The organism is Campylobacter concisus, assembly GCF_002165785.1.
GTDB classification, from domain to species: Bacteria; Campylobacterota; Campylobacteria; order Campylobacterales; family Campylobacteraceae; genus Campylobacter_A; species Campylobacter_A concisus_W.
This window is the reverse complement of sequence record NZ_NDYO01000006.1, coordinates 173,015-230,685: the sequence shown is the minus strand read 5'-3', so window position 1 is coordinate 230,685 and position 57,671 is coordinate 173,015. Positions and strand designations below refer to the sequence as shown.

Here is a 57,671-nt window from a genome sequence, read left to right as displayed (position 1 = left end):
CGCTAAACTGCACAGCATAAAAAAGTACACTTTTTCCAAAGAAATTTTTATGATTTACATCGGCTTTATTTGCAAGTAAAATTTTTACATTTTCTATATTTTTTAAAGCAAAAAATAGCGGCGTCTCATCACCCATATTCACATCGGCTCCACGCCTTATTATCTCTTTTATCATATCGCTACTCTTTTCGTTTAAAAGAGCGATATTAAGCAAATTTGTAAGCTCAGCGGTACTGAAATTTTTTGAGTAAAGTAAATTTGCCAGCTCATCGGAATTTATCCTTTGAGCCATCATATTTTGCTCAGGTGTTAAAATTTTAGCTTTATTTACATTTTTACCAACGCCAAAAGTCAAAAACTCATTTACCACGCTAGTTGCGTAGTAAGCGGCACTTGGTGTATCAAGTCCAAGGCTTTCATAAAATTTAACAAGCGGAGTCTGAGCGTTTTTATAGGCTTCTAAAAATTTTTTATATTTTAAAAAATTAAATAAGCTTTCATTTGCCCAGTACCTAAGATACTCCATTCTGGCGTCTTTTTCTCCCTCAGCAGCCTTTGGCTCTGCAAGCTCTTTTGCGTAAAATTCAGGTGCGAATGACGCTTTTAGCAAAAGCCATCTAAGCTTGTTTAAATTTTCTTTATAAACTCTATCACCAACGCAACTTTGAGACTCACTTCTCACAGCCACACTCGCATCAAAAAGCTCTTTTACCTCTTTTAAATTTAAAAGCGAACCATCACAGTAAAATAGCCCTTCATTCGTGTAAGCAAGATCATTTGGAGTAGTTTTAAAGCTCTCTTTTTTGGCAAGATCACTGCACTCTAAAGCGTGTAAATTTATCAAAAAACAAACGCTAAAAAAGAGAAAAAAAACTACTTTTTTCATCAAAACTCCTTAAAATTTCGCGATATTGTAACAAATTTATATGCTAAACTCGCTTATTTCATTAAAATTTAGATATTTATAAATTTCATCTTTATTTAAGCTAAGGCTATCTTTTACTATCTTTTTATATTCATCTACACTTGGTAAACGCCCAAGTAGCGCACAAACGGCGGCTAACTCGGCACTTCCTAGATAGACCTTTGCGCCCATTCCCATTCTATTGTCAAAATTTCTAGTTGATGTAGAAAACACCACTGCATTGTCGTTTACTCTTGCTTGATTACCCATACAAAGCGAGCAGCCTGGCACCTCTGTCCTAGCCTCCAGCCTCTTAAATATCTCATAAACGCCTTCATTTTCAAGTGTGCTTTTATCCATCTTTGTCGGCGGTACTATCCAAAGTCTAGTTGTAAGCTTACTCTCATGCTCTAAAATTCTAGCGAGCGCCCTATAATGGCCTATATTTGTCATACAGCTCCCTACAAAAACTTCATCGATATTGTGCACCCTTTTGTCATCAGCTAAAATTTCACTTAATGTTGCCACATCATCTGGGTCATTTGGACACGCCAAAATCGGCTCATCTATCTGAGCTAGATCGATCTCCAAAATTTCAGCGTAGCTTGCATCCTTGTCGGCCCTTAAAAGCGTTGGATTTTCTAGCCATTTTTGCATTTTTTCTTTTCGTCTAGCAAGCGTTTCACGGCTCTCGTAACCAGCTTTTATCATCGCATCAATTAGCGCAACATTTGAGCGAACATACTCCACGACACTATCAACGCTTAAATTTACCACACAAGCCGCAGCTGAACGTTCAGCCGAAGCATCACTTAGCTCAAACGCCTGCTCTACTTTTAGATTCTCGAGCCCTTCTATCTCTAAAATTTTACCTGCAAAAACATTCTTTTTATCTTTCTTTTCAACGCTTAAAAGTCCTTTTTTGATCGCAAAATACGGTATCGCATTTACAAGATCACGAAGCGTCACGCCCTCTTTTAGTTTGCCTTTAAATTTGATCAAAACCGACTCTGGCATATTTAGTGGCATCATTCCAAGCACCGCTGCAAACGCCACTAGGCCGCTGCCCGCTGGGAAGCTGATACCAATAGGAAATCTCGTGTGACTATCGCCTCCAGTGCCCACCGTATCAGGTAGCACCATGCGATTTAGCCACGAGTGGATGACACCATCGCCTGGCTTTAGACTCACACCACCACGTAAATTTATAAATTTTGGCAAGCTCTCATGCATCACAAGATCACTTGGCTTTGGATAAGCGGCCGTATGGCAAAAGCTTTGCAAAACAAAATCCGCGCCAAAACTAAGGCTAGCAAGCTCTTTTACCTCATCTCTAGTCATCGGCCCAGTCGTATCTTGCGAGCCAACAGTTAAAATTTCAGGCTCCACATAAGCCCCAGCTCTCACACCAGCTACACCGCAAGCCTTGCCAACCATCTTTTGAGCGAGCGTATAGCCACCACTCTGCTCCTTTGGCTGATCTGGCTTTATAAAAATTTGCTCCTCGCCAAGCCCTAGAACCTCTCTAGCCTTTTTGGTGACTTGCCTACCTATCATCAAAGGTATCCTGCCACCCGCTCTTATCTCATCGCTTAGAGTATTTGGACTAAGTTTAAAATTTGCCACTAGCTTTTTCTCGCTGCCAATAAGCTTATAAATTTCACCTTTAAATGGATAAATCTCTATCTCATCGCCCATCTCAAGCTCATTTACGTTTGCAACTATCGGCAGTGCACCGCTATCTTCAGCGGTATTAAAAAATATCGGAGCTATAGTAGTGCCTATCACGATGCCACCCGTTTTTTTGTTTGGCACGCCCTCTATCTCATCGCCAAGGTGCCACTGGATCGAGTTTATACCGCTCTTTCTGCTGCTGCCAGTACCGACCACATCGCCAACATACGCCACTTTTTTACCACGAGTTTTGAGCTCTTTTAAAATTTCTAGACCCTCAGGCATCTTTTTAACAAGCATCGCTTTTGCATGAAGTGGTATGTCGGCTCTTGTATAGGCCTCGCTCGCTGGACTTAAGTCATCAGTATTTGTCTCACCTGGTACCTTAAAAACGACTGCGTTTATACAGGTTTCAATTGGCTTTTTATGCGTAAACCACTCTGCATTTGCCCAAGAAACAAGCACCTCTTTTGCAAATTTATTGTTGCTGCTTAGTTTTACTATCTCGTCAAAATATTCATGCACCAGGATGATATTTTTTAACTCATTTGCCGCAGCTCGAGCGATATTTTCATCACTACTTTTTAGAGCTCGTACTAAAATTTCCACGTTATATCCGCCAAGCATCTTGCCTAAAATTTTAATAGCACGCATCGCGTCAAGACCGTTAACAGCAAGCCCATCTATCACTTCGCCAAGAATTTCTGCCTTCATCTTCGCTGCGTCGTCAACGCCAGGATTGATACGAGTTTCAAGCAAACTTATAAGAAATTTTAGCTCGCTTTGTGCCTTTTCGTCGCCACTAGACTTGCTGGCAAGCTTTATTAGCTCGCAAACTTCACTTGTTTGCTTGGCATTTAGCGCAAGCGGTGGCACGCCCTCTTTTTCTCGCTCGCTCACGTGTTTTTCGTAGTCGGTAAAAAAGCTCATAAAATTCCTTTGTGGTTTTTTGCTCGTTATTTTTAGTCTAAAATCACTAGTTTTGCTTGCATTTTATCAAAAAGCAAAACAAACTAAAGTAAAATTTGCCCAAAATTTCAAATTTCAAGGAGCAAATGTGTCAAAAGCTTACCTAAAATCGCCTATCGGAATTTTAGAGATCGTTGCCAGTAAAAATGGAATTTGTGAGATAAATTTTGTAGATAAATTTAAAAAAATTGCAGTAAAAGATGAAAATTTAAAGCTTTGCTTGAATGAGCTAGAGGCTTATTTTAATGGCAAGCTTAAAAAATTTAGCGTAAGGCTTGATATAAAAACAACTAATTTTAGAGCAAAAATTTACGAGGCCTTACAAAAAGTACCATACGGAGAAACGACTACATACGCAGCTCTTGCACTTGCCGTAGGCCACAAAAATGCCTACCGAGCAGCAGGCTCGGCCAATGCTAAAAATCCAGTGCCTATCATCGTTCCTTGTCACAGAGTGCTAGCTAGCAGTGGGCTTGGTGGCTACTCAGGTGGAGACGGCTTGCCAACTAAAATTTGGCTCTTAGAGCATGAGGCAAAGCATAAATAGCTAAAAATTTACAGCAAAATAAAAGTCCGGCAAATTTTAAAATTTACAAGCGAACATTTTTAAAATTTATCAGAGTATTTAAAACGCATGCAGTGCTTTAGTGCCATTGAATGCACCTTGAACGTGAGTAATTTAGCGGATTTAAAAAAGTAAGATAAGAGAACGGCCTCTTAATTTGAGTCCTCTTGTCTCTCTTTTGAATAAAAAGGAATTTATAAATTTAATAAAGCGTTTTCAAATTTTAAAACTTTACTTGCTCGCCTTGGCAACTTACCAAATTCAGGTTTTGCTATTTGCTTGCCACTGAAATCGAAGCGTGATATGCTCGCTCATAAATTTTAAAATTTATTTTTCTCTAGTGTGCTGCATGTGCTTATATTGTTTAAATTATTAATTGCTTTTATGCGTTATATGGCTTTTTGTTTGGATTTTAGAATCGTCAAAATTTATAAATTTCCCTAGCCCTAATCTTACTTAGGACTAGGGAAAGATTATTTTTTAGCTACAAGAGCGTTTTTTAGCACATCATCGATCGTATCTACTGCGATGATCTTCATATCAGCCTTTACTTCAGCTGGGATGTCGATAAGGTCGCGATCATAGTTTTTGCGAGGTATCAGAGCTGTTTTGATGCCTGCTTTGTGCGCAGCGATCAGTTTTTCTTTTAAACCACCGATCGGTAACACTCTACCAGTTAGCGTAATCTCACCAGTCATTGCTATGTCGTGTCTTACCTTTGTATCGGTTAGTATCGATGCGATCGCAGTTGCCATCGTAATACCAGCACTTGGTCCATCTTTTGGCACCGCACCCTCTGGTACGTGCAAGTGAAGATCGTAGCGTCTATAAACATCGCTGGCTTCAAGCTTACGCTTATCGTCATCTAGTTTTGGCACGATAGTCATCGGTACTTTTATTTTTTTGTTGTCTATTAGCACTTTAACAACGCTAAATGCGATCTGAGCGCTCTCTTTCATCACGTCACCTAACTGACCGGTGATCTGCATGCTGCCTTTACCCTGAATCCTTATAGCCTCGATCCTTAGCACGTCGCCACCGACACTAGTCCACGCAAGGCCATTTACTAGACCTATCTGATCTTTTTTGTCCGCTGGCTCGATTTCATAGACCTTTTTCTCTAAAAATTCTTTCAAATTTTTAGCCGTGACACTGATCTTGCCATCATTCTTTTTGGTGAGGATGTTTTTGGCGACTTTTCTTAGTATATCAGCGATCCTGCGGCGTAAATTTCTCACACCACTCTCTCTTGTGTAGTCGCTAATTATTAGCTCAAGTGCCTCTTTGCTGATGCTCACATCACTTGGTTTTAGGCCGTGTTTCTTAAGCTCCTGAGGCAAGAGATATTTTTTAGCGATCTCAAATTTCTCTTGTGGTGTGTATGAGCTAAGCTCAATAAACTCCATCCTATCTCGAAGTGCGGCTGGTATCATACTCACGTCATTTGCTGTAGCGATGAAGATGATCTTGCTAAGGTCAATATTGAAATTTAGGTAATAATCTCTAAATTTATTATTTTGCTCAGGATCTAAAATTTCAAGTAAAACCGCGGTCGGGTCGCCTCTGTAGCTTCTGCCAACCTTGTCGATCTCGTCTAGCACAACCACTGGGTTCATCTGCTTGGCTTCTATAAGACCTTGCACGATACGCCCTGGCATAGCGCCTATGTAGGTGCGGCGGTGGCCTCTTAGTTCGTTTACATCCTCAAGTCCACCAAGTGCGATCCTAACTAGCTCACGCTTTAGTGCCTTTGCGATCGAGTTTGCAAGGCTGGTTTTACCCACACCTGGAGGGCCTGCAAAGCATAAAATGGCGCCATTATTTACCTTTTCACCAACGCCTCTAAGCTCCAAAAGCTCACGCAAGGCAAAATACTCCTCTATACGCTCTTTTGGCTTTTCAAGGCTGTAATGATCGGCATTTAGATGCTTGCTCACTTCGGTGATAGAGGACTTTTTCTTAGCTATATTTTCAAATGGAATTTCTAACACCCAATCAAGATAGCTTTGTAAGGTATTTGCGTCGGCTGAGTCTGGGTGCATACGACTAAGCTTATCTATTTGTTTTTTGATCTCTTTGTAGGCGTCCTCAGCCATAAATTTCTTCTTCGCGTCAAGCTTTTTGCGATACTCTTCAAGCTCCTCTTCACGGCTAGTATCCGCTCCAAGCTCAGCTTGAATTTGCTTTAGCTGCTCTTTTAAAAAGTACTCTTTATTTGTCTTATCGATCTTTGAATGGACTTTATTTTTTATCTCTTTTTGAAGCTTGTTTGCCTCAATCTCTTCGATGACATAGTCAATGAGCTTTAGTAGGCGCTGCTCTAAATTTTCCTCGACAAAAAAGCTATATGCGATCTGCTTTTTTAAGCGAAGTGCGCTTGAAACTAGGTCACAAACCCTGATCGCCTCAGCGCTCTCTTCGATCGTTTTTAAAAGATCAGGCGGGAAAAAGTGGCTAAACTGCGAAAGCTCTCTTACTTTTTCTCTTAAAACCACGATAAGAGCGTCAGTTTTGACCTGCGATGGGCGCTTGACGTGGAGCATATCGACAATGCCACGGAGCGGATTTATGCCTGATTGTTTTAAAATTTTACCTTTGTCGATGCCCTGAAATAGCACCTTCACGCGTCCATCGGGTAGTGGTACACGGCGCATTATCGTGCCGATCACACCAGCATCATAGATACCATCAAAGTCTCTAGCGCCGTCTTGCTGAGGCTTTGTGGGCACCACAAGGATCGGAGTCTCTTCTTGTATGGCGAGTTCAAGTGCCTTTAAATTTTCATCGTCGCTTAAAAAAAGCGGAGTTATCATAAATGGATATAAAAATAGCTCATCCTCAACGATAATGGGAATTTCGGTTGGGAAGCCTTTATTTTCGTTTATTTGCAAAATTTCTCCTATTCAAACAGTTTTCTATACCATGCCACGTCAGGTTTGATAAGATCTGAGTTTTTAAACGGCGAATCTTCAAGCTTTTGCTCATAAATTTTAGCCGAAACATCACGACCAGTCCTATTGTAAAGATCTGCTATTTGCATATCAAGGAAATAAAGTGCGAGCTTGAATTTAATAAGCATAGTCTCAATAAGTGGCTTATATTCAGTATTTGGGTACATATAAAGAAATTTTTCGATCTCGGTTACGCTATCTTCCATAAGCTTTTGATTACGATTTGGCTGAGTAAATGAGTCAAAATTTGCTTTTATCTTTAGATACTGAGCAAACTCTGTTTTTGGACCGTTGTCACCATATCTTTTGATGTACTCGTCAAGATAGTGATTTGCCATTAGATACTCTTCATCATTTGCGTGAGCTTGGGCAAGGATAAGTAAAATTTGCTCTAAAAGTGGGCTTGCTACGTGTTCGCTTGCCATTGAGACATAGTGTTTATCGGCCGCTTCAAGATCACCATCTTTTATATCAGCGATAACCTGAGTATACCACTCATCAGGAGTTAGATTGTAAAGCTCGGTATATTTTTCAGCACAACCACTAAAAAGCCCCAAAAGAGCTACAACTGCTAGAAATTTAGAAAATCTTTTCATGCTTTTCCTTAAAAAGTTTAAATCCTCGTATTCTACATTTTTTGCTATTATTTTTGTATAAATTTTTTAAAACTATGATAAAATACGGCAACTTTACAAAATAGGAGTTAGTATGATTTTTAGTGTTAAAAGCCCTATTTTAGGCTTTGAGCATATCAAGACGATGGAGTTAATTGAACTTGATAAATTTTTTGTTAAGCTAGCAAGCAAAGATGATGAGACATCTTTTACAATGATAAATCCTTTTGCATTAAGAAGCTACGAATTCGATATTCCAAGCTATTATGAAGATCTTATGGAGATTAAAGAAAGCTCTCAACTCAGAATTTATAACATTATCGTTGTTGCACTCCCGCTTGAAAAATCAACTGTAAATTTTATAGCTCCTATCGTTTGCAATATGGACAATATGACCTTATCCCAAGTCGTTTTAGACATTGCCAAATATCCTCAGTACGGGCAAGCTGAAATGATAGAAAATTTTATACAAAAATAGTAGCTAAAAGCTTTTAAAAATCTAAGGATAGATTTTTTATTGTTATTTAGAGGATTTGTTGTGAAGATAGCATACTTACTCTGTTTTATTGTCACGTTTGGTTTTTGTGCACCCAGAGCTTGTACGACAGCAGAAGCAGCATCTATTGGTTGTAGTGGAGCAAATTATTCTTGCTTTATAGACGCTGAAGAGTACCAAGATAACTCTTCTAAAAATATCCCACATTGCATAAGAAAATCTGATAGAACCTGGACGATAGATACCAATAGCTTTTCTTCAGGCTTAGCACAAGATCACTATCATATTTACGTTGAGCAATTTTCTCCATGGAATCAACGATCATTAATAGGTATGTGGGATGATCACTCTAAAGGCTTAAGACAAAGATCAATAAATGGAAATCTAAATACCAGAGTAAATGGAGATATAGCTACCATTGGTGCTACTATTATGATTCCACAATACGCTGGATATAATTTTGTTCCAGATCCATCTAACGTAACAAGAACATCATCTACAGCCGATAGAATATTTTTAGATACTGGTAATTTTTCGCCTAGCAATTACACACTTTGTCAAACAACATATATTTATAATCCTAGCAAGCATCCTTATTGTAAAAATTCATCCTCTTCCACATTTGATTTTAGTGAGAAAAATACCTTTATACAAAATAATTTAAAAGGCAAAAACGTAGTCTATGCCAGGCTTTATTGGGGCGGCTCTCTTTATCAAAACTGGGCAATAAAAAATCTTGGGTCAAATTTATATGTAAGTGCTTTAAATTACATAAAAGGATATAGCAGGATTGATTTTAAAGCTCCTGGAAAAAATGCAATCACAATAGATGCTGATCCAAAAGATATCTTTTGGTTTGGTTCATTTAGTGAGTATAAACCAAAATCAATGACTCTTGAATCATACAATCAAAACGAGTCTAATAGCTACTATGTAAAGGCTGGAATAAACTATCAATATGTAGCAAGTGCTGATGTAACAGATATAGTTAGAGACTCTCTTGGCACTAGCGAGTCAGATAGGACATTTTATGCTGGCAATATTAGATCAACTACGATTCCCTTTAGTGATGAATTTATAGACCCAAATGATGGCATATATAAGGTAAACAACTCTACTAATAGAAAACTAAAAAAAACATACGGCACGCTACTATTCTCACCAGTTCAAGGGCAAAATGGTTACTGGATACAATCCATCGCACCACAATTTGCAGCTTGGAGTTTAGTCATCATTTATGACTTTGATGATAAAACCGCTGCAGCAAACAATATAGAGCCAAAGCTTGTTAGTATATTTGATGGACTAGAAAGACTTGCGGCGGACTGGATGAAGTCAAGCGATCCATTTGGTACTGTAAAGAGCTCAACCATAGATGTAAAATTTGAAAATATCTACACACCAAAAGCAGGAAATATAGATGCTTCGCTCACAATGTTTTCATTTGGCGGCAAGCCAGAAACAAAGGGTGAAGATATCAAGATAAAAAATGGTGGCAGCTATCAGAGTATTACCAGCGGATATAATGCTCAAGGCGATCAGTTTAACTCAACTATGACAAAATTTGGACAACTTATAAATCCAGGTAAAAAATTTCACTCCCAAGCAGACTTGGATATATTTGATATATCGGACAAAATGTCATATGCTCAAAAAGAAGCGGATATAAAATTTACAGTTACAACGATTAAGAGCTCAGGCGGTGCCAATGTTGTAAGTGCTGACCGTATAAATTTAGCTCTAGTTGGCTTTTCTACTAGTATATATAAGCCAGATGTTTGTTATATGGAATATATTTATGCGAAAAAACCTAGCGATAGTACTTTTACAAAGGTGCAAGAAAATACTCCGACGGTAGTGCCAGCAAATACTATTTTAAAAACTTTCGTTGAAGTTACAAATAATACTAATGAAGCTGCCCAAGACTTTGCTCTAAAAGCTACAATAGATCCAAGTCAAATTTATAATCCAAACTCAACTTACATATACGCAGATAAAGCATCACAAGGGCCTAGTGACTTGCTTACTATGTCAGGACAGGTGCACTATAACGACAACACAGGCTTGCAGCAACTAAGTGGAAATGACTTAACTTTTTATTTGGGACAAGGTGCGGCTGCAAATAAGGGTGGAGAAATGCTAATTCATCAAGGCAACTACGCTTATGCTATATATGAAACTACCCTTAAGTCTAAATTTGAGCCAAATAGTTACAAAGCGACGGTCGCAAATGCTGATATAAATTTACAGCCCTATGACACATACATAAGAAGATGTAGCAATCAAAATTACAACATTACTTTAGGCGTTAGTGCCAGTCCAAATAATTTCGTCGCAAGTAATAGACAAGACGATGGCTCAGCGGCTTTTAAAACTAAATTTAAAAATAGACTTCTAACAAAAATCGTTTCTACGCCATTTAATGTCTATATCACAAACTATGATACAGATGGCAACAAAAAAGTACCAGATGCCCCAGTAGATGTAAAAGTAGAGTTGGTTGAGTCTTGCAGTGCTCCAACAAATTTATATGAACAAGATATAAAATTTAATGGCGTAACTGATATTTTGTTGTCAGGCATTAGTATTGATAGAGCCTATAAAAGCGTAAAATTTAGAATTTCTCATCTTGATCCAGTGACAAATACTACAAAGGTTGAATGCGAAAAATTAGATGATTTTGCCATAAGACCAAGTCACTTTAGACTATGGGATACCGACAAGAACACGATCAATAATAACAATGTTTTAATAGGCGGCAAAGTTTATAATAATATTGCTCTTGCGGCTATGAAACCTCTTGATAGTGGCTTAGCAAATGGCTATACAAACAACATAAGTGGCTCAAATGGAGAGATAAAACTTGTACCAGCATATAGTGCGACCTGCGATCCTAGCATTATAGAGAGCGAGAACAAACTAAGCGTAGATTTTAACGATCCAAATAAAGCATTGGGTAAAATTTTCCGTCACACGTCAAGTGGACCTGTTGGCTTTTCTTACTCAGATATAGGTGATACATATTTTTATGTATTAGACAAAGACTATACAATAACTGATCAACATACGCCATCAAGAGCTGATGATTGTGTAAAAAACTCAATTAGCAACGATCCATCACAAGATACTGCTCAAGAAGGAAGGATCGGATGTAGTATAAAGCTAGAAGGTAATAGAGATTATCTATTTAGGCCAAAAGATATACAAATAAGTAAGTTAAAGATAACAAAAGACAACGATATAACATACCTTGATAATGAAGGCATACAAAAAGCAAAGCTTGACTTTGAAGTAACTGCCAGGTTATTTAACGATGATCCTGCAAAACTTTATAATGAAGATTGCTATGCAAAAAATATGAACTTTGACATAAAGTTAGACAGAGTTCCTTTAAATTTTACAGATAACGATGGCAATGCCGGTACATTAGCAAAAGCAAATGAAGAAATTTTATTTTTTGAAATTCCTGGCTCAAATACTAGAAAAGCAATAGATCCAAGTGCTACAAAATCAACATTTTATGTAGAGAAAAACACTTTTGTAAATGGTGTAGGCAAGGGTGAAGTATATTTTAATTTTGAAAGAAAAGTAAATCATGCTAAAAATCCTTTTACTATTTCAAGTAATGATTTTAGCTTTAGCGGCATGTCAGATAGTACCGATACAGTAAAAAAATATGAAAAACCAGCAACAGAAACAACGGCAAAATTTTACTTTGGTAGGGTTTATGCACCATTTTATGAAGGGCTTTATAGTGGCTTTTATGCCAAAATTTATTATGGTGCCTACTGCGACGGGTGCAATAAAAATATCTATATGAAAGATAATGGCAAACTATGGCAAGACTTTCCAGCTGCGCCATTTTGGGCTACCAATCCAAAACATAGCGCAGGAGTACTTAACTATCACGACTTTAGCTTTACAAATACTTACAGCGGTACTGTTTTAAGAAATGATGTAAGTAACATAAGCAATGGTGAGCAAATAATTTTTATAAGAAACCCTTCGGCAGTTACTGATGTGGCTAAAATGAGAGCACCTAGTTGGCTTCTTTATAGTGAATTTGATGAGAAACCTGAAACAAATAATTTCAATCTAAATTTTCTAGTACCAAATGGCGAATGGGCTGGTAAAGTCCTAAAAAGCAATAACATAGAAGATAAGACAAGCGGTGCAGTTGGAGGTTTTATAGGAGTAAAATCAAATAGCGATAGTAACCTAGATATAAGCGACAAGACAAACAGGAGAATAGAGTGGTAAAAAGGGGTGGCTTTTCATTGATAGAGCTTATCTTGTCAGTGCTTGTAGTAGCCATAGTAAGTGCAAGCTTGCCACTAGCGGTAAGAACTACTTCAAATTTAAGCGAGCAGTCCTTAATGCAAGAAGGACTAATGAATGCTAAAACTTATATGTCATTAATATTAAAAGCACCATTTAGTGATCAAGTCTTAATAGCAGGTAAAAATACCATGCCATCTTCTATAACTACTCAAGAGGCTATAATTTTTCCTCTTATTATCTGCGACCAAGGGGCAAATCCAGATTTTTATGAAAAAAGCGGTGTAAAAGGTGAAGGACATAGGATACTTGCATATCCAGTGCAAAATTCATCTGCATGCGCCATAAGACCTAGTGATTCAAAGCTTCCAGAATCAATCAAAAGCGTAAATTTTAAAGTAAAATCTATCAAAAATTTCAATACCCAAAAATCCATCTCACCAACTGCCAGTACCACTAAACGCGACTTTATCATAGATACAGAGACGACTCCAACCATAACAAATGGAGCTGATAAATTTGTAGTTAGCACTCCTTTAAACGATAACGACGTTTTACAGATAAAGCTAGATACGACTATGAAAACTACAAAAGAGAGTAAAAGCGTACTTTATGGATATGCCTTTAATATAGGTGAAAGCAGCACTCTAAGTGTAAAAGAATGGAAATGAAAAAAACAAAAAAAGCTTTTACATTAATTGAGTTAATAATAGTCATCACTGTACTTGGCGTTATCTCACTGATGAGCTTTAACACACTTATGAATTTATATCAAAACTATTTTCAAAGCAAAGTAATAAACGAACTAGAAACACAAAGCGAAATCGCTCTAGAGCAAATTTCAATGCTACTTAGCCACAGAATCAAACAAAGCGTTATCGCTAGAAAAAAAAATGGAGATTATCTAGCTCTAAATGATAGTGGCGTAAATTTAAGTAGTGACTTTGAAATTTTAGAATTTATCCCAGCTGCTTATGAGTTATTTGATGGCATAAACGAATATAAAGGAGATGATACTAACGGAGATCCTATCATCGAAGAAGGCATATATAGCGGATATGTAGATCTTGCAAATAGCTCTGTTGCAAATGGACTAAAAAGCCCTGGAAGCAAATTTAATGATGCTTTTAGAAACGGCGTAATGGACTTGACCTGCGAAAATGATAGCAATGAAGAAGATGTAAATAGCGGTTCTAGGTGTATAAACGCCGATAATGAAAATGGTGGTTTAGTAGCGATATTTTCTAGCATACTTTATAGAGTTGGTAGTAGTTTTGGCTATCAAGAAAATTTAGACCAAAGGCACTTAGATATCGCAAAAGTTGGCATACAATCAATCGACACGCTTAAGATTTCAAGTGATTTTAAAAATAAAAAAATTTCAGAACAGTATAAGCTAGCTTACACAGCCATTGCCATAGCGCCAGCTGAGCAAAGTGCCGAGGATATACAAAATGGCTCTTTTGACCTTAAAATTTACTACAACTATAGGCCATGGCTAAATGAAGGCTTTAAAAAATTTAGCTCGACATCTACAAAGGATATCAAAGCTGAAAGTGCAACACTAGCTAAACACGTAACAAGATTTGTCTTTACAGAAAAAAATGGTGTCATCGCGCTAAAGCTTTGCCTTAAAGCAGAAAAATCAGAAATAACCATTTGTAAATCAAAGGCAGTGTATTAATGAGAAGAGGATTTACGTTAATAGCAGCGATATTTTTTCTAGTTGTAGCAGCTTCTATTAGCACTCTTGCCCTTTCGATAGCTAGCACATCAGCTAGACAAAGCAGTGAAATTTATCTAAGAGAGCAAGCGCAGCTCGTTGCTCAAGCAGCAGCAGAGTATGCGATGTTTGAAATTTTTAGAACCGATTTCTCAAACAAATGCTTAGATAAAGTAAATGGAGAATTTAACGATATGTTCGACTTTAAAGTAAAAATAACTTACTTTGGCGATATCGGCATATGCACTCCACCGACCATCATGCCTGGCACTGAGGGAGTCGCAAGTACTGGCAACATGATCTTTGATGTTTTTGTAACATCAAAAGATAAAAAAACGCCAAATCCTATAAATTTTCACAAACGAACTCTTCAGAAACTTTAAAATTTTATAAAGATTTTAGTTTAATTTGTTTTTAGTTTTAGCGTGTTATAATCATCTTACTTTCTATAAAGGAGATTACGATGAACATAAGCATTGTAGGAAAACAATTTGAGCTAACAGAGCCAATCAAAAACTATATCCAAGACGCTTTTGATACGCTTGGCAAATACAATCTCGACATCATCTCAGCAAGATGTGTTGTAGCAGCCGATGAAAAACAAGGAAAAAAAGGCTTTAATGCAGAATTTTCTCTAAATATGGCCCATAAAGATACGATAGTCGTTCGCCAAAAAGATAAAGACCTTTACGCTGCGATCGATCTTGCTATCGAAAAAGCATCAAAAGTTTTAAGAAGAGAGCATGATAAGAAATTTACCGTAAAAGGTAAGGCTGACGACAAAGAATTTCGCTCAAGAATAGGTGAAGAAAAGATAGAGGGTGTCGAGGAGATAGTGCCTATGGAGCTTGAAATTTATAAACCACTTGAAGTCGAAGAAGCACTTGAGAAACTAAAATCAAGCGATAAACAATTTTATGTATTTAACGATGTTGATGCCAAAATGCGCGTGATCTACAAAAGAACAGACGGAACTTTCGGTCTTTACTAAAACTAGGGGCAGCTTTGCCCCTAAAATTTAAGCTAATTCACTATAAATTTTCTTTCTAAAATCTAAAAAACCTGTTGCAAAAACTACTGTGCCAGCAAATGGCTTTAAATTTAAAATTTTACCCAAGCGTTTGAGCGATCCTTTAAGCGTTAAAAATCCAACTATATTTTTGTAAATTTTATGAGTAATTTTCATTTAGCTTTGTTAATTAGATTATCAGAGTTATAAAAACCTTATCAAATTATCAATTTTGGTTTTTAACTCAACGTCCAAACATAATGAAAGAGTACTTTAAAAATCAAAAAAATGTCTAAAAATTTACAGAATAGATATCCTTGCGTAAGATAGATCTAGATACAAGAATGCTTCCCTATAAGCCATTTTAAGAAGATCTTGGCGAACTAAATAGGTTATAACTGATGAATGGCAAGGCAAAGAATTATATGCCCATAAAAAGCGGGTGATTTTCTTAAAAATAATCTAGATGTAGAATTTTATTTTATGGACTGGGAAAGCGTAGAGGAGTATGGCAATGGCATAGCAGAGCAAACGATCTAAAAATATACTTGATAGCACTAGAATTTTTCAAAGATAAAAGAAAAACAAAGTTCTCTTTTTGATTTTTAAAATATCAAATAGCTAAAACAAATACTATCTATTTCTCTAAATTTTCACTAGTTTTTGGTCTAAAGGCCTTATTTATCTTTCTTATCCAAATTATTAGCGAGATAAACAAGATAAAGTAAAATACATAGCTAGCTACCGGCCAACTAGTATCTGTGCCACTTTCTTTTAGTGAGATGACATTTCTAAACTCTTGAAGCATAGAAATTCTATATCCATAATATTTTACAGTTACGTTTTTATCGCTATTTGCAAAGCCTTGAGCTTTGGCTTGTACATCAGCTGAGTTAAATTTAAAATAAAACGGAAATCCCCATGCAGTATCTTCATTTCTATAAGCCATGACCTTATTTGAATTATTAGAATCTTTAGTATAGATAAAATAAACATCTCTGGTAGGACCATCTGCCGGATTTTTAGCGTCGATGATACCATCTTTGTCCATACGTTTGACATCACCACCTGTGATTTGCACATTTGCATAGTGTGGAAACGAATAATCAACTACAAGAGCCAAAAAAGAGTGTAAGAGTACAATAAAAATAACGCAAATTCTTTTAAAAAATGTAATCATTTCTTTCCTTTTAAATTTGCGTTATTTTATGAAAAGATAGCTTAATAAAGGGGCAAAATACCCCTTTAGTTTTAAGCTTTTTTATTAAGCATAAATTTTAGAAGTTGTGCAAGGAAGCTAATTCCACCGATTATTAAAATCGTATCGCCAATCATTCTTACCCATCTTAAATTTTGTAAGTGTGATTGTTGTAAAAGCTCAGCACTTCTTGCATACCACATACCATGCTCTAGGCTTGCAAATGCTTGATAAATTCCTATTGGAAGCAACGAAAGTACGATCATTAGCATAAGACCTATATTTAGGCCCCAAAAACCTACTTTCATAAGTTTTTCATCAAATTCTTGACCTTTGAATAGATAAGTAGCTACTAGCCAAACAAATCCGAGCGCTAAAAATCCATAAACACCAAATAGCGCAGCATGTCCGTGAACTGGAGTCGTATTTAGGCCTTGGATATAAAATAGTGAAATCGGAGGATTGATTAAAAATCCAAATACACCAGCACCTAGCATATTCCAGAAAGCAACTGCGATAAAGCAGTAAAGTGGCCATTTTAATGTCTTAGCCCAAGTTTGAGCAAACTGAAGCCTGTAATGCTCATAAGCTTCAGCGCCAAGCAATACAAGAGGAACTACCTCAAGTGCTGAGAAGCTAGCGCCAACTGCCATTATAGGTGTTGTAGTGCCCGCAAAATATAAGTGGTGGAAAGTTCCTGGAATTCCGCCTACTAAGAAAAGTGATGCACTCGCAAGTGTTGAAAACGTAGCAAATCTCTTTGAAACAAGACCAAGACTAACAAACACAAAAGCAAGTGAAGCGGTAGCAAAGACTTCAAAAAAGCCTTCAACCCAAAGGTGTACAACCCACCAGCGCCAGTATTCCATCACTGGAAGTGGACTTCTTTGACCGTAAAATAATCCTGCTCCGTAAAATAATCCAACTGCAACAGCAGAAGCTGCGAAGATAGCAAGTAAATTTTTGTCACCTTTGTTCTTAAATCCGCCGATAAATCCGCGAAGTAAAAGTAGCATCCAAATGACAAGGCCAACAAATAAAATAATTTGCCAAACACGTCCAAGCTCGATATATTCATATCCTTGGTGTCCAAACCAGAAGCTTAAATTTATAGGCATAATATTTGCGATCGCTAAATACTCACCAGCAAAACTGCCAACTACAAGGATTAGTAATGCGTAAAATAATAAATCTACGCCAAGCTTTTGGAATTTTGGATCTTTACCACCATTTATAATAGGTGCTAGGAAAAGACCGCCTGCTAAAAATCCTGTCGCAATCCAGAAGATACTAGCCTGAATGTGCCATGTTCTAGCAAGTGAATAAGGAATATAGGCTGATAAATTTATACCGTAAAATTCTTGTCCTTCTACTGTATAGTGAGCTGTAAAGCCGCCTATTAAAATTTGGAATGCAAAAAGAGCCAAAGTTACAAAAAGATATTTTTTAAGAGCTTTTTGAGATGGAGTTAGGCTTAATTTACTAAGTGGATCTTCGCTAATAGCTTCCAACTTTTCATCATCTTTTTTACCATAAAAAGAGCTAAACCAAACAAGAAATCCAATACCAGCAATAAGTATTACAACGCTTGCGATTGACCAAAAGATATTTTCGCTTGTTGGTACATTATCGATTAGTGGCTCATGTGGCCAGTTATTTGTGTATGTAGCATCGCTATTAGGTCTATTTGCTGCGGTTGCCCAGGCTGACCAGAAGAAAAAGTTATTAAGATCATCTCTATCAGAAGCATTTGGAAGAGTATTTTCTTTCATCGCATAAGCTTCTCTTAAAGATTTAAACTTAGGGTCATTTCCAAAAAGTGACGAATACTCTTGGCTTACTTGTTTCATAGCCTTTAATCTATCGCTGCTAAGTACGATTTTATCGTCTTTTACGCCATTTTCTCGGTACTCTTTTTTAAGTAGAACTTTTAGATTTGCCTTTTGCTCGTCATTCAAGTCAGCATATTTTGAGTGATAAATTTCATCTGCTTTTAACTCTAAAAATATAACTAACTCTTTATGAAGCCAGTCCGCACTCCAATCAGGTGCTTGATATGCGCCGTGTCCCCAAACAGAGCCAACTTGCATACCTCCTATGCTTTGCCAGGCCTCTTGACCTTTATAGATGCTCTCTTTGTCGATCACGACATTGCCATTCTCATCTGTAAAATTTACAACTGGTGGCGAGCTTCTATAAACCTCAACGCCGTAGTAGCCTAAAATACTAAAGCAAATTACTAGTACTGCAACAAGTGCTAGCCAATACTTTTTGTATTCACGCATTGATTCTCCTTTTTTTAAAAATTTTAAGGCGAAGTTTATCTCATTTTAAAAAAGCAAATAATGACATATGTCAACAAAAGGAGAGAATTTATCCTATTAGATTTATAAGAATTTACAAGATATGTAAATTTTTCATAATATATATGCAAAATTTACATAGAATTAATATAAATATTATTAATATACATGTTTATACTTCAAAAATAAAGGAAAAAATATGCAAACAAATTTTATGCATAAAGTAACCAAATTTAGCCTTGTTGCTTCATTATTTATGGCTCTTAGTCTAAACGCAGCTGAGTCTGCAAGAAGCATTACCGATATGCAAGGCGTCAAAGTAAGCGTGCCTGAGAAGGTTGAGAAGATCGCTGCACTGTGGAATGCAAACAACGAGATCATCCTAGCACTTGGCGGCATGGATAAGGTTGTAGCCACAACTGATCTGATCAAAAACAACAAGTGGTTTGAGCACGTCTATCCAAAACTTAAAAATTTACCAGCTGCACTAAATGGCAAAGACCTTCAGATCGAAGAGCTTGTTAAACTTGCACCTGACGTTATCATAGTGTATAACAAAAATTTTCAAGATGAACTTATCAAAAATGGCTTTAGCGCGGTAAATTTGATCTTTAGAGACTATCCAGATATGGAGAAAAGCATCTATGCAACAGCTGAAGTCATAGGCACTGATGATGCTAGAAAAAAAGCTGAAAAACTTGCTAATAAAATCCACGATAACTCTGAGTTTGTAACAGCAAGAACAAAAAGCATCCCTGATGCTAAACGTCCAAAAGTACTTCACCTTCTTGGTGGTGCAAATTTGCTAAAAGTTGATGGTACAAACACCATCCAAAACACTTGGATCAAGCTAGGTGGCGGTGTAAATGCTATCAATACTGAGGGTTCAATGATCGAAGTTAGCGCTGAAGAGATCATCAATGCAAACCCTGATATCATCATCGTTGGTGGTAATGACACAGACGCACAGATCAAAAAGATAAAAGAGCACCCTGCATTCTCTGGCTCAAACGCTGTTAAAAACGGCAAAATTTACGGCAACCCAAAAGGTGTATTTAGCTGGGATAGATATGGTGCTGAAAACGTACTTCAAATTTTATGGGCAGCAAAAACTATCCAACCAGATCTATTTAAAGATGTCGATATGAAAGTAAAAACAAAAGAGTTTTATAAAGAGTTTTTAAATCACGATCTTAGTGACAAAGAGTATGGCTATATCTTAAAAGGTCTAAATCCAGACGGTAGCAGCAAATAAGATATGAAAAACGCAAATTTTTCAATAGTTGTTATCTTTTTAGCTCTACTAACGCTTCTTTGCGCCTTTGTCGCACTTGGCGTTGGTAGATTTTACATACCTTTTAACGACGTCTTTAGCGTGCTAGCTCACAGCTTTGGTTTTGGAGATAGCGCAGCTAGCAACATCACAAATGTGATAGAAAATTTACGCATACCGCGCATTATAGCCGCTATCTTAGTCGGTGCTGCTCTTAGCGTGAGCGGTGCAGCCTATCAAGGCGTCTTTAAAAACCAGCTAGTTAGCCCAGATCTTCTAGGCGTCTCGGCTGGTGCTTGCGTGGGTGCTGCAACTGCCATTATCTTTGATCTATCGCTATTTTGGGTACAGGCTTTTGCATTTGGCTTTGGTCTAGCAGCTGTTGTTATCACTCTAGCCATACCAAAGATGATGGGGCGCACCAGCACGCTTATGCTAGTTCTTTCTGGTATCATTGTAAGCGGCCTAATGGGCTCAATAATCGGCTTTTTAAAATATGTCGCCGACCCAGAGACAAAGCTACCTGACATCGTCTATTGGCAACTTGGAAGCCTAGCAAAGCTTGATAGCGATAACTTAATATACATCGCCCCAGTGATGATCATCTGCGCCATTTTACTAATCGCCATGAGCTGGCGTATAAATTTACTCTCTCTTGGCGACGAGAGTGCAGCAAGACTTGGCGTAAATGTCGCTTTTGAACGCGCTATCGTTATCATATGCGCTACGCTTCTTACGGCGTGTAGCGTTTGCATAAGCGGTATAGTCGCTTGGGTGGGACTTCTCATGCCTCACTTAGCTCGCATGCTAGTTGGTGCAAATAACATAAAAAGCATGCCTGCAAGCATATTTATGGGTGCGATATTTTTGCTATTTGTCGATACTCTAGCACGCAGCATAAGCGTGAGCGAAGTGCCTCTTGGCGTACTTACTGGCTTTATCGGCACGGTATTTTTCGTCTGGGTCTTGTGGCGAAATAAAAAGGTTGCGTGATGCTTGAAGTTAGAAATTTAAACTTTAGCTACCCAAATGGGGCTGGCAAACTAGAAAATGTAAATTTAAAGATAGGCGCTGGGGAAATTTTAACCATTCTTGGTCGAAACGGAGCTGGCAAATCAACAACTTTAGGCTTAATAAGTGGCTCGCTAAAGCCAGTTTCTGGAGAGATTTTCCTTGATGGCAAAAACGTAGATAGCCTAAGTAATAAAGACCGAGCAAAAATAATGGCCTACGTCGCTCAAAGCGAGATCACAGAGTACGACTACACCGGGCTTGAGTTTATAACAATGGGTCGTGCAGCACACCTTGGTATCTTTGCAAGGCCTAGTAAAGAAGATGAAGAGATAGCTAGGATTTACACTAAAAAGCTTGAGATCGAGTATCTTGAAGAGCGTTTTATTACGCAGATGAGTGGCGGTCAAAAGCAGATGTGTATGATCGCTCGTGCGATGGCTGCGCAGCCAAAAATGATTATATTTGACGAGCCAACGAGCGCACTTGACTTTGGCAACCAGTATAAATTCCTACGCACAGTAAAATGGCTCAAAGAGCTTGGCTACTCGGTTGTGCTAACCACTCATAACCCTGACTTTGCTGTGCTTCTTGGCGGATATGTCGCACTTGTGAAGGGTGATGGCGAGGTTGAGTTTGGTACGGTTGATGAGATCATCAGAAGTGAAAATTTAAGTAAACTTTATGGACTCGATCTAAATGTTAGCTACATCGACAAAGTGCAAAGGGAGTGTTGCCTAACATATCCTCTTTAAATTTATATGCTTTCAAAAGGATAAATTCTTTTGAAAGCACTTTTTGTACTTTTTTGTTATTTCACACATACCGCCTTTGGAGTAAAAATGAAAAAAGTAGTTTTGATTTTATTTTTTGCATTGATGGCAAACGCGGTAGATAAATTTGATTGTTCTAAACGCTACTGCAAGGAGATGAAAAGTTGCGAAGAAGCATATCACTATCTAAGAAAATGCGGGACGCATTGGATTTGACCGTGATCGTGACGGCATACCATGCGAAAATGTATGCAAAGAGCGCAGAATAGAAAAATAATTTTATAAATTTTACAAAGCTTAGCCTTGCCACTCACTTCAAATTCGATAAATTATAAAAATTTAAACAAGTCAAAAGAGCCAGTAAAAGAAAATCAAAAATTTTAAGTTAAGTTAAAAGCAACTGGGTATTATTTTTAGCAAGTGCCGCTACTCTAGCCTTTGCAGCCTGCGTGATATCATCCTCGTAGTCGTAGAAGTTAAATGTCGCTCCATGCTGGACAAAGCCGTTTAGTATGTCACCACTTTGTCGGTTTTTCAGATCAAGCTCAGCCACCTTAAAGCCGTCATTTGTTGCACAAAATTCCTTTAGCCTAGCAGGCGCCTCTTTTAGCTTAGTAAATAAAAAGCAGTATCCATCGCCGCCGTTTCGCCCCACCCTGCCTCGCAGCTGATGAAGCGTGGCAAGCCCCAGCCTCTCAGCGCCCACGATCACTATCGTATTTAGCCTTGGCAGCGAGATGCCGACCTCAACAACGGTGGTTGAGAGTAAAATTTCGCCCTCTTCTCTAAAACGCCTTAAAATTTCCTCTTTTTCCTTATCCTTGCCGTGCGTGACAAAGACATTTTTGAAATTCTTTAGCCAAAAGCCCTGCGCCTCGCTTAGACTTTGGTAGTTTGAGCTCTCACTACTCTCAACTAATGGATAGATGATAGCCACTTGAAAGCCGCCCTCAAGCTGCTTTTTGATGTGAGCGAGCAGATAGCCAAACTCGCTTGCGCCTAAAATTTGGCTCGTTATATTTTTCTTAAATGGCATCTGCTTTAAAAAGCTAAAATTTACAATCTCAGACTGAATTAAACTTAGCGTCCTTGGTATCGGCGTAGCCGAAAACTGCACGAAATTTGCTCTCTCGTCCTCATTTGAGGCCAGCTCCTCTATCTTTTTTCGCTGATTTGAGCCAAAGCGGTGCTGCTCATCGACCATAACTAACGGTGAGTTAGGTAGCTCATGAAAAAGCAGCGCATGCGTGCCAATAATCAAATTTGCCCCACCAAAGTCTATCTTTTTCTCTCCACTTTGAACAAACATCACATTCGCAAAAGATGGCAATAGCCTCTTTGCTTCATTATAAATTTGCTCACTTAAGATGCTAGTTGGTGCCATCAAAATAGCAGTTTTTGGATAGACACTAAGCGCAGCTGCTAGAATCACTAGCGTCTTGCCACTTCCCACGTCGCCCATTATGACGCGCCTTTTTGCCTGTACAGCGCTAAGGTCGTCTCTGATATCATTTATCGCGTTTAGCTGGTCGTTTGTCGGTGTAAATGGCAAGCCCTTAAGCCAAGAGCTTATGTCAAAAAGCTTGATTTTTGGGCTTTTAAAGTAGGTTTTTTTCGCACTTAGCTTCTTTATATAGTTAAAAATTTCTACAAATTTTAAGATTTCTAAGCCATCATTATCATTTTTTAGGCGGTATAAAATTTGCACGCTTTGCTCATCTAGTCTTTGCAGATCGGCTAGAAATTTAGCCTCTTTTTCATTTAAGCCCTCGACCAGTAGATTTTGTAAATTTATATATCTTAAGATGATTTTTTTTAGCTCTTCGTCTTTTAACTCGGTCTTAAATTTAGGCACGATCTGGCCTACTTTTGTGGTGATTTTTGGATTTACGATCTGCCACGAGCCAAAGGCGTAGGAGCAAAGCCCATATATCGCCATCTCTTTGCCCATCTTAAAAGCGCCGTAGTGCCAAGACTTTGCGTTAAAGATGACGATCTTTACGCTACTTTGCCACTGCTCGCAAAAGGCAAGTGCCGTTAGCATTCCAGGGCGCGAGGCGAGCGAAGTGATTTTTACATTTATGCAGACCTGCCCTTCTCTTGGGCTCTTAGTGATCGTCGTATCCTCAAAGCCCTTTGGTAGCACAAGAGCAAGGTCAAGCAGGCTAAGTACGCCTATTTTTAGAAGTTTTGCTCTATCGCTTGCTTCAAATTTCATTTTTTAGGACGCAAAAACTTAGCTGATTGATCTCTGCGTGGTCTTTTATGAAGCTATTTAGCTCGCTTAGCGAAAGGGCTGAAATTTTATCAAGGTCCTTTAAAAATGCCCCAAGCTCGCCATGCTCATAAAACTCGCCTTGCGCGATATCAAGGCGTTTAAATAGCGTCTCTAGCCTAAGCGGTAACGAGCCAAGTAAAAATTTCTTCGCCTGCTCAAGCTCAGCCTTACTAACGCCTTTTTTACTAAATTTTAAAATTTCCTCTTTTATAACAGCGATGGCCTCATCTTTTTTCTCATTTTTTGTCTGCATGTAGCCGTAAAGCTGGCTGTAAGAGAGATTTAGCAAATTTCTAGCGTAGGCGCTGTATGCAAGCCCTCTTTTCACACGGATCTCCTCCATGAGCCTCGAGCCAAAGCCGCCCTCACCCAAGATAAATGTCGCCACTGCAGCCTTGTATTTCTCTTCAGCTTTTACATTAAATGGCGCGCCAAAGTAGATGTAGGCTTGCTCACTTTGCCTAATGATCTCGCTGCTTTCACACTTGTCGCTTGGACTAAAGCGCTCTAGCTTTCGCACCTTGCCAGGCTTTAAAATTTCTAAAACGCTAGTAAGCTCTTTTGTCTGCTTCTCGTCGATGTCACCGCCTAGCACACAAAGCAAATTTGAAAGATCTAAGTACTCTTTTAAAAATTTGCTTACATCTTCAAGTGTGATCGCTTTTATGCTCTTTTTAGTGCCAATACCTGGCTGAGCAAGCACGCTTTTTGGATACAAAAGCTCAAAAAGTCCCTGCCTTGCTAAGTAGTCAAAGTCATTTTCATTTGCTGCGATCTCGCCAAGTGTGACGGTTTTGCACCTATTTAGGATCTCATCTGTTAAATTTGGAGCGAGTAATAGCTCTTTTAGCTTGCCACATGCAAAGGCAAAGTGCTCTTTTAGGCAGTTTAGATCGATGCAAAATGTCTCAAAGCCGCAGCTTGCATTTAGGCTAATCGCCCGCACTTCAAGCTCTTTGGCAAATTTAGCCGAGCCTAGCTTCATATCGCCTTCGTTTAGTAAATTTGCACTTAGTCTTGCAAGGCCTGCTAGCTTGCCATTTTGCGAGCTACCAGCTGCTTTGAAAACTAGTTTTAGGCTCACTACTGGCATCGCTTTTGAGCTTTCAAAAACGACTGGGATTTTTACATTTTTTACATTGATATCTAAAATTTTCATCTAAAATTTCTCCAAAATATCGTAGTTTGTGTTGCGCTTAGCTGGAATTTCTCCGACATCTTTTATAAGCTCGATCATCTGCTCTTGATTCATCCTAAAGCTTGCACCTGCCGCCTTTACGACGTTTTCTTCCATCATTGTCGAGCCAAGATCGTTTGCACCAAAAAGAAGCGCTAGCTGGCCTACATAGCTGCCCTGCGTAACCCAGCTACTTTGGATATTTTTAAAGTTATCCAAAAAGAGCCTTGAGACCGCAAGAAGCCTTAGATAGACGTTTGAGCTTTGCTTTTTGATCTCTGGAAATTCTTGCATGAGCTTTGTATTTAGCCCTTGAAAGCTCCAAAGTATAAATGCCCTAAATCCAGCCGTTTCATCTTGTAAATTTCTGATATGCTCCCAGTGCTCCACGATCTCGCGAGTGCTCTCAACCGTGCCAAACATCATCGTCGCAGTCGTTTTTATGCCAAGCTCGTGCGCCTCTTTGTGTATGCGAAGCCAGTCTGCGGTGTCGCACTTTTTAGGGGCGATGATGTCACGCACCCTGTCGCTTAAAATCTCCGCTCCAGCTCCTGGCATCGAGTATAAACCTTTTTCGTTTAGGCGTCTTAAAACCTCTTTTGTAGAAATTTTTGAAATTCTTGCGATATAGTCGATCTCAACGGCTGAGAAGCCATGTATCGTGATGCTTGGATAGTGCTTGCTGATGTAGCCAACAAGCTCCTCGTACCACTCGATCTTTAGCTTTGGATGAACGCCACCTTGAAATAAAATTTGCGTGCCACCAATGGCGATAAGCTCCTCGATCTTTTTGCCGATCTCTTCAAAACTTAGCACATAAGCGTCTTCTTCTTTTGCGTGGCGGTAAAATGCGCAAAATTTACAATCCACCCAGCAGACGTTTGTATAGTTGATGTTGCGATCTACGATAAAGGTCGTAATGCCCTCTGGATGAAGCTCTTTTTTTCTAGCTAGCGCCATCTTGCCAAGCTCGTGAAGCGGTGCATTTTCTATAAGATCGATGGCCTCATTTACACTAAGTCTTTTCAAATTTAACCTTTTATTTTGCTTATTTTTGGGCGAGAGTTTAGCTAAAAATGCTTTTAAATATGATAAATCAGGCGTTATGAAAAATTAATTTTTAAAGGCTAAAATGTGAGAAATTCTTTAAAGGAGAAAGTTATGAAAAAGATAGTATTTGCCGTTATTTGCGGACTATTTTTAGTTGGTTGTGCTAAAAATGAGCCAAAGCCAGCAGAGCCTCAAGGTGCAAGTTGCGGATGTGCTCATCACCAAAAAATGATGCAAGAAAATATGCCAAGCTGCCCACATCATGGCATGCAAGGAGCGATGCATGAGCAAATGCCAGCAGGCTGCCCAGCTCACGCAAAATAGCAAAAGTGCCAAATGGCACTTTTATTTTAATATCACCTTGTCACCTTTGGTGCCAAGAACCGTCACCTTCTCTCCATTAGCTAAATTTCCATCATATTTCCAAAGTGTGCCTTTGAAATAGACCATATTTTCTCTGATCTCACCAACTCCGGCTTCGTCTAAAAATTCCTCGTTAAAGCTCTCTTTTCTGGACATAAATTTACTCTTTAACGGCGCTTTTAAAAGCACAAGGAGTACGATCGCAATCGCTGCTGTAATTAAAATTTGATAGCTCCAAACAAAACTAAAACCAAAATTTACAGCCCCAACTACGATAAAAGCTATGCCAAAAAATAGCAAATAAAATGAAAAAAAGATAAACTCGGTAATGCACAAAACTACACCGATTGCTATCATTATAAAAGGGCTGATCACGCCTTATCCTTAGCTAGGAAATTTTTCAAAACGCTAAGTGAACCAATAAGCTCAGTCGCCTCGTAAGGAACTAAAATTTTATCTTTTGAGCTATTTTTAGCTAGCTCGCTAAATGCCCCGACTCTATCGCGAGCGAGCAAAAATTCTGCCGCATTTGCGTTTTTGCTCATACTATCATTTATCATATCCATAGCCTCTTTTTGAGCCGTTGCGATAGCGATTTGTTCGTATTTTTTCGCATCAGCCATACGCTCTATCGCCTCTGCTTGAAGCACTTTTTCTTGTTTTAGTGCTTCGGCATTGCGTATTAGTGCCTCTTTTTCAGCCAATGCTTTTAGCTCGATCGCACGTTTTTCACGCTCAGCTTTCATCTGCATATTCATCGCCTCTTCGATGCCAAGTGGGACAGAAATTTCAGAAATTTCTACACGCATGATCTTTACGCCCCAGTTACCAGCAGCGTCGCCAAGAGCCACTTGAAGTGCGGCATTTAGGCGGTCACGTGAGCTTAGTGTATCGTCAAGATTCATCGCGCCTATCTCACCACGAAGCGTTGTCATGGCTAAATTTGCAATGGCACGCTTGTAGTTATCTACGTTATAAACTGCCATTTTTGCGTCAAATACCTTTAAAAAAACGATACCATCGACGCTTATATTAACGTTATCTTTTGTGATGACTTGCTGTTTTGTAATATCTACAAGCTGCTCTTTTACGGTGATTATCGCTCTTATTTGATCGACAAATGGGATGATTATGTGAAATCCGCCATCAAGCACTTTGTGAAATTTGCCAAGTCGCTCAATGAGTAGATTATCAGCTTGTGAGACGATCTTGATGCCAGCCTTTAAAAACAAGAACGCAAAGATAACCAGAACCACGACTAAAACGCCAAATGCTTCGATTTGCATTTTTACTCCTTTAATTTATAATTTGTTATTTTCTTAAGTATTATAATACATTTTAAATTTTATTTTCAAAAAGGATTAGCATGAAAAATTTTATATTTGCACTAAGTGCGGCTCTACTTTTGGCAGGTTGTGCCTCATCTAGCCAAAACGCAAACGTCCCACAAGGCAAATGTGAAGTAAAAAGTAGCTGCGAAGCTCCAATTAGCAGCATCGAGGGCACTTATAAAGCATTTTTACCTTGCGCTAGCTGCATGGGTGTTGATTCACGCTTAACATTAAAAAAAGATGGTACATTTGAAAGCGTAATGGACTACAAGTCAAAAGACAACTACAAAGCCGTTAGTAAAGGCAAATACTCAATAGAAAATGGTGTGATAACAACGATTGATGAGTATAAAGAAAAGAGCTTTTATAAAATAGAAGGCGAGAACCTAAAAATGCTAGATATGGATCAAAAAGAGGTCACTGGCGAGCTAAAAGATAAATACATCTTTAAACGCGTAAAATAAATTTTAAAGGCAAAATGATATAATTTTGCAATTTTTAAGGAGTTGCAAATGAAATATCTTTTTGCCATACTTATCTCATTTTTCATCCTTGGCTGCGCAAAAAATGAAAATTTAGAGCCACAACAAAACACACAAAATACAGTAAAAGAAGACAAGCCGCTAGTTCAAGTAAATACACCCAAAAAGCCAGAAAAGCTAATACTTCCAAACTCAATTTATAGTAGTTTTTACACTATTTTGCCTTGCCCAAACTGCGAAGGCATAAAAACTATCATCACGTTAAATAAAGACAAAACCTATACAAAAACAATGCTTACTATGGATAAAGAAGTAAGCTTGGTTGAAAAAAATGGCACATTTGATGTTGATGATAGTGCTATCATTTTAAAAGATGAAAATGGCAATCTTAGCTATTTCGCACCAAATAAAAACTCACTTCTTCAGCTTGATGATAAGAAAAATAAGCGAGTTGGCGTGCTAGCTCAAATTTATAATTTCGAGCCGGTAAATAAAGCTTACAAAGATAGTTTTTTTGCTAAATTTTATAAATTTAAAAACAAAGATAGTTTTTTAGATATCGTAATCGTACCAAGCAAAAATGGTGCGAAAATAAGCTTTTATTCATCATTAAAAAATGGCTCGCCACTTTGCGAGTTTAGCTCTGAGCTACTTTACGACAAAGGAATTTTTTACCTTTTAGATGAAAAAGGCATTGCTCTAAGCATACACAGAATAAATAATGCAATTTTTCTAGTGGCAAACGATAAAATTTGTCAAAATGCTCACATAAGCGGACGATATAAGAAAGATAAAGATCAAAAAAATCTCTTTGGCAAAGGCTTTTTTGCAGAGCTGACAAACGAATCAGCAAATAGAGATGTGATAAAAATTTATGGCTCAAAAAACATAAAAAGGGATAACACAAAAAAAGAAAACAGCTACATCGTAACAAACAAAAATGAAAGAATTTTTGAATACACCTTGCTAAATGGCATTATCACAAGCATTGAAATTTACTCAAACGAGTTTAAAACTCCAGAAAATATCAGCCTTAAATCAAATTTTAAAGATATAAAAAATTCTCTTGTTATCTCTAAATTTAGTAGTGACAAAAACAATATCTATCTAAAAATAGATAGCCACGATATGCTAATCACACTAAAAAATCCACTTACCAAAGAGATAACAAGCCTAAACGATATCCCAGATGAAACAAAGATAGAGCAAATAACGCTAATGTGGAATCAATAAGTTGAAAGAATATCTTAAACTTTTAAAAGAAGAGAAAAATTTTCGCCTCTTAAGCATCATTCAGCTTATATGCTATTTTGGCGTATGGTTTTCGCACACAGGTATTTTTACCCTTCTTATCAAGCTTGACGCTCCTGTTTGGGCGATTACGCTAAGTGCAGCGATGGCATTTATCCCAGGTGTTGTCATAGCTCCGTTTAGTGGAATTTTAGTTGATAAATTTAGCCCAAAACCAATGCTTGTCATCATGATGGCAGTTGAGACGATAAGCGTTTTCATGCTTCTTTTTATAGACTCACTTGATTTTTTATGGCTACTTTTACTTATCATTTTTGTTAGAAATGGCACTGGCGGAATGTATTTTCAAGTAGAGATGAGCGTGCTGCCAAAAATTTTAAGCAAAGAAAATCTCAAACTCGCAAACGAGATCCACTCTATCATCTGGGCAGTCTCATACACCGCTGGTATGGGGCTAGCTGGAGTTTATATACACTTTTTTGGGATAAAAAGCGCCTTTTTGCTTGATGGCATACTCTACATTCTTAGCTTTGGATTTTTATATTTTTTAAATTTGCAAGGTCTAAAGCCAGAATTTATAGAAAAACCACTAAAAATGCTAAAAAATGGGCTTAAATATCTAAAAGAAAATAGGCTCATCGTGCATCTTATATTTTTGCACGCCTTTGTTGGCATTACCGCTTATGACGCATTGATCGCACTTTTGGCTGATTACAAATATGCAAATTTACTCTCGACATCATTAATTATAGGACTATTAAATACTTCAAGATCCATTTCACTTATGTTTGCTCCAGCCATACTTAGTAAATTTATAAATAAAAATACGCTTATTTTCGTATATATCGGTCAAGGACTTGGTATTATTATTTGGGCTTTATCGCTTTGGAATTTTTATCTATCGCTTATTGGCATTATCTTTGCTGGATTTTGCACATCAAGTCTTTGGAGCTACACCTATACAATGCTTCAGCAAAACTGCAAAAAAGAATTTTATGGCCGAGTGATTGCATATAACGATATGGTTTTTCTTGGCTTTAGTGCTCTCATTTCATTTATCATTGGTCTGCTTTATGATATTGGACTTAGCGTTGAGATGATTGCAAGTTTTATGGGAAGCCTCTTTTTTATAGGGGCTTTTTACTATCACATCGTATTAAAAAGCTATAAAATAAGATAATTGATTTTAAATTAAGTCGCCTAAGTTAAAAGGCGACTTGGCAAATTTTTATTTTTTTAGATAGTAGGTAGTTCCATTTGAAAAGCGCTTTTCATAAGCTGGAGTGTAAGGCACAAGATCAGCGTGCCCAGCGTAAAGCCTACCATCTGGCTTAAGCAATTTATGAAGCCTCTCAACGCATTTTAATCTAAAATCATCATCAAAATAGATCATCATATTTCTTGAAAGCACGATATCAAATTTTCCTAGATTAAAAATAGCATCATCAAAAACATTTAAAATTTTAAACTCACACCTTGGTAAATTTTCTTTTTTTATCTTAAATTTATCATCGACTTTTGTAAAAAATCTCTCTTTTTGAAAATCGCTTAATCTGTGCAAGCTCCTCTCACTAAAAATGCCGTTTTGACAGCTTGCTATGGCTTCTGAGTTTATATCTATACCTACGATTGAAATTTCATGCTGTTTAAATCCCATCTCATAAGCAAGCATCGCAAGCGAATATGACTCATCTCCAGTAGAGCAAGGGGCGCACAAAATTCTAGCTCCTCCAAGCTCCTTTGCGTAATAGATCACATCTTTAAGTTGAGGTAACTCTCTATAAAAATAAGTCTCATTTACAGTTACTAAATTTAAAATATCTTGTCGCAAGCTTGAGTTATATCTTATCATTGAAACAAGATCTTTAAAGCTTTTTATCTGGCGATCCCTAATAAAAATGGTAATTCGCTGCAATGTAATATCTCTTTTTGGCTCCAGATCAACTCCGCAAAGAGTTTTGATAACATTCATAAATTCATTAAAACTATCCATATCTTGTGAAGTATTTGTTTGCATTGTTTTTGTATCTTTTGCGTCATTAGTTAATAGCATTTAAAAAATCCTCCAGCTCTTTTTTTATCATAGTTAGATTTAATGATTTTAAGCTTTGATTTAGCTCCTTTGCACGTTTTGGCATACCATAAACTATCGCGCTCTCTTCATTTTCAGCTATACATTTTGCTCCAGCCTTATAAAGCTTATCAAGCCCAGATGCACCATCATCTCCGATGCCAGTTAGCAAGATAGCTAGGACATTTGCGCTTTTACAAATTCCAACTCCAGATTTAAACAGCACATCAACATTTGGCGTATATATAGTCTTTTCTTCTGTATTTGGTTTTGCACTAATTGGTAAATTTGGTGACACCACCACATTTTGTTCACAGACATATACGGTATTTTCTTTTAAAATTTTCCTCTCATTTAAAATTTCAACATCCAAGCCACACTCTTTTCCGATTTGCATGGCAAAAGAGTTTATAAACATTTTATTCATGTGCTGGGCTATCACGATGATAGCTCCATTTAGTTTTACGTTTTTTAGTAACTTTTTTAAATGCCCAGGCCCGCCAGTAGACGCCCCTATTAATATTAATTTTTGTGCCACAAATAGCCTTTAAAATTTTAATTTAATATTTAGCTTACGCCACTTTTTGTATATCGTCAATATCCCCGCTACTCTTTATATGCCTTGCTAATTTTTAAGCAAATTTATAGATCATTTCTTTGTGATCTTATATAAAAAGCTAAAAATTTCAGCAACAGCTTTATATAAATTTGGTGGAATTTCTTGATCAACTTCAACCTTGCTTAAAATTTCAATAAGATCAGGATCCTCTTTGATCGGTATATCATGCTCTTTTGCAAGATCAATTATTCTATTTGCTATCTCACCAGCGCCACTAGCCAGCACTCTTGGAGCATTATCTTTAGATCTGTTGTAGCCAAGAGCTACTGCTTTTTTCTTATTTACTTGCATTAAATTTTCTTATCAAAGCCCACATCAAGGCCACCAAATTTTTTAAATCTATCATTTAGCTTTACTTTTGACAAAGTTTTGATATTAAAGTTTGAAACTATGAGTCCAAGCTTTGATATTGCTTGTTTTAATTCGCTAGAGTTTGAGAGGATTAGCTCCTTAAACTCATTTGTTTGCGTAGCTACCGAAAGATCAATATATCTTTTATCAATAAGTCCAACCATCACATTTATCTGTCCAAATTTCTTAAAATTTAGATCGATCTGAGCGTAAAATTTATCCTTTTTGCCTTGCTTAAATGCGATATTTCCACCCTCAACGCCGTCCCAAATATAAGGCATATAAGTTTGGATCCCGCCTTGAAGGCTTGATATCATTTGATGCATCTCGATCTGCGAAATCATCTTATTTGCAGCATTTACGCTTTGTGAGTTTTGACTCTTTTCACTGATATTTAAAAGCGTACTTTTTATATCTTGGCTTAGCACTTTTGAAATTTCGCTGCTATTTTTAGTCGTAATGTTATTTATATCGTTTGTAGCGAGATTTAACTGCTTTAAGAGTGCCTTACTCTCACTTAGCTCATTTTTAGCCAAACTTGCCTTAGCATCAGCAAGACTTAGGCTATGAGCAAGACGCCTCGCCGCACTTTGGAGCTTATCTTGCAAGCTACCATCCTTTGAAACATCGCTCATCTCATTAAACGCTTTTACAAGCCCTGCTTCATCGCCTATATTATTTAGCGTTTTTAGATCATTTTTTATGCTATCAAGGATAGTTTTTAGCTCTTTATGATTTTGGCTAAAACCAAAATTTTGATTTAGCTTTTCATTTGCTAGGCTTGCGACTTTCTCGCTTAAATTTGAGATGAAATTTTGCATTTTGCCTATTTGATTTTTTACTAGCTCGCCATTTTGATCTTTTGAAAAATTTTTATCTAAAAATTTAACCACACTATCAAGCTTATCAACATCTTTTAAAAGCGTTTTTATATTTGAGTTATCAAGGATGTTTTTTGCGTTGCTACTCGCTTTTTCAAGTATAGAAGCAAGTTTTGAAAAAGAGTTTTGATTGTCTAATTTTTCATCATTTAGGGTTAAAATTTGATTTAGCAAATTCCCGCTTGAGAGATTTTTTATATCGCTTAGTAGCTTCTGAACCGAGTTTGGAAGCTTCTCTGGGCTAAGTGCGTCTTTTAAATTTGCTTCAAGCATTACGCCTGAGTTTTTGATCTGTTCATTTAGTGAGCCGGCTTTTAGATCGGCTATTGGTTTTAGAAATTCTTTTAGTTTTAAAGCAAGATTTTTTATCTCGCTATTTTCATTTTGCGCTGCTTCTGTTTCTAAACTTTTTGCAAGGTCTGATAGCTCGCTGGCTAAATTTGGAGCGATTTTCGTATCTTTTGCCTGAGATAAAATTTGTTCAGCCTTGCTAAGACTTGAAGCACTTTTTAAATCATCAAGAACCCTAGCAACTAGCCTACCAACGTTATCAAGAGCATTTGAGACGGTCTGTTCGCTCGGAGTTTGGGCTGGCTGACCCTTAAAAAGAGATCCCTCGTTTTTACGAACGGAGGTGCTAGTAGCGGCATTTTGCCCTGTTTGGACAGAAGTATTTGATATGTTTAAAGAATTTGCTACGTTCATTTTTTACTTTTTATTTTTTCTATCGGCAAAATTTCCATTTTGCTCAATAGTAGCTATGCCAGCCGTTCTTGCAACGAGCCTATCGTTATACTCTTTTCTCATATGCTGTGGTATTGTCTTTTGTGTTAGTGCAAATAAAATAAGTCCAGCAAAAAGCACCAAATAAACATAGATAAAGCCAAATGCTCCAAAAATTTTCATCGCATAGCTCATAAGAAGCGGTGAGAAAAGCGAAGCCAAAGAGTAGCTAAATAACAAAGCACGTGCGACTTGCACGCTTTTAGTTTTATCTGTGATCTCATCATTTGCTCTAGCTAAAGAAAGTCCATATGTGCAAAAAATTCCAGCTCCAAAAAAGAATGAAAGCAGATATTCAATCGTTAAATTTTTGCCATTTAGTAAAAACAAAACCGCACTTATTAAAGCCACACTGCTACAAAGCAAAATAGCTGGCCTTCTGCCATATCTATCAGAGAAACTACCGATAAAAACTTGAGCTAAAAAGCCTCCGATCATCGCAACCGTCATAAAAAATGACGCCTCTTTTGTGCCGTATCCTTGAAGCAAAACAAAAAGGCTTGCCATCGAAAAAAAGCCGTTTATTGCTAAGCCTGCAATGAGCGCACCAACAAGAGCGAGCGGGACGATACCAAAAATTTTTGGGATATTTATGGGCTGACGCTCTGGGATTTGAGGCTGATTTATACGGATCAAATTTAATGGAATGCTTGAGAGCATGATAAAAGCTGCACTTATGATGAAAATTTCAAAGGTATTAAGATCAAGCGCTAAGATCAAAATGCCAAGTCCAAAACTCGTGTAAAAAACGCCTTCGTAAAAGGCTATCACGCGAGATCTTATTTTATTTGGAATTTTTGCATTTAGCCAGCTTTCTATAACCATTAAAAGTGCGTAATAGCAATATCCCAAAAATGCACGCAATATCGCCCAGAATGCTAAATTTTGATTTACCGCATGAAGCATAGCTGAGACTGCAAAAATGGCTGAAAAGATGGCAAAGGCTCTTATGTGACCAGTAGTTGAGATGACTCTGTGAGCTGTAATGGTGCTAATTAACGCGCCTACAAAAAAGCCTGTATTGATTAATCCAATCTCTAGCTCGCCCACTCCATTTTGCTTAAGAAGTGCACTACAAGATGCGATGACTAGGCCATTTCCGATAAAAAGCAAACTCATGCCCAAAAATAGCGGTCCCATCGAGCGGATGATCCTAAAGCTACTTGCCATCAGTATCCTTTGCGGTATTAAATTTATTCTCCATAAGTCCAAAAACAAATGCACCAATAGGCATCGGAGCAAGCCCCACTAAAAAACCAGACACATTTAGTAAATTTTCATTTTTTAAAAAAATAAATCCAAAAAAAAGTATCGCATAAGCGACCAAGCGGTAAGGCATAAAGGCTGCTGCAAAACTCTTATCTTTAAATGAAAATTTTTGCTTTTTTAGCCTTGCTTTCTCATCCTTTAGGCTAAGCTCTTTTGCCTCATTCTGGGGCAAAATTTCTTCATCCTCTTCGTCCTCTTCTTCTATCTTGGCTAAAATTTCATCTCTTGCATTTTCTAGCCGAGAATTTATGCGGTTTTTATAGGCAAAAAAGCTAGCCGTTAGGATGATAAGCGAGGCAAAAAATGAAATTTGCGAGCTTATAAAAAATTGATTTGATATAAATTTGCCAACCGCGCTAAGATCTAGCCAAAGCGCAAAGTAGCAAATAAAAAGCCTGCTAATCGTCCTCATCATCGTCTTTTGTGTAGCCTTTGTATCTGCTTTCATCTTTTAGCTCATCTAGGCTTTTTACCTGTGCTTTGTAAGCTTTATAGACATTTAAAATAGCAGCTGCAATACCGATAGCAAAGCCTATCCAAAGAGCTGGTGTGAAATTTGTAGCCTTTTTTACAAAATACCCTAGCCCAGTGCCAAGCAAGATCGCAACTACGATTGAAACGCCAAGACTTAGTTGCTCAGCACCAGCAACGATATCTTTTATCTTAAATTTTGCCATTAAGCTTTTATCTCCAAAAATGCCTCTTTTGCTGCATTTATCGCAAGGTCTATATCAGCTTCGCTCATCGCATCGCAGACAAATCCTGTCTCAAACTGACTTGGCGCTAGATAAATTCCACGCTTAAGCATCGCTTGGTGAAATTTAGCAAAGAGTTTTGTGTCGCTCTTTAGCGCATCGTCGTAGTTTTTTACTGCATGCTCTGTAAAAAAGTAGCCAAACATAGAGCCACGAACCTCAGTTTGGATGGTAATGCCAGCGCTTTTTGCTGCCTCTTTGAAGCCCTCCATTAGTTTTAGGGCAAGCTTTTCAAGCCTAGCGTATAAATTTGGATCACTATTTATCTTTGAAATCGCCGCTATACCAGCGCTCATAGCCACTGGATTGCCACTTAGCGTGCCTGCTTGATAGACAGCGCCATCTGGGCTTAAGCAGTCCATTATCTCAGCCTTGCCACCAAATGCAGCGACGTTCATACCTCCGCCTATAACCTTGCCAAATGTGATGAGATCAGCGTCCACCTCATGAAATGGATATGAGCCAAGGCGTGAGGCTCTAAAACCGCTCATGACCTCATCAAGGATAAGCACAGCGCCAAATTTATCGCAAAGTGCTCTAAGCTCCTCTAAAAATTTCTTATCAGCTGGCACAAGTCCCATATTTCCTGCAATTGGCTCGATTATGACGACGCCGATTTTGTCTTTATTATTTTCAAAGATGGCTTTTACGCTTTCTATATCGTTATAAACTGCTAGATAGGTGTTTTTCACAACATCTTGTGGCACACCTCCGCTTGAAGCGTTGCCGTATGTCGTAGCGCCACTTCCTGCTTTGATAAGAAGTGCATCGCTGTGTCCGTGATAGCAGCCTTCAAATTTGATAAGTCCGTCTTTTTTGGCATATCCTCTAGCCACTCTGATAGCGCTCATGGTAGCCTCTGTGCCAGAGCTAACGAAGCGAATTTTATCTATTTGTTTAAACTCATCACATATTAGTTTTGCTAGAGCTGTCTCTTTTGGTGACGGCGCGCCGTAAGATACGCCTTGTTTTACAGCAGAGATGATCGCCTCTTCGATATCTTTGTCGCAGTGACCAAAGATTAGCGGTCCCCAACTTTGGATAAAGTCAAGGTATTTTTTACCCTCGACATCGTATAGATAAGCTCCCTTTGCGTGATCGATCATTACAGGCTCACCACCAACGCTTCCAAATGCACGAACAGGCGAATTTACACCACCTGGGATATATTTTTTGGCTTCGCTAAATGCCTCTTTATTTGTCATTTTTTATCCTTTTGATTTTGTGTTTTTAGATTTATTTTTTGATTATCTTTTGGGTTTGCTGCTGGTTTCACTACTGACTTTGGTGCTTGCGTAGTGGCGGTTTTTGCTGACTCAGCTGGCTTAGCTGTGGTAGTTTTAGCTGGTTCTGTAACTTTTGTAGCAGGGGCGGCTTTAGTAGATTGCTCTGGCTGTTTTTGCGTCGTATCAGTGGAAACTGGCTTACTTAAATTTTGTGCTTTTGCTGCTTTTGAAGGAGTATTTATTTTATTTGTAATGTATTCATAAAGAATCGTAGTCTCCTCGTCTGTCAAAAAGTAGCTTGGCATGACACCTTTTGGCTTTGTTAAAGCGGCTTTAAAGCTCTCAAAATCTATATCATTTATCTTTGGTGCTCTAAGCTCATCGTCAACCGTTTTGTTTACCTTTTTGTCAAAGTGCTTGTATTTAGAGATTAGACTGCCCTCGCCCTTTGCGCCGTGACATTTATCGCATCCTATGCCGCGTGGATTTAGATATAGCATCTTGGCGTACTCAGTCTTTGTGATAAAATCAGCTCCAAAAATCGCCACACAAAAAAGCAAAATCAAAAAAACAGACCGCATAAACCTCTCTTTTAAAAATTTAATTTAATTTTAGGTATGATACCACCCTTGTGATTAAAAAAGCTTTTAAATAAGGATCCAATATGAAAATTTTAGACGGCAAAGCCGTATCTTTAAAGGTCAAAGAAAGCGTAAAAGTAAGAGCTGAAGAACTAAAAAAATTTGGCGTCGAGCCAACCTTGGCCGTCGTCTTGGTCGGCGAAGATAAGGCATCTCAAACATACGTTAGAGCCAAAGAGAAAGCTTGCAACGAATACGGCATAAAAAGCGTGGCTCACCGTCTAAGCGAAAATACAACCCAAGCAGAGCTTCTAGCACTTATAAATGTGCTAAATTTAGACGATAGTATCCATGGAATTTTAGTGCAGTTGCCACTTCCAAAACATATAGATACAAACACCGTTTTAGCTACGATTGATCCAACAAAAGACATAGATGGCTTTCACGCTGTAAATGTCGGCAAACTTGTTAGTGGACTAGATGGCTTTGTGCCTTGTACACCACTTGGAGTTATGGAAATTTTAAAAGAGTATGGCATTGACGTGGCTGGACTAAACGCGGTGGTGATCGGTAGAAGCAACATTGTTGGCAAGCCTATGGCAAATTTACTCCTAAACGCCTCTGCAACCGTTACCGTGACTCACAGCAAGACTAAAAATTTAAAAGAAATTTGCAAAAATGCCGACCTCATCGTCGCAGCCATTGGTAAGCCATTTTTCTTAAAGGCTGACATGGTAAAAGATGGCGCTGTAGTCGTTGATGTGGGCATAAATAGACTTGATGATGGCAGACTTGTAGGCGATGTGGATTTTGACGAGGTTGCGCCAAAATGCTCATACATCACGCCAGTTCCTGGAGGCGTGGGTCCGATGACGATTGCGATGCTTTTAAACAACACAATCCTTGCAGCCCAAGCTAAGATAGCTAGCCACAAAAGAGCGTAATAATGAAAAAATTTTTTACTAAATTTTATGACTTTTGCTCAAGCTGGACTGGCACGGTCATCATCGTGCTTTTTGTTATATTTTTCATAGCTCAAGCCTTTGTTATCCCGTCTGGTTCGATGAAAAATACGCTTTTGGTTGGTGATTTTTTATTCGCTAAGAAATTTGTTTATGGCATACCAACACCAAGAATTCCGTGGCTTGAGATAAAAATTTTACCCGAGCTAAATGACAATGGGCATCTTATCACAGGCGACGGTCCTGCAAGAGGCGATATAGTCGTCTTTCGTTATCCAAAAGATGAAAAGACCCACTTTGTAAAACGCTGCTTTGCCACAAGCGAAGATGAGATAGTATTTACCGAAAAAGCCTTGTATTTGCGTCCAAAAGAGGGAGATGATTTTATAAAGGCAAACTGCCGTGAAAATTTAAATGGTAAAGAGAGCAAATTTGGCTACTCATGTAGCGATATAACCGAGCTTGATGGTAAGCTTTTCATAAAAGAGCCATATAGATTTAGCGGCATCCACTACGATGAAAATGTAAATTTATTTGAGCAGATGATTTTCATGCTAAATACAAATAAAGATAGTGTTTTTATGAAGCCAGTGCTAATTGGCTCACTACCGCAAAATCCAAATTTTAACCTTAATGCATTTTATGTAAAAGTGCCAAAGGATGAGTACTTTATGATAGGTGACAACCGCGATCACTCAAATGATAGCCGTTTTTGGGGAAGTGTGGCATATAAAGATATAGTCGGTCAGCCTTGGTTTATATATTTTAGCTGGGACAGCAACTACAATGTGCGTTGGGAGCGTATCGGACGCTTTGTAGATACGATAGAAAACGATGAGTTTTTTACAAAACAAGCTCTAAAAGAGGGAGAAGTTGATGGACTTCACTAATTTCGACCCCATCAAAGTCGCCACTATCGTCATCTCTTTAATAATCGCTATCGTCGGCCACGAGATCGCCCATGGATATGTAGCTTATAAATTTGGAGACAACACCGCAAAAAGCCTTGGCAGGCTTAGCATAAATCCTATAAAACACATCGACCCAGTTGGCACTATCATCGTGCCGCTGGTGCTTTATCTAAGCACTGGTATGATGTTTGGCTGGGCAAAACCAGTACCTGTAAATACCTACATAGTCGTGCGAAATGGCGGCTACAAGGCAGCTATCTACGTAAGTCTAGCTGGCATTTGCTATAACATCATCTTGGGCATCTTGTCGCTTTTTGTGCTAAAGGCTCTGCTAAATATAGAAACCTTTGAAATTTTACTTCAGTTTTTATTTACGCTTGCGCTTTTAAATTTGATGTTAGCCATCTTCAACCTCTATCCGATCCCGCCACTTGATGGCTTTCACGCGCTCGAGTACGCACTTAGAAATTTTGGCTTTCACGCACTGGCTGAAAAGCTTGAGGGCATCTCAAGATATGGCTTTGTCATCCTTATCATCATCCTCATTTCGCCTTTAAAAGATACTATCTTTTATCCGACAAGATACGTTTTAGATATCGCAAGTGCATTTATAAACGGCTAAATTTAGAGCAAATTTGCTCTAAATTTTTGGCTTTGTGATCTTGTAAGAGTACTCTTTTTTAAATTCCTCTTTTGGTGCAAGGCTAAATTTAAGCTCCACCTTGCCATCTTTGCTGATATCTTTTTTATCAAAGCCCTTTATCTCGACCTTTACCGCCTCGTCGGCAGATACTGGCACACGCTCCACCAAAGTGATATCAACGCTCTTGCTTGAGTTATTTTTGACACTTATCTCATAGCCCTCTTCGCTTATTCGCTCTTTGCCAAGAAGCGAGCTCTTTTTAAATTTATTTAAGCGCTCTTTTTTAAGCTCAATTAGCTCGTTTTGTCCTAAAAATAGCTGCACTGGCTCATCTTTTGCTTTCATCTCAAATTCGCCAGGACTACCGACACTCACACCATTAACATAAAACTGCGTTTTAGCTAGAGTTAGATCGTCATTTAGCTTAAAGCTAGCTACGTTATATGCCTTTAGTGAGCCATAAAAATCAGCAAAAACACTAAAATTTGCATCCATTTTTTGCGTGTCGTAAGTTATATATTTGCTCTCGCCTTTTGCTAAATTTATCCCATCTATCTTCCAAATTTTGGCAAACTCATTCTCATCTCTTTGCACACGCATGTCAGCGACCTCAGCGGTGACTTTTGCGGCTCTTAGCATATTTTTCGAAGTGCCGTAACCATCAGCCTCCGCCTCGCTCTCCTCGTACCAAGGGTAAAACTTGCTTGGAGCAAGCGCCTTTTGGTATCTGGTCGGATAGATGGCGAGCTTTAAATTTTTAACATCGCTGGCAAATGGGTTGGTGAGCAAAATTTCTTGTTTTATCAAGATATTTTTGTTTTTCGCGTCTGCGTAAATTTCATTTAGCGTCTTTGGGGCCTCATCATCCATATATGAAAACGTTACCTCTTTTGGTCTGCAATCAAATTTCATATCAAGCTGCAAAAATCCAGCCATCTCGCTTTTTGGCTCATTTTCTTTAAGCGCTTCAAGCTCACTTTTAGCAGCTGAAATTTTCTCGATATTTTCTAGGCTAAATTTATAAAACTCATCAGCTCTTTTTGTCACATCGTTACTTTTGTTTTCTGCTATCAAAGCTTGCTCTATAAACCTGCCTCTTGCTTTTAGTGCCTCAAGCTTGCTACTTAAATTTACAACTTCTTGCTTCCATTTTATGTAACTTGGGCTATTTTCTTCGCTAATCTTTTTTAGATAAGCATTCGCGTCACAATCCCCATTTATAGTGATGCTCTCACTCTGCACACCTTCTGGCACAAAGGCGCTAAAAGAGCTATTTGCGTCGCTAAATTTTTGAGTGATGATGGTTTGATCAGTGTAGATCTCTATCAAATTTTCATTTGCAAAGGCTAACGCTGAAGCCATTAAAAAGAGCGTCTTTTTCATATTTTTCCCTTTTAATAATTTCTAAAATTATAGCCTTTTCTCACATGCAAGCAAAATTTTATTTTAATGCAACTTTGACTATAATCTGCAAAAAATTTATTGGATTTTTCATGAAAATAGATAAAATTTTTATCGCTTGCGATCACGCTGGAGTAGAGCTAAAGGCAGAGCTAAAAGAAGCCATAAAAAAGCTTGGTTATGAAGTCATTGACCTTGGTACGAATGATAAAAATAGCGTTGATTACCCTGATTATGCGCATTTGCTAGCGAGCAAGCTTGAGCCTAACTGCTACGGCGTACTCATTTGTGGTACTGGCATTGGCATTTCAATAGCTGCAAACAGGCATGAAAACGTAAGGTGCGCCCTTTGTCACGACGAATTTACCGCAAGACTTGCAAGAGAACACAACGACGCAAATGTAATTGCTTTTGGCGCAAGAGTTATCGGAGCTGGCGTGGCTACAGCAGCATTTGAAACATTTTTAAAAACAGAGTTTGCAGGCGGCAGGCACGAAAGAAGAGTTAAAAAAATAGAGCTTGAGGAAGCCAAATGATAGGCGAGTGGATCGTTTTTACCGCTCTTGTTTGTGCTGCGATCTACCTAACTGTTATGGTTTTTTACTTCAAAACGCTTCTAAAAAAAGAGCGTGCGACAAAAGATTTTATGAAAAATAACCTCCAAGACACCGAGGTCGTCATAAGAAAATTTCAGATCCAACTTCAGCGAAGCCTCGGTAACATCGACATCTTAACAGACGAGCTAAACAAAACTAAAAACGACGTGACCTCGCTTCGCACAAGAAATTCCCAGTACCGCTTAGAAAACGACAAGCTAAGACAACGCATACGTGAGCTTGAAGGCAAGATCGAAGCGCTACTTTAACATCAAATTTAAGGAAATTTATGAAAATTTTAGATCAAAAAGGCAAAGAATTTTTACTAAACTCTATTCGCTGCATAAACGACTTTCCAAAGCCTGGCATCGTTTTTAGAGATATCACGACACTACTAAACAACAAAGAGGCATTTAACTTTTTGATAGATCATTTGGTGGCTAGATATGAGGGTGCAAATATCGACTACATAGCTGGCATAGAGTCACGTGGCTTTATCTTTGGCGCGGCACTTGCAGCAAGACTAAGGCTACCTTTTGTGCCTATTCGCAAGCCAAAAAAACTGCCTTTTATCACGCTTTCTCAAAAGTATAGCCTAGAATATGGCGTCGATGAAGTGCAAATTCACATCGATGCTTTTGGAGAAAAAGCGGACGCTAGAGTGCTTTTGATGGACGATCTCATAGCCACTGGAGGCACTGCAAAGGCCTCAGTTGAGCTTATCAATCAAACTAACGCAACCTGCGTTGAAGCGTGCTTTCTCATAGATCTAGTCGATCTAAAAGGTAGCGAAAAGCTAAAATCGCTTACTAAAATTTACAGCGTTTTAGAGGTTTAGAATGGAAGAGTTTTTTATAGAACTGCTTAAAGAGTACGGCTACATCATACTTTTTGTCTGGTGTATCATGGAGGGCGAGATGGCCTTAATAATGGCTGGAATTCTCGCTCACACCACGCACATGCACATCGCACTTGCTATCTTTGTGGCTGGACTTGGAGGCTTTGTGGGAGATCAAATTTACTTCTACCTTGGTCGTTACAATAAAAAATACATCGCAAAAAGGCTTCACACGCAGCGGAGAAAATTTGCAGTGGCGCACATAATGCTGAAAAAATACGGCTGGCCGATCATCTTTTTGCAACGCTACATGTATGGCTTTCGTGTCATCATACCGCTTTGCATAGGGCTTACCGGCTATGATGCTAAAAAATACGCCTTTATAAATTTAATCAGCGCTTGGTGCTGGGCGGCGATCACCACCATACCTGCTTGGATACTTGGCGAGCATATATTAGTGCTGCTTCAAAAAGCAAAAGAGCACTGGTATGTCGCTATCCCAGTGGTTGCCATATTTATGGGGCTTTTGATATATACATTTAAGCGCATCGAAAATAAAATTTTAAACGAAAGGAGAGACAGAAGACATGCAGTTTCAAATAGTTGATAAAAAATTAAAAGATATAAAAGCTGATATTGAACTAATTTTCGTAGTAGACAAGGACTTGAAACATAAATTTATAGGCAATAAAGAGGCTATTAAATTTAACAATTATAAAGGCGATAGCGTCCTTATCCTAAGCGAGGCAAAAAGGGCTTACGTGCCACTTTCTAAGCTTGATCTTGACGAACTAAGACTTGCAGCCGCTAAAGCTTACAATGCGCTAAAATCACTAAACATTAAGAGCATAAAGCTAGCTTCTTACGTAGCGGAGTGTCAAAAACTAAGCTTTGAAGCGTTAGCTGAGGGCTTTTTGCTTGGAAGTTATGAATTTAACAAGTATAAAGAAAAAAAAGAGAAATACACCCTTAAAGAGATCATCTTTTCTACTGAAGAATTTGCTGGCAAAAAGGTCGATCTAGAGGCTGCAAACGAGGGCTTTAAAGAGGCAGAGATAATAGCAAGTGCTACAAATTTCACAAAAGATATCGTAAATGAAATTCCAGAAATTTACACACCACAAAAGATGGCCGAGGACGCGCAAAATTTAGCCAAAAATATCGCAAGTATAAAGTGCGAGGTCTATGACGAGAAATTTTTAGCAAAAGAGAATATGAACGCATTTTTGGCGGTAAACCGTGCAAGCGTGCATAAACCAAGGCTTATCCATCTAACCTACAAGCCTAAAAAGTCTAAAAAACGTATCATATTTGTCGGTAAAGGCCTAACATACGATAGTGGCGGACTTAGCTTAAAGCCTGCTGATTATATGCTCACTATGAAATCAGACAAAAGCGGTGCAGCAGCAGCTCTTGGCATCATAAAAGGTGCAGCGGAGCTAAATTTACCATTTGAAATTCACGCCATTTTGGGCGCAACTGAAAATATGATCGGCGGCAACGCCTATAAGCCAGACGACGTGCTTATTTCAAGAAGTGGCGTTAGCATAGAGGTTAGAAACACTGATGCAGAAGGACGTTTAGTGCTGGCTGACTGCCTAAGCTACGCACAAGACTTTAAACCAGACATCCTAATCGACATGGCAACCCTAACTGGCGCTTGCGTCGTGGGACTTGGCGAATACACAACTGGCATCATGAGCAACAGCGAGAGCCTAAAAAATGAGTTTAAAAACAAGATAAAAGATAGTGGCGAGCTAGCGACTGTGCTTGATTTTAACCCTTATCTTAGCGAGCTTATCAAAAGCCAGATCGCAGACGTTAGCAACTGCGCCTCAAGCAGATATGGCGGCGCGATCACGGCTGGCATGTTTTTGGCCAAATTTATCAAAGATGAGTATAAAGATAAGTGGCTACACCTCGATATCGCAGGTCCAGCATACCGCGAAAAGGCTTGGGGATACAACCAAGCAGGTGCGAGCGGGGCTGGCGTTAGGATGAATTTATACTTTTTACAAGCACTTAGCAAGGAGAATTGATGGGACTTTCAGTTGGAATCGTAGGCCTACCAAATGTAGGCAAATCAACGACATTTAACGCACTTACAAAGGCGCAAAATGCCGAGAGTGCGAACTATCCATTTTGTACGATCGAGCCAAACAAAGCCATCGTGCCAGTGCCTGATAAACGCCTAAATGAGCTTGCAAAGATAGTAAGTCCAAATAAAATTCAATATTCAACCATCGAATTTGTCGATATCGCAGGTCTTGTAAAAGGGGCGAGCTCTGGTGAGGGACTTGGCAATAAATTTTTATCAAACATCAGAGAGACAGAGCTTATCTTGCACATCGTTCGCTGCTTTGAAGATGAAAATATCACCCACGTCGAGGGTAGCGTCGATCCAGTAAGAGACATCGAGATCATCCAAACTGAGCTGATACTAGCTGACATCGAGCAGCTAAATAAAAAGATAGAAAAGCTTACAAGAGAGGCGAAAGCAAACGCAAAAGGTGCAAAAGAAGCGCTTGAGATAGCAAATTTACTTTTGGCTTATCTAAATGAAGGTAAAAGTGCAAGTAGCTTTGAGCAAAGAGATAGCGAGGCATTTTTGGCACTTAACAAAGAGCTAAGACTTCTAAGCGCAAAAGAGGTAGTTTATGGTGCGAACGTCGATGAAGAAGGGCTTAGCGAAGATAATAAATTTGTAAAAGCGCTAAAAGAGTACGCAAAAGCTTCAGATCACGAGGTGATCAAGCTTTGCGCCAAGGTCGAAGAGGAGCTAATCGGCCTAAGCGACGAAGAGGCACACGAGTTTCTGGCATCTCTTGGCACGAACGAGAGCGGACTTGAGAAGATCATCAAAACGTCTTTTGCGAAGCTAAATTTGATAAGCTATTTCACCGCTGGCGTCGTAGAAGTTAGAGCTTGGACGATCACAAATGGCTGGAAAGCGCCAAAAGCAGCAAGCGTCATCCACAATGACTTTGAGAGGGGCTTTATTAGAGCTGAAGTGATAAGCTATGACGACTATATCGCACATGGCGGTGAAAACGGAGCCAAAGAGGCTGGCAAAATAAGGCTTGAGGGCAAAGACTACATCGTACAAGATGGCGATGTTATGCACTTTAGGTTTAATGTTTAAATTTTAGCCCTCTTTTGGGCTAAATAGTCAAAATTTACACATAAAAATATTTAAGTCTTGGGATGTAAGACGATTTTAAACTTCCTTATTATAGTTAATAAAAATTCTTCTGAAAAATATACTAAGCTATATCGTCTTATTAATATCTTTATTGATACATAAGCTTCTCTATACAAGCAATGATGTAAAAGCTATCAGCTCTGTGATATCAATATGGGTTTTATAAGTAAAGATAATAGCTTAGTTGCAGAGGTTGATGGTTTAATGAAGAACACAATTAAAGCAAGAAAGATTTCGATAGATAAAATAATGCACTCATTATATTTTACAAGCTTTCATACCTATAATAAATTTTGAAAACTATGAGTTTGTGACTATAAAAAACATGACACTGTTTTAAGCTATTATAATGAATATATGAAAAACCACCAAAGTCTAAGCAAATAAGACACCGGCCAAGTAAGGTATAAAAATTTTACTTATATGCCTAGCGTATTTATTTTATAAGCCCGATAGTCTCAGCAAATTTAAGCTCTTTATTTTCAAAGAGATTGTATTCGATCGCATCTTTTTCGCTTAGTATCACGATAGTTGAGCCAAGCTCGAAATTCCCAAGGCGCTCGCCCTTTTTGATATGTAAATTTTCATACTCGTAAATTTGTGTAAAATTTGCCATCGCATTTGTTTGTATACGCTCATCAAAGTAAAATTTCATCTTTCCGACATTTAGCGCACCTACAAAAACAAGCCAAAGTTTTTTACCATTTTTCGTCTCACAAGATAGCGCTACGCGTTCGTTCTTTGTATAAAGACTATCCACTTTTGCGAGCCATTTTGCAGCCACGCTGTAAAGTTTACCCGGAATGTATATGGCTTTTTTAATGGCAATATCACAAGGCGCATGATAATGATGATAATCTTTTGGGCTAAGATAGATATTTGCAAAGTCATATTCGCCCTCAAGCTTGCTCTGCCCCAATAGCTCACTTACACTATACTCCATGCCTTTTATGCTAAAGGCCCTTAGTTCCTTTGTGCTGCCAAAACTAAGACAAGTACCATCAACTGGGCTTATAAACATTTCATCTGCTGCATCAAAATCTCTTAGTTTTATGAGCCTTCTAGTAAAAAGCTCATTTAAATTTTTATATTCATTTGCTGGTTTAAACTCGCTCATATCTATCTTAAACAGCTTTATGTAAAAAGAATTTATGGCCTCTTGAAGTGGTTTGAAAAAGTTAATCCTTGCAACCTTTCCAAAAATTTGTGAAAACAGATTGTCTTTATTCATTTTATTCCTTACTTAAGTTTAATATTGCAATCTCACTTGGAGCAAAAATTCTAACAGGAGGCCCCCAAAATCCAGCACCACTGCTAACATAAGCTTGCATTTTATCATTAATCTTATAAAGGCCATGTAAAAATCCCTGATCAAGTAAGACTAGAAGACCAAAAGGGAAAATTTGACCAGCGTGTGTATGACCGCAAAGTACCAGATCAACGTCTTGTTGCATTGATTTTATAAATTTTGGCTGATGAGAGAGCAAGATGGTAGGTAGCGATGGGTCACGTCCTGTCAATGCTTCATCTAAATTTGGCTCTAAATGTTTAAATCTAAAGCCAGCCAGATCGTAAACGCCAGCTAGATTTATACTTGCAATTTTTTTGTTTTTATTACCTAAAATTTCTATGCCAAGAGAACTGATCTTTTCTAAAATACCATCTATCCCGTGATAATACTCATGATTACCAGGGACATAGAAAGTCCCATAAGTACTTTTAAGACTTTTTAATGGCTCCAAAAAATCTCCTATAAAAGCAGCATTTATATCAACCAAGTCGCCCACTATCACTACGATGTCAGGATTTGCCAAATTTATGCCATTGACGAGTTTTTTCATAAAGTCTTTCTGTAAAAATTCTCCTATATGCACGTCAGTTATCATGGCTATTTTTAGGTTGCTTTGTAAATTTTTTATTTTTATATCTACTTGCCTGATCTTTGGTGGCGTTAAAGCATTGAAAATACCTTTTAAAAAACAAGCAATTACAAAAATGACAAATGTAATATCAAAACAAAATTTTATAAATTTTCGTCTTGTTGGACTAAAATTACTTTTAGAAAAAATACTACGTAAAATATCGTAAAATAGACTAACAGCAAACAAAAATAGTGAAAAACCTATGAGTATACCAGCGATCAAATAAAGCTCAATACTTAGGAATGAAAACCTGATCTGAAGAACAAATATAAACTCAAGGATACAAATAACATATAAAAGTATCCTAATTTTTGCAAGATATGGTATAAAAAATGAGACCTTTTTTATGAAACGATTATACGAATAAAAATTTATAAGAAAACTAAATACGAATGCTCCAATAATAATTCTCAAAAGCCCCAAAAACTCTCCTTGTAAAAAATAGAAAATTATATTTTATGTTTTTAAATTTATGCTATAAAAATTAATATCTTATTTTTAATGTTATTAGTCTTAAAAATTGTATAGTTTTGAACGTATAAAAAATGATTTAAGTTGAGTAAATCTAATAGTTATTTAAGAAAGTAAGGTGGGAAAACTCCCACCTTAAAAAGAATTACTGGACTTTGCCAGACTCAATTCTTTCTTTATAGATTTTGCGAAGTTTTCTAATGTCGTTCTTAACTTCAAATACTCCATGCCAGTGTGAATAGTCAGGGCCACCCATTAGAGCGCCTTGTCTCATACGACGGCCTTCATGGTGCCACATATGATAGTAAACATCTTGGAATTCATCTTCCCAAGCATCTGCAAGTAGTAAGTTTTTAGCTTTCAACTCTTCAAGCATCTTAGTTGCTTCAGCATTGTAAACGTTATAAAGCTCTACTTGTTTATCACCCATAATGAAGAAGTTATCTGTATGAGTTGATGTATGGCAAGCTTTACAAACTAGCTTCATCTCAGCTCTTGCTGCTTCTGGTCCATTTGGATGACCTGCTAGAGGTGTTCCTACGTTTAGTTTGCCAGTTTTTTCGTAAACAACAGCAGCTTGTTCATCACCAGCTGTTCTTAGCTTACTGCTGACGCCCCATAGGTTCCATTTTAGTCTTCTTGAAACATTGTGAGTTGTTGTTGTTTCACCAACACCACTCATGTGGCAAGCTGCACAAGTTGGAGCTCTAAAGTCTGGTACATCCCATGTATCAGGAGCAGCATCAAAATTCCATTTGTGAGCTTCGCTATTATAGATATGTCCGTGCATTGAGTTGTTAAAGATCTCAATATCTGGGTGATCAGGTCCAAGGTGGCAAGATGCACAAGCAGCTGGTTTTCTAGCTTCAGCTATATCAAATTTATGAACGCTATGGCAAGATTTACAATTTCCTATGCCACCATCAGGATAAACATTACCTATACCGTAGTTTGGCCAAGTCTCTTTTGTAGGTTTGTGATCAGCGTCTAGTTTGATGACGGTTCCGTGGCACTGAGAACAACCAGTAGCGTCTGGAGCCATTTTGTATTCTGGATGATCCATACCTTCATAGTGATACATTAGTTTTACTATCACAGGGTTAGCATACATTTGCATAGCAGCTCTTGTGTGACCACTCTTAGTAAATTCTTCAACTTCATTCTCGTGGCACTTAGCACAAGTTTTTGGGCTAACTAGCATTGAAACATGGTTGTTAGAATCTTTTGGATGCACCTTAACTGAAGCCATAGGATTATCTGCATTTACAGAGTGGCAATCCATACAACTTACGCCAACGTGAGCGTGGCGACTATTTTTCCAATCGGCAACTATGCCGGGTGTCTCTTTAGCGTGGCACTCAACACAGCTTTTTGATAAGTCTGACATTTTGTGAGCAACTTTAATGTTTTTTACAACATTAAGGTTTAAAGCGTCAGATTTATTTGCATCCATGTTTGCGGCAAAGCCAAAAGACATTAGACAGGCTAATAACATTAGCGACTTTTTAAACATCTCTCCTCCTTACTTGGTTTTATTGTTTTCTTGTTTTTTAATTGCTTCAAATTTATCGATTTGTAGTCCTAAATTTTTGTGACCAACGTGCTCGTGGCAATCAACACATGATTTTTTATTAGGATTTCCAAGAACGAAATAATCTCTATGTGGCAAAAATGATTTACCAGCTTGAATAACATTTTTTAAATTTGAGTGGCAAGTCAAACATCCACTATCATATACAAAGTGAGATGCATGCTCGCGTTTTTTACGCCAGTCGATCTTGTCTGTATCTGTAAAAAATGTCTTATAGCCATCATTTATCGATACTTTAAGTTTTGTAAGCACATAGGTATAGGCACTTGTATGATTTAGGTGACAGGCTGAACATTCAGCTTTTATGCCAAGCTTGTTATTGCCGCCGTGTACATCTTCATGATATGCAGCATTCATAGGATCCATCGTGTGACACATGGTACAGACAAATCCGCTACCAGTCGCATGAAGTGCATCAGCTATGCCCATAGAAGCGATAAGGCCGATTACGATGCCTATTATCACAGATGACCAAACAAAAAATTTCTTCTTAACTTCAGCCAAAATTTCCTCCTGAATTTATCAATATATCGTAAATTTTTACGAAAATTTTAGACGAATACTATCCAAAAATATATAAATTTTTTCTTTAAGTAAATGAAAATATTTATTTGATATTAACTTTCAATAAGAATAAATTTCTTGCAGTCCACCCACATCTTTTTCCAAAATTTGGTTCTTTTCATCAAGTTTAACCAAACCATTTGTTTTAAATTTATTTAAAATTCTTGAAAAAGTTTCTGGAGTCATATTAAGTATTGATGAAATTTTTGTATGTTTTAGTTCATTAAATAAATCTTCATGATCTAAAATAAACCTAGCTACTTTTTCTTCTGAGCTTAAAATTAACTCTTGATGAAGTAGATTTGTTGTGATTCTTATCTTTTCAGACATTGACTTTAAAAATTTCATACAAATTTCTGGTTTTATTAAAAATTCAGCCGCAAATTTTTCATAATTTATCTTTAATACCTCGCCAGATATGGTAAAAATGGCACTAGCTGGGTAGACAATATTTTCAAAATTTACAACTTCCGCAACAAAATTCATAGGAGCCAGCTGATGAATAAAAATTTCTTTTCCGTTTGCCGTGGTTTTATAAAGCTTAACAGAGCCGCTTATTAAAAATATTAACCATTTTGGCTCCTCGCCTTCTATAAATAAAAATTCACCCTTTTTATACTTTTTTACGACACTTATGGCTTCAAGTTTGGCTAAATCTTCTTCGTTTAAGCCTTGAAAAAACGGGATTTTTTCTATCATATTTTTACTCGCCTTTTTAAAATAAAAAACATTTTAGCATATAAAAATAAGATAAATTTTAATAGATTTTCAAAGGGAATTTCCCCTTTGAATTTATGAAATTATTTTTTAAGTAGATCTCTAATCTCGGTTAAAAGTGCAATGTCGGCTGGAGTTTCAGGCTCTGCTGGAGCTGGCTCCTCTTTTGGTAATTTATTTTTAAGTGTATTTAAAGCCTTGATAACGCAGAAAATACAAAAAGCAATGATTAAAAAATCAACCATTGTTTGTATAAATGAGCCATAGTTTATCGTAACAGCAGGTGTACTATCTACCGCTTCTTTTAGCGTAAGCTTAAGATCAGTAAAATTTACACCGCCAGTTAAAACGCCAACAACTGGCATGATAACATCACCAACTAGTGATGAAACGATCTTTCCAAACGCGCCGCCTATAACAACGCCAACAGCCATATCTATGACATTTCCACGCATCGCAAATTCTTTAAATTCGCTTATAAAACTCATTATTTCTCCTAAAAATGTTAAATTTTTGTTCGGATTTTATTCAAGAAATGCTTTGCTTCGGCTAAAAAAATCAAATTACATAACTTTAAATTTATCAAGCTAGTGTTATAATCCAAACTTCAAATTTAACGTAAGGAATGAGCTTATGTATCGTTTTGCACCCTCTCCAACAGGAGATATGCACATAGGAAATTTACGTGCTGCTATTTTTAACTATATTTGTTCTTTGCAAGATAAAAGTGGCTTTATTTTACGCATAGAAGATACCGACAAAGAGCGAAATATCGAGGGAAAAGAGAAAGATATCTTAGAAATTTTGAGCAAATTTGGCATAAAACCAAAGCAAATTTACATCCAAAGTGAAAATTTAAAATTCCACAGACAGCTTGCATCAAAGCTTCTCATCGATAAAAAGGCATTTGCTTGCTTTTGCACCGAAGAAGAGCTCGAAGCAAAAAAACAAAAAGCAAAAGAGCAAGGCGTGGCATATAGATATGACGGCACCTGCGAGAGACTAAGCGATGCTGAAGTTTTAAACTGCGAGAAGCCATTTGTCATCCGTATGAAAAAACCAACACGCACGATGAGCTTTACAGATGCGATCAAGGGCGAGCTAAGCTTCGAGCCAGACGCAGTTGATAGCTTTGTCATCATGAGAGCAGACAAAACTCCAACTTACAACTTTGCTTGTGCAGTCGATGATATGCTTGAAGGCGTGACCTTTGTCATACGTGGCGAGGATCACGTGAGCAACACACCGAAGCAAGACCTCATACGCGAGGGCCTTGGCTACACTGGCAAGATGAACTACGCGCATTTGCCTATACTTTTAAATATTGAAGGTAAAAAAATGAGCAAGCGCGAGAACGAATCAAGTGTAAAATGGCTCTTTGAGCAGGGATTTTTACCTGAGGCGATCGCAAATTATTTGATACTTCTTGGCAACAAAACTCCAACTGAAATTTTTACGATAGAAGATGCAGTGAAGTGGTTCGATATAACCAAAATTTCACGCTCACCTGCTAGGTTTGACGTGAAAAAACTTGAGCAGATAAATAGAGAACACATCAAGCTTGCTTCAAAAGAGCGCATAAAAGAAATTTTTGGCGTAGATGAGAGCAAGGCTGAGTTAGTTAAATTTTACACTCAAGAAAGCTCACTAGTACCTGAGATAAAAGCAAAAGTAGAGGCTATATACTCACCAAAAATAGCTCCAGATGAGTACAAAAACGAATTTGAGATCATCAAAAAAGCAGCTCGTAATTTAAAAGCTTGCGAAACATTTGATGAGTTTAAAAAAGAGCTTATGAGCGTTACAAATTTAAAAGGTAAAAACTTTTTCATGCCGCTACGTGCGCTTCTTACAAACGACCTTCACGGTCCTGAGCTTAGTGAACTCTATCCTCTTATCAAAGATGATCTGGCTAAAATTTTAATCTAGGAGCAAAAATGATACTTTCCACCCTATTTTCAGCGATCGCAAACATTTTGCACCTTATTATCACGGTCTATACTTGGGTCGTCATCGCAGCAGCTCTGATTAGCTGGGTCAGACCTGATCCTAGCTCGCCGGTCGTACAGCTACTTTATAGGCTAACTGAGCCGGTTTATAGCTTTATTAGGCGCTACATAAAGACAAATTTTAGCGGCATCGACTTTACTCCGCTTATTGTGCTTTTAGCACTTCAATTTTTAGATCAATTTTTAATAAGGCTTTTATTTGGTTTTGCTGCGTCACTTTAGTATTTTCTCTCTTGTCTGTGTTACTCTTTTGGCCAAAATTTATACCTACGAAGAGCTAAAAAACGAGCCAAAAAGCCTAGCAAAAGACTACTACATAAACCGCCTCATCAACGAAGGTAGCTACACAAAAGAGCAGATTGCAGATCTTTCGCGTGATGTATTTAGAAAAGCAGGCCTTGTTCAAAAATCAATCGATAAAATTTTGCCTCCAAAAGCAGCTCCTAGCAAATGTCCTGGTATAAATGCAAAAAATATCACCCAGGCAAATCTAACCTGCCAAAATTTGTTAACATCTATTGCGTTTAGCTTAAAGCTTGATAACCATACTCGTGAAATTTTAGCAACCAATCTTGCAAAGACAAATCCAGAAAAATCAAAAATTTTACTCGCACTAAATGAGACAAATCCAGCCCAGGCATTTGTAAAACTAAACGATACAAAGAGCTTTTTAGAACTTTTTAACGCCTCTAGTCCACAGAACAAAAATACACTTTTTAGTGAAAGCTTTGATGCAAATTTCATGACCAAGCTCTACTCGCAAAAGGACTTTACAAATTTATTAAACGACCTTGTTTTTAACAAGAAAAATGAAGATTTTAGAAGAAATTTGCTGAGTATTGATCCAGCTGTCACCGAAAAAAGTGATGCTTTTACGCTTGGATTAAATGCAATTTTACTAGGACAAGACGATATCGCTTTTAGTCTTTTTGCAAGAGCCAAGAGTACATTTGAAAGGGCATGGCAAAGAGATAATGCGACCTTTTGGCAGTACCAGATAAGCAAAAACGAAAGCTTTTTAAAAGAGCTAAGTGCCAGCAAGGACGCAAATATCTACTCGCTTTACGCAAGAGATGTGGTAGGTGGTGAGCCGCTTGAGGTTATAGTGCCAAGACCAAGCAAACAAAACATTGAAAATTTTGATGTGAGCGATCCATTTTTATGGAATAAAACTGTAGCCCTTGCAAAGGATATGAACGCCACGCAAGCAAGCGAATTTGCGAAGAAATTTTATACAAACGAAAGTATCGGTGCCTATGCATACTTCATGCAAAAGGCGCATGGCTGGGAGAAGCAATACTTCTTGATGCCAAGCTCTCCTGAGCTTGAGGGCATCAGCAACGAGAGAAAATCGATGATCTACGCATTGGCTAGACAAGAGAGCCTTTTTATCCCAAGCGTTGTTTCTACTTCATACGCTCTTGGTATGATGCAGTTTATGCCATTTCTAGCAAATGCGATCGGTAAAAAAGAGTTAAAAATTCAAAATTTTGATGAGGATGATCTTTTTAAAACAGATATTGCATTTAAATTTGCAAATCACCACTTAAACTATCTTGATAAATTTCTCTATCACCCGCTATTTACAGCCTACGCATATAATGGCGGTATCGGCTTTACCAAAAAAGTCATCACAAGAGATGATATGTTTAAAGAGGGAAAATTTGAGCCATTTTTATCGATCGAGCTAGTCCCTGTTGCAGAGACTAGAAACTACGGCAAGAAGGTGCTTGCAAACTACGTGATCTATATGGCGCTTAATGGTTCCAGTATAAAGATTTCGCAACTTTTCGAAAATTTAACAAAACCGGCTTTGACTGATAAATTTCGAAACTAAGCGCAAGATTGTCGCTTTGCTTACTTGGTGCGGTCACTTCATAATAAACTGCCCAAGGCATAGAAAATCCAGCAAATTTTAGCATCTCGTCATTTTCATCAAGTAGCCTTGCATTTGTGGCATTTGAGTCGTTGTTTACCTTGATATTATTTAGCTCACTAGCGTGCTCTTTTGGATTTATGGCCACCAAAAAGTGCTCTTTGCTTGCATCTAAATCTGAGTTATAAATAGGATTTAGATAAGTTGCTACAACTAGCGTTCTATCGGTGCCGTCAATGATCTCGCTCTTACTTGTGTAAGCCAAAAGCTCATTTTTTAATGGCTCATGCACGATCACTTTTTGATCGGCGCAGCCAAATATCATCAAAACAAATATAAAAAATAGTGTAAATTTTCTCATAAAAACTCTTAAAAGGTTAAATTTTCTCGCATTTTAGCATTTTATTTTTTAAATTTCACTCATAAATTTTAAAGCCAAGATGAGCTATAATCGCAAGAAATTTTAATGAAAAAGGCTCTTATGAAAAGACTTGCCATTGCTTTTTCTGGCCCTTCAAATAGCGGAAAAACGACGCTTATCTTAAAAGTCGCAAAAAAATTTATAGATGATGGGCTAAAGGTCGTTGTGGTCAAGCACGACCCAGGCGACAAGGCCAAATTTGACGTTGAAGGCAAGGATAGCTTTAAATTTTCCCAGGCAGGAGCCGACGTAGTCGTGATGAGTCCGACTAGAACGACTTATTTTTCACAAAGCTCACAAGAGATAGGCGAGGTCATAAGGATGATCGGCGAGTTTGACATGCTCTTAGTCGAGGGGCTAAAGACGCTACCACTGCCAAGACTAAGCGTTTTTAAAGGTGAGATCGACGAATCTTATCTTAGCTTTTCAGATGCGATCGCCACTTATAAAGAGCAGATCCCTTACGAGATCACCAATCTAAATTTAGACGATATAGACGCCATTTGTGCGTGGATAATCAAAAATGCAAAGGCTGTATAATGCAAGAATTAAACCAAATTTTTAACACCATAAAAGAGATCGCAAAAGAGATAAGCGAAGTGATAAAATACGCCGATCTTGGCTACACAACTCACGAAAACGCAACCGGCGACACACAGCTAAAGCTTGATGTCAAAAGCGACGAGATCATCACAGCTAAATTTAAGGAGCTTGCCTGCGTAAAAGCGCTAATTAGCGAAGAAAAAGAGGACGAACTTGAGATAAACAAAAATGCTAAATTTATCATCGCTTACGATCCACTTGATGGCTCAAGCCTAGTTGATGTAAATTTCGCCGTTGGCTCGATCTTTGGTATCTATGAAAACGAAGTAAAACCAGAAAATTTAATAGCCGCAGCTTACAGCATCTATGGCCCAAGACTTGAGCTGGTAATTGCTGAGAAAAAGGGTGCTTTGCCTAAATTTTATAGACTTGGCAAAGAGGGCGAGTTTAAATTTATAAAAGAGCTTGAGCTAAAAGAAAAAGGCAAGCTAAATGCCACGGGAGCCACACAAAAAGGCTGGAGCCAAACGCATAGAAATTTTATAAACGAGCTATTCAACCAAGGATATAGGCTAAGATACTCAGGTGCGATGGTGAGCGATCTGCATCAAATTTTACTAAAAGGTGGCGGGCTTTTTAGCTACCCAGCAACGAGCGATCATCCAAATGGCAAGCTAAGGGTAGTCTTTGAGGTATTGCCATTTGCCTTCATATATGAAAACGCAAAGGGCGCAACGACAAACGGCAAAAACCAAACGCTTTTTGATATAAAAATAGAAAAAATTCACCAAACAA

Annotated in this window: 57 protein-coding genes and 1 pseudogene (2 of these 58 running past the window's edge); 29 read left to right on the top strand and 29 right to left on the bottom strand. The window is 37.9% G+C overall.

Annotated elements, in window-relative coordinates; all coding sequences use genetic code 11:
- Together B9N62_RS05935 and B9N62_RS05930 are read right to left on the bottom strand one after the other, a co-directional pair.
- Positions 1–886: the 5' portion of an ankyrin repeat domain-containing protein gene (locus B9N62_RS05935; RefSeq protein ID WP_087584775.1), read on the bottom strand. It extends 326 nt beyond the left edge of the window; 886 of the gene's 1,212 nt are visible here — the first part of the coding sequence; the start codon lies at positions 884–886; the stop codon falls past the left edge of the window.
- Between the two features lie 36 nt (positions 887–922).
- Positions 923–3,508, bottom strand: a complete 2,586-nt coding sequence (locus B9N62_RS05930) for a bifunctional aconitate hydratase 2/2-methylisocitrate dehydratase (RefSeq protein WP_087584774.1) — start codon at positions 3,506–3,508, stop codon at positions 923–925.
- Between the two features lie 127 nt (positions 3,509–3,635).
- On the opposite strand from B9N62_RS05930, the gene B9N62_RS05925 reads away from it, so the two are divergent.
- The gene (locus B9N62_RS05925) at positions 3,636–4,094 is read left to right on the top strand and encodes a methylated-DNA--[protein]-cysteine S-methyltransferase (RefSeq protein ID WP_087584829.1); all 459 of its coding nucleotides are present in this window, start codon (positions 3,636–3,638) and stop codon (positions 4,092–4,094) included.
- Between the two features lie 491 nt (positions 4,095–4,585).
- Here B9N62_RS05925 and lon read toward each other — a convergent pair whose 3' ends face one another.
- Positions 4,586–7,003 (bottom strand): endopeptidase La, encoded by a 2,418-nt coding sequence (lon, locus tag B9N62_RS05920; protein WP_087584773.1) that lies wholly within the window; start codon positions 7,001–7,003, stop codon positions 4,586–4,588.
- Positions 7,004–7,011: 8 nt separating this feature from the next.
- Complete coding sequence (locus tag B9N62_RS05915; RefSeq protein ID WP_087584772.1) at positions 7,012–7,659, bottom strand: outer membrane protein assembly factor BamD; 648 nt, start codon at positions 7,657–7,659, stop codon at positions 7,012–7,014.
- A gap of 112 nt (positions 7,660–7,771) precedes the next feature.
- Here B9N62_RS05915 and fliW point away from each other — a divergent pair, with 112 nt between their 5' ends.
- The 6 genes from fliW to hpf all read left to right on the top strand — a co-directional run bounded on the left by fliW (position 7,772) and on the right by hpf (position 15,165).
- A complete protein-coding gene (gene fliW / locus B9N62_RS05910; protein WP_054196362.1) occupies positions 7,772–8,155 on the top strand; it encodes a flagellar assembly protein FliW in 384 nt (127 codons plus the stop codon).
- Positions 8,156–8,215: 60 nt separating this feature from the next.
- Positions 8,216–12,433, top strand: coding sequence for a hypothetical protein (locus tag B9N62_RS05905; protein WP_087584771.1), 4,218 nt, complete (start codon positions 8,216–8,218; stop codon positions 12,431–12,433).
- On the top strand, positions 12,427–13,122 hold the full coding sequence (locus B9N62_RS05900; protein WP_087584770.1) for a type II secretion system protein: 696 nt from the start codon (positions 12,427–12,429) through the stop codon (positions 13,120–13,122). The genes B9N62_RS05905 and B9N62_RS05900 overlap by 7 nt, the downstream gene beginning before the upstream one ends.
- Complete coding sequence (locus B9N62_RS05895) at positions 13,119–14,135, top strand: type II secretion system protein (protein ID WP_234411977.1); 1,017 nt, start codon at positions 13,119–13,121, stop codon at positions 14,133–14,135. The genes B9N62_RS05900 and B9N62_RS05895 overlap by 4 nt, the downstream gene beginning before the upstream one ends.
- Positions 14,135–14,557, top strand: a complete 423-nt coding sequence (locus B9N62_RS05890; protein ID WP_087584768.1) for a hypothetical protein — start codon at positions 14,135–14,137, stop codon at positions 14,555–14,557. Before B9N62_RS05895 ends, B9N62_RS05890 begins: the two co-directional genes overlap by 1 nt.
- Positions 14,558–14,637: 80 nt before the next feature.
- A complete protein-coding gene (gene hpf, locus B9N62_RS05885; protein ID WP_021090930.1) occupies positions 14,638–15,165 on the top strand; it encodes a ribosome hibernation-promoting factor, HPF/YfiA family in 528 nt (175 codons plus the stop codon).
- 27 nt (positions 15,166–15,192) lie between these two features.
- On the opposite strand, the gene B9N62_RS10495 is transcribed toward hpf, so the two are convergent.
- The 3 genes from B9N62_RS10495 to B9N62_RS05875 form a co-directional block, all read right to left on the bottom strand.
- Positions 15,193–15,360, bottom strand: a complete 168-nt coding sequence (locus B9N62_RS10495; protein WP_180382161.1) for a hypothetical protein — start codon at positions 15,358–15,360, stop codon at positions 15,193–15,195.
- Positions 15,361–15,820: 460 nt separating this feature from the next.
- A complete protein-coding gene (locus B9N62_RS05880) occupies positions 15,821–16,363 on the bottom strand; it encodes a DUF1523 family protein (RefSeq protein ID WP_021090645.1) in 543 nt (180 codons plus the stop codon).
- 71 nt (positions 16,364–16,434) lie between these two features.
- Entirely contained in the window at positions 16,435–18,666 is a 2,232-nt protein-coding gene (locus tag B9N62_RS05875; protein ID WP_021090748.1) for a nitric-oxide reductase large subunit, read from the bottom strand.
- A 217-nt stretch (positions 18,667–18,883) separates the two neighbouring features.
- On the opposite strand from B9N62_RS05875, the gene B9N62_RS05870 reads away from it, so the two are divergent.
- From B9N62_RS05870 to B9N62_RS05855, 4 genes are all read left to right on the top strand, one after another.
- On the top strand, positions 18,884–19,939 hold the full coding sequence (locus B9N62_RS05870; RefSeq protein WP_087584767.1) for an ABC transporter substrate-binding protein: 1,056 nt from the start codon (positions 18,884–18,886) through the stop codon (positions 19,937–19,939).
- A gap of 3 nt (positions 19,940–19,942) precedes the next feature.
- Positions 19,943–20,950: a FecCD family ABC transporter permease gene (locus B9N62_RS05865; RefSeq protein ID WP_087584766.1), complete on the top strand. Its 1,008-nt coding sequence runs from the start codon at positions 19,943–19,945 to the stop codon at positions 20,948–20,950.
- The gene (locus B9N62_RS05860) at positions 20,950–21,723 is read left to right on the top strand and encodes an ABC transporter ATP-binding protein (RefSeq protein ID WP_087584765.1); all 774 of its coding nucleotides are present in this window, start codon (positions 20,950–20,952) and stop codon (positions 21,721–21,723) included. Before B9N62_RS05865 ends, B9N62_RS05860 begins: the two co-directional genes overlap by 1 nt.
- A gap of 87 nt (positions 21,724–21,810) precedes the next feature.
- Complete coding sequence (locus tag B9N62_RS05855) at positions 21,811–21,957, top strand: hypothetical protein (protein WP_257640193.1); 147 nt, start codon at positions 21,811–21,813, stop codon at positions 21,955–21,957.
- Positions 21,958–22,126: 169 nt separating this feature from the next.
- On the opposite strand, the gene recG is transcribed toward B9N62_RS05855, so the two are convergent.
- From recG to B9N62_RS05840, 3 genes are read right to left on the bottom strand one after another with little or no spacing between them, the layout of a single operon-like run.
- A complete protein-coding gene (gene recG, locus B9N62_RS05850; RefSeq protein WP_087584764.1) occupies positions 22,127–23,959 on the bottom strand; it encodes an ATP-dependent DNA helicase RecG in 1,833 nt (610 codons plus the stop codon).
- The gene (locus B9N62_RS05845) at positions 23,949–25,178 is read right to left on the bottom strand and encodes a M16 family metallopeptidase (protein WP_087584763.1); all 1,230 of its coding nucleotides are present in this window, start codon (positions 25,176–25,178) and stop codon (positions 23,949–23,951) included. The genes recG and B9N62_RS05845 overlap by 11 nt, the downstream gene beginning before the upstream one ends.
- Positions 25,179–26,225 carry a dehypoxanthine futalosine cyclase gene (locus B9N62_RS05840; protein ID WP_087584762.1) on the bottom strand — a complete coding sequence of 349 codons (1,047 nt, stop codon included), beginning with the start codon at positions 26,223–26,225 and terminating at the stop codon, positions 25,179–25,181.
- Positions 26,226–26,357: 132 nt separating this feature from the next.
- Here B9N62_RS05840 and B9N62_RS05835 point away from each other — a divergent pair, with 132 nt between their 5' ends.
- Positions 26,358–26,570 carry a hypothetical protein gene (locus tag B9N62_RS05835; protein WP_021090749.1) on the top strand — a complete coding sequence of 71 codons (213 nt, stop codon included), beginning with the start codon at positions 26,358–26,360 and terminating at the stop codon, positions 26,568–26,570.
- Positions 26,571–26,591: 21 nt separating this feature from the next.
- On the opposite strand, the gene B9N62_RS05830 is transcribed toward B9N62_RS05835, so the two are convergent.
- Both B9N62_RS05830 and B9N62_RS05825 read right to left on the bottom strand, forming a co-directional pair.
- Positions 26,592–26,984: an NfeD family protein gene (locus tag B9N62_RS05830; RefSeq protein ID WP_087584761.1), complete on the bottom strand. Its 393-nt coding sequence runs from the start codon at positions 26,982–26,984 to the stop codon at positions 26,592–26,594.
- On the bottom strand, positions 26,981–27,895 hold the full coding sequence (locus B9N62_RS05825; protein WP_054196349.1) for an SPFH domain-containing protein: 915 nt from the start codon (positions 27,893–27,895) through the stop codon (positions 26,981–26,983). Before B9N62_RS05825 ends, B9N62_RS05830 begins: the two co-directional genes overlap by 4 nt.
- A gap of 80 nt (positions 27,896–27,975) precedes the next feature.
- On the opposite strand from B9N62_RS05825, the gene B9N62_RS05820 reads away from it, so the two are divergent.
- From B9N62_RS05820 to B9N62_RS05810, 3 genes are read left to right on the top strand one after another with little or no spacing between them, the layout of a single operon-like run.
- Positions 27,976–28,404, top strand: a complete 429-nt coding sequence (locus B9N62_RS05820; RefSeq protein ID WP_087584760.1) for a copper resistance protein NlpE — start codon at positions 27,976–27,978, stop codon at positions 28,402–28,404.
- A gap of 48 nt (positions 28,405–28,452) precedes the next feature.
- The gene (locus B9N62_RS05815; protein WP_087584759.1) at positions 28,453–29,655 is read left to right on the top strand and encodes a copper resistance protein NlpE; all 1,203 of its coding nucleotides are present in this window, start codon (positions 28,453–28,455) and stop codon (positions 29,653–29,655) included.
- Between the two features lies 1 nt (position 29,656).
- Positions 29,657–30,853, top strand: a complete 1,197-nt coding sequence (locus tag B9N62_RS05810; RefSeq protein WP_087584758.1) for an MFS transporter — start codon at positions 29,657–29,659, stop codon at positions 30,851–30,853.
- A gap of 48 nt (positions 30,854–30,901) precedes the next feature.
- Here B9N62_RS05810 and B9N62_RS05805 read toward each other — a convergent pair whose 3' ends face one another.
- From B9N62_RS05805 to B9N62_RS10490, 9 genes and pseudogenes are all read right to left on the bottom strand, one after another.
- Positions 30,902–31,726, bottom strand: a complete 825-nt coding sequence (locus B9N62_RS05805) for a CheR family methyltransferase (protein ID WP_081004427.1) — start codon at positions 31,724–31,726, stop codon at positions 30,902–30,904.
- Positions 31,713–32,282 (bottom strand): CheB methylesterase domain-containing protein, encoded by a 570-nt coding sequence (locus B9N62_RS05800; protein ID WP_021090732.1) that lies wholly within the window; start codon positions 32,280–32,282, stop codon positions 31,713–31,715. The genes B9N62_RS05805 and B9N62_RS05800 overlap by 14 nt, the downstream gene beginning before the upstream one ends.
- A gap of 111 nt (positions 32,283–32,393) precedes the next feature.
- Positions 32,394–32,654, bottom strand: a complete 261-nt coding sequence (locus B9N62_RS05795; RefSeq protein WP_021090972.1) for a FlhB-like flagellar biosynthesis protein — start codon at positions 32,652–32,654, stop codon at positions 32,394–32,396.
- Positions 32,654–34,300, bottom strand: coding sequence for a flagellar hook-length control protein FliK (fliK, locus tag B9N62_RS05790; protein ID WP_087584757.1), 1,647 nt, complete (start codon positions 34,298–34,300; stop codon positions 32,654–32,656). Before fliK ends, B9N62_RS05795 begins: the two co-directional genes overlap by 1 nt.
- A gap of 3 nt (positions 34,301–34,303) precedes the next feature.
- Positions 34,304–35,548: an MFS transporter gene (locus B9N62_RS05785; RefSeq protein ID WP_087584756.1), complete on the bottom strand. Its 1,245-nt coding sequence runs from the start codon at positions 35,546–35,548 to the stop codon at positions 34,304–34,306.
- The gene (locus B9N62_RS05780) at positions 35,538–36,095 is read right to left on the bottom strand and encodes a hypothetical protein (RefSeq protein WP_257640192.1); all 558 of its coding nucleotides are present in this window, start codon (positions 36,093–36,095) and stop codon (positions 35,538–35,540) included. The genes B9N62_RS05785 and B9N62_RS05780 overlap by 11 nt, the downstream gene beginning before the upstream one ends.
- Positions 36,046–36,324, bottom strand: a complete 279-nt coding sequence (locus tag B9N62_RS05775) for an AtpZ/AtpI family protein (protein ID WP_084040822.1) — start codon at positions 36,322–36,324, stop codon at positions 36,046–36,048. Before B9N62_RS05775 ends, B9N62_RS05780 begins: the two co-directional genes overlap by 50 nt.
- Positions 36,324–37,607, bottom strand: coding sequence for a glutamate-1-semialdehyde 2,1-aminomutase (hemL, locus tag B9N62_RS05770; protein WP_087584754.1), 1,284 nt, complete (start codon positions 37,605–37,607; stop codon positions 36,324–36,326). The genes B9N62_RS05775 and hemL overlap by 1 nt, the downstream gene beginning before the upstream one ends.
- 266 nt (positions 37,608–37,873) lie before the next feature.
- Positions 37,874–38,209, bottom strand: a pseudogene (locus B9N62_RS10490) (c-type cytochrome); the annotation flags it as partial.
- 83 nt (positions 38,210–38,292) lie between these two features.
- Here B9N62_RS10490 and folD point away from each other — a divergent pair.
- From folD to B9N62_RS05750, 3 genes are read left to right on the top strand one after another with little or no spacing between them, the layout of a single operon-like run.
- Positions 38,293–39,153, top strand: a complete 861-nt coding sequence (gene folD / locus B9N62_RS05760) for a bifunctional methylenetetrahydrofolate dehydrogenase/methenyltetrahydrofolate cyclohydrolase FolD (protein WP_087584752.1) — start codon at positions 38,293–38,295, stop codon at positions 39,151–39,153.
- 2 nt (positions 39,154–39,155) lie between these two features.
- A complete protein-coding gene (gene lepB / locus B9N62_RS05755; protein WP_087584751.1) occupies positions 39,156–40,061 on the top strand; it encodes a signal peptidase I in 906 nt (301 codons plus the stop codon).
- Complete coding sequence (locus tag B9N62_RS05750) at positions 40,048–40,704, top strand: site-2 protease family protein (protein WP_087584750.1); 657 nt, start codon at positions 40,048–40,050, stop codon at positions 40,702–40,704. The genes lepB and B9N62_RS05750 overlap by 14 nt, the downstream gene beginning before the upstream one ends.
- An 18-nt stretch (positions 40,705–40,722) precedes the next feature.
- On the opposite strand, the gene B9N62_RS05745 is transcribed toward B9N62_RS05750, so the two are convergent.
- Complete coding sequence (locus tag B9N62_RS05745; RefSeq protein WP_087584749.1) at positions 40,723–42,108, bottom strand: DUF4139 domain-containing protein; 1,386 nt, start codon at positions 42,106–42,108, stop codon at positions 40,723–40,725.
- A gap of 110 nt (positions 42,109–42,218) precedes the next feature.
- Between B9N62_RS05745 and rpiB the strand changes: the two genes are divergently transcribed.
- The 6 genes from rpiB to ychF are packed head-to-tail and all read left to right on the top strand — an operon-like array spanning position 42,219 to position 46,702.
- The gene (gene rpiB, locus B9N62_RS05740) at positions 42,219–42,662 is read left to right on the top strand and encodes a ribose 5-phosphate isomerase B (RefSeq protein ID WP_087584828.1); all 444 of its coding nucleotides are present in this window, start codon (positions 42,219–42,221) and stop codon (positions 42,660–42,662) included.
- Positions 42,659–42,991, top strand: coding sequence for a hypothetical protein (locus tag B9N62_RS05735; protein WP_002939538.1), 333 nt, complete (start codon positions 42,659–42,661; stop codon positions 42,989–42,991). Before rpiB ends, B9N62_RS05735 begins: the two co-directional genes overlap by 4 nt.
- Before the next feature lie 20 nt (positions 42,992–43,011).
- Positions 43,012–43,560 carry an adenine phosphoribosyltransferase gene (gene apt, locus B9N62_RS05730; RefSeq protein ID WP_087584748.1) on the top strand — a complete coding sequence of 183 codons (549 nt, stop codon included), beginning with the start codon at positions 43,012–43,014 and terminating at the stop codon, positions 43,558–43,560.
- A 1-nt stretch (position 43,561) separates the two neighbouring features.
- Entirely contained in the window at positions 43,562–44,167 is a 606-nt protein-coding gene (locus B9N62_RS05725) for a DedA family protein (RefSeq protein ID WP_021083652.1), read from the top strand.
- Positions 44,148–45,599, top strand: coding sequence for a leucyl aminopeptidase (locus B9N62_RS05720; protein WP_087584747.1), 1,452 nt, complete (start codon positions 44,148–44,150; stop codon positions 45,597–45,599). Before B9N62_RS05725 ends, B9N62_RS05720 begins: the two co-directional genes overlap by 20 nt.
- Entirely contained in the window at positions 45,599–46,702 is a 1,104-nt protein-coding gene (gene ychF, locus B9N62_RS05715) for a redox-regulated ATPase YchF (protein ID WP_087584746.1), read from the top strand. Before B9N62_RS05720 ends, ychF begins: the two co-directional genes overlap by 1 nt.
- Before the next feature lie 496 nt (positions 46,703–47,198).
- On the opposite strand, the gene B9N62_RS05710 is transcribed toward ychF, so the two are convergent.
- The 6 genes from B9N62_RS05710 to mscL all read right to left on the bottom strand — a co-directional run bounded on the left by B9N62_RS05710 (position 47,199) and on the right by mscL (position 52,515).
- Positions 47,199–47,993 carry a phosphatidylserine decarboxylase gene (locus B9N62_RS05710; protein WP_087584745.1) on the bottom strand — a complete coding sequence of 265 codons (795 nt, stop codon included), beginning with the start codon at positions 47,991–47,993 and terminating at the stop codon, positions 47,199–47,201.
- Position 47,994: 1 nt separating this feature from the next.
- Positions 47,995–49,107, bottom strand: a complete 1,113-nt coding sequence (locus B9N62_RS05705; RefSeq protein WP_087584744.1) for a metallophosphoesterase — start codon at positions 49,105–49,107, stop codon at positions 47,995–47,997.
- Between the two features lie 193 nt (positions 49,108–49,300).
- Positions 49,301–50,668, bottom strand: a complete 1,368-nt coding sequence (locus B9N62_RS05700; protein ID WP_087584743.1) for a multiheme c-type cytochrome — start codon at positions 50,666–50,668, stop codon at positions 49,301–49,303.
- Between the two features lie 9 nt (positions 50,669–50,677).
- Positions 50,678–51,250, bottom strand: coding sequence for a cytochrome c3 family protein (locus B9N62_RS05695; protein WP_021089703.1), 573 nt, complete (start codon positions 51,248–51,250; stop codon positions 50,678–50,680).
- A gap of 120 nt (positions 51,251–51,370) precedes the next feature.
- Positions 51,371–52,009, bottom strand: coding sequence for a Crp/Fnr family transcriptional regulator (locus B9N62_RS05690; RefSeq protein ID WP_084108542.1), 639 nt, complete (start codon positions 52,007–52,009; stop codon positions 51,371–51,373).
- A 101-nt stretch (positions 52,010–52,110) separates the two neighbouring features.
- On the bottom strand, positions 52,111–52,515 hold the full coding sequence (gene mscL, locus B9N62_RS05685) for a large-conductance mechanosensitive channel protein MscL (RefSeq protein WP_087584742.1): 405 nt from the start codon (positions 52,513–52,515) through the stop codon (positions 52,111–52,113).
- A gap of 145 nt (positions 52,516–52,660) precedes the next feature.
- On the opposite strand from mscL, the gene gltX reads away from it, so the two are divergent.
- The 3 genes from gltX to B9N62_RS05670 are packed head-to-tail and all read left to right on the top strand — an operon-like array spanning position 52,661 to position 55,873.
- A complete protein-coding gene (gene gltX / locus B9N62_RS05680) occupies positions 52,661–53,956 on the top strand; it encodes a glutamate--tRNA ligase (RefSeq protein WP_087584741.1) in 1,296 nt (431 codons plus the stop codon).
- A gap of 8 nt (positions 53,957–53,964) precedes the next feature.
- Positions 53,965–54,258, top strand: a complete 294-nt coding sequence (locus tag B9N62_RS05675) for a YggT family protein (RefSeq protein WP_087584740.1) — start codon at positions 53,965–53,967, stop codon at positions 54,256–54,258.
- Positions 54,236–55,873: a lytic transglycosylase domain-containing protein gene (locus B9N62_RS05670; protein ID WP_087584739.1), complete on the top strand. Its 1,638-nt coding sequence runs from the start codon at positions 54,236–54,238 to the stop codon at positions 55,871–55,873. The genes B9N62_RS05675 and B9N62_RS05670 overlap by 23 nt, the downstream gene beginning before the upstream one ends.
- Here B9N62_RS05670 and B9N62_RS05665 read toward each other — a convergent pair.
- Positions 55,794–56,273: a hypothetical protein gene (locus B9N62_RS05665; RefSeq protein WP_087584738.1), complete on the bottom strand. Its 480-nt coding sequence runs from the start codon at positions 56,271–56,273 to the stop codon at positions 55,794–55,796. The genes B9N62_RS05670 and B9N62_RS05665 overlap by 80 nt on opposite strands.
- Before the next feature lie 120 nt (positions 56,274–56,393).
- On the opposite strand from B9N62_RS05665, the gene mobB reads away from it, so the two are divergent.
- Positions 56,394–56,873 carry a molybdopterin-guanine dinucleotide biosynthesis protein B gene (gene mobB, locus B9N62_RS05660; RefSeq protein WP_087584737.1) on the top strand — a complete coding sequence of 160 codons (480 nt, stop codon included), beginning with the start codon at positions 56,394–56,396 and terminating at the stop codon, positions 56,871–56,873.
- Positions 56,873–57,671, top strand: the 5' portion of a protein-coding gene (locus B9N62_RS05655; protein WP_257640191.1) for a class 1 fructose-bisphosphatase. Its footprint extends 65 nt past the window's final position; only the first 799 of its 864 coding nucleotides appear in the window; the start codon lies at positions 56,873–56,875; its stop codon lies off the right edge, out of view. Before mobB ends, B9N62_RS05655 begins: the two co-directional genes overlap by 1 nt.

Bases quoted from the DNA above. Each gene is read 5' to 3' on its own strand.
- B9N62_RS05865 (WP_087584766.1), top strand. From the start codon at position 19,943: ATGAAAAACGCAAATTTTTCAATAGTTGTTATCTTTTTAGCTCTACTA.
- B9N62_RS05870 (WP_087584767.1), top strand. From the start codon at position 18,884: ATGCAAACAAATTTTATGCATAAAGTAACCAAATTTAGCCTTGTTGCT.
- B9N62_RS05775 (WP_084040822.1), bottom strand. From the start codon at position 36,324: ATGGCAAAATTTAAGATAAAAGATATCGTTGCTGGTGCTGAGCAACTA.
- B9N62_RS05855 (WP_257640193.1), top strand. From the start codon at position 21,811: ATGAAAAAAGTAGTTTTGATTTTATTTTTTGCATTGATGGCAAACGCG.
- fliW (WP_054196362.1), top strand. From the start codon at position 7,772: ATGATTTTTAGTGTTAAAAGCCCTATTTTAGGCTTTGAGCATATCAAG.
- B9N62_RS05750 (WP_087584750.1), top strand. From the start codon at position 40,048: ATGGACTTCACTAATTTCGACCCCATCAAAGTCGCCACTATCGTCATC.
- B9N62_RS05690 (WP_084108542.1), bottom strand. From the start codon at position 52,009: ATGATAGAAAAAATCCCGTTTTTTCAAGGCTTAAACGAAGAAGATTTA.
- B9N62_RS05820 (WP_087584760.1), top strand. From the start codon at position 27,976: ATGAAAAATTTTATATTTGCACTAAGTGCGGCTCTACTTTTGGCAGGT.
- B9N62_RS05880 (WP_021090645.1), bottom strand. From the start codon at position 16,363: ATGATTACATTTTTTAAAAGAATTTGCGTTATTTTTATTGTACTCTTA.
- hpf (WP_021090930.1), top strand. From the start codon at position 14,638: ATGAACATAAGCATTGTAGGAAAACAATTTGAGCTAACAGAGCCAATC.
- B9N62_RS05785 (WP_087584756.1), bottom strand. From the start codon at position 35,548: ATGGCAAGTAGCTTTAGGATCATCCGCTCGATGGGACCGCTATTTTTG.
- rpiB (WP_087584828.1), top strand. From the start codon at position 42,219: ATGAAAATAGATAAAATTTTTATCGCTTGCGATCACGCTGGAGTAGAG.
- B9N62_RS05845 (WP_087584763.1), bottom strand. From the start codon at position 25,178: ATGAAAATTTTAGATATCAATGTAAAAAATGTAAAAATCCCAGTCGTT.
- B9N62_RS05805 (WP_081004427.1), bottom strand. From the start codon at position 31,726: ATGCTATTAACTAATGACGCAAAAGATACAAAAACAATGCAAACAAAT.
- B9N62_RS05700 (WP_087584743.1), bottom strand. From the start codon at position 50,668: ATGTTTAAAAAGTCGCTAATGTTATTAGCCTGTCTAATGTCTTTTGGC.
- fliK (WP_087584757.1), bottom strand. From the start codon at position 34,300: ATGAACGTAGCAAATTCTTTAAACATATCAAATACTTCTGTCCAAACA.
- B9N62_RS05895 (WP_234411977.1), top strand. From the start codon at position 13,119: ATGAAAAAAACAAAAAAAGCTTTTACATTAATTGAGTTAATAATAGTC.
- B9N62_RS05890 (WP_087584768.1), top strand. From the start codon at position 14,135: ATGAGAAGAGGATTTACGTTAATAGCAGCGATATTTTTTCTAGTTGTA.
- recG (WP_087584764.1), bottom strand. From the start codon at position 23,959: ATGAAATTTGAAGCAAGCGATAGAGCAAAACTTCTAAAAATAGGCGTA.
- B9N62_RS05675 (WP_087584740.1), top strand. From the start codon at position 53,965: ATGATACTTTCCACCCTATTTTCAGCGATCGCAAACATTTTGCACCTT.
- mobB (WP_087584737.1), top strand. From the start codon at position 56,394: ATGAAAAGACTTGCCATTGCTTTTTCTGGCCCTTCAAATAGCGGAAAA.
- B9N62_RS05915 (WP_087584772.1), bottom strand. From the start codon at position 7,659: ATGAAAAGATTTTCTAAATTTCTAGCAGTTGTAGCTCTTTTGGGGCTT.
- B9N62_RS05815 (WP_087584759.1), top strand. From the start codon at position 28,453: ATGAAATATCTTTTTGCCATACTTATCTCATTTTTCATCCTTGGCTGC.
- hemL (WP_087584754.1), bottom strand. From the start codon at position 37,607: ATGACAAATAAAGAGGCATTTAGCGAAGCCAAAAAATATATCCCAGGT.
- B9N62_RS05780 (WP_257640192.1), bottom strand. From the start codon at position 36,095: ATGAAAGCAGATACAAAGGCTACACAAAAGACGATGATGAGGACGATT.
- B9N62_RS05875 (WP_021090748.1), bottom strand. From the start codon at position 18,666: ATGCGTGAATACAAAAAGTATTGGCTAGCACTTGTTGCAGTACTAGTA.
- lepB (WP_087584751.1), top strand. From the start codon at position 39,156: ATGAAAAAATTTTTTACTAAATTTTATGACTTTTGCTCAAGCTGGACT.
- B9N62_RS05835 (WP_021090749.1), top strand. From the start codon at position 26,358: ATGAAAAAGATAGTATTTGCCGTTATTTGCGGACTATTTTTAGTTGGT.
- B9N62_RS05720 (WP_087584747.1), top strand. From the start codon at position 44,148: ATGCAGTTTCAAATAGTTGATAAAAAATTAAAAGATATAAAAGCTGAT.
- B9N62_RS05825 (WP_054196349.1), bottom strand. From the start codon at position 27,895: ATGCAAATCGAAGCATTTGGCGTTTTAGTCGTGGTTCTGGTTATCTTT.
- apt (WP_087584748.1), top strand. From the start codon at position 43,012: ATGAAAATTTTAGATCAAAAAGGCAAAGAATTTTTACTAAACTCTATT.
- ychF (WP_087584746.1), top strand. From the start codon at position 45,599: ATGGGACTTTCAGTTGGAATCGTAGGCCTACCAAATGTAGGCAAATCA.
- B9N62_RS05665 (WP_087584738.1), bottom strand. From the start codon at position 56,273: ATGAGAAAATTTACACTATTTTTTATATTTGTTTTGATGATATTTGGC.
- B9N62_RS05795 (WP_021090972.1), bottom strand. From the start codon at position 32,654: ATGCAAGTAAATAAGAAAAAAGCAGTAGCTCTTGGCTACAACAGATCT.
- mscL (WP_087584742.1), bottom strand. From the start codon at position 52,515: ATGAGTTTTATAAGCGAATTTAAAGAATTTGCGATGCGTGGAAATGTC.
- B9N62_RS05930 (WP_087584774.1), bottom strand. From the start codon at position 3,508: ATGAGCTTTTTTACCGACTACGAAAAACACGTGAGCGAGCGAGAAAAA.
- B9N62_RS05745 (WP_087584749.1), bottom strand. From the start codon at position 42,108: ATGAAAAAGACGCTCTTTTTAATGGCTTCAGCGTTAGCCTTTGCAAAT.
- B9N62_RS10495 (WP_180382161.1), bottom strand. From the start codon at position 15,360: ATGAAAATTACTCATAAAATTTACAAAAATATAGTTGGATTTTTAACG.
- B9N62_RS05735 (WP_002939538.1), top strand. From the start codon at position 42,659: ATGATAGGCGAGTGGATCGTTTTTACCGCTCTTGTTTGTGCTGCGATC.
- B9N62_RS05860 (WP_087584765.1), top strand. From the start codon at position 20,950: ATGCTTGAAGTTAGAAATTTAAACTTTAGCTACCCAAATGGGGCTGGC.
- B9N62_RS05725 (WP_021083652.1), top strand. From the start codon at position 43,562: ATGGAAGAGTTTTTTATAGAACTGCTTAAAGAGTACGGCTACATCATA.
- B9N62_RS05710 (WP_087584745.1), bottom strand. From the start codon at position 47,993: ATGAATAAAGACAATCTGTTTTCACAAATTTTTGGAAAGGTTGCAAGG.
- folD (WP_087584752.1), top strand. From the start codon at position 38,293: ATGAAAATTTTAGACGGCAAAGCCGTATCTTTAAAGGTCAAAGAAAGC.
- gltX (WP_087584741.1), top strand. From the start codon at position 52,661: ATGTATCGTTTTGCACCCTCTCCAACAGGAGATATGCACATAGGAAAT.